Source organism: Curtobacterium sp. PhB146 (genome assembly GCF_004342995.1).
In the GTDB taxonomy this organism is placed as follows: domain Bacteria; phylum Actinomycetota; class Actinomycetes; order Actinomycetales; family Microbacteriaceae; genus Curtobacterium.
Map to the genome: position 1 here is coordinate 57,672 of NZ_SMBN01000006.1, position 48,697 is coordinate 106,368.

Here is a 48,697-nt window from a genome sequence, read left to right on the forward strand (position 1 = left end):
GACCGCGACCGACGACGTGCCCGGCTGGGAGTCCGACGGCGCGCTGCAGCGTTCCGCCGCGACCCTGCACCCGGAGGACGACGACTTCGGTCAGGCCGGCACGCTCGTCCGAGAGGTCCTCGACGACGCCGCCCGTGAGCGCCTGGTCGGCAACATCGCCGGTCACGTCTCGAAGGTGACGCGCGACGACCTGCGCGAGCGCGTGTTCGCGTACTGGACGAACGTCGACGCCGACCTCGGTGCGCGCGTGCGCGCCGCGGTCGTGCCGAGCGCGCCGGGTTCGAACGAGGACCCGGAGACGGTTGCGGTCGAGGCGTAGTCCGGTGGACGCGGGGGCGTGAGCCCCGGTCCACCACCTGACGGACGGGAGGCACGGTGCCAGCTGGCACCGGGCCTCCCGTCCGTCTGTCGTTGCGTTCTAGACCTCTTGCCCGTTCAGCCAGATCGGGCCGGCCGGCCAGTCCTCCAGGGCTGCGGCCACCGGCCGCACCATCCAGCCGCCCTGCTCCGTGTTCGTGATGCCGGCGCCCTCGGCGGTGAACGCCGAGAAGGTGCCGACGACCTCGGGGAACTCGTGCCAGCCGAGCTTCGCGTAGAAGGGGATGCGGTTCTCGCCCGCGCCGAGGAAGCCGTACGGCACCGCGAGCCCGTCGAGCACGGCGTGCGTGCGCTCCATGAGTTCCCGGCCCTTGCCCGATCCCTGGAGCCTGGGCGACACGGCGACGAGGCCGGTGTCGCCGACCAGGACGTCGCGCCCGCCGACCGTGATGAACATGCGGCGGATCCCGACGTGCGCCAGGACGACGCCATCCTGGTCGCGGGCGAGGACCCGGCGTTCGGGCTGCATGCCGGACCAGCTGCGGCCGCCCACGTACCAGTGGGACCAGTCCGGGAACGCCTGCGCGAGCAGTGCTGCGATCGCTTCGTGGTCCGGGAGCGAGAGGGAGCTCTCCTCGACCACCTCCCACTGGATGTCATCAGTCACGCGTCCATCCTGCACGGATGTGCTGATGGTCGTTGCGCTCGCGTACTGACCGGTAATACGTTAACGGTGACATCGGGGCGATGTCGCGATGAAAGGGGAGATCGATGTCGATCAAGAACGTCGTACTGGGTGCGGTCGTGCTGGGGAGTGTCGTGGGCGGCGGGATCGCGGTCGACACCGTGACGGCGCCGGAGGCAAGTGCTGCGACGTGCTGGCGGAAGGTGACGCAGAGCATGGGCTTCAACGAGTCGGGGTGTGGCCGTGCTCAGCACTTCAACCGGCTGAAGAGCGGGACGATGAAGTGGGGGAACGTGGTCGGTGGCAACAAGTGGTCCTACGAGGCTGCCTGCTGGACCAACATCGCCCGGTACGGCATGGTCCGGGCCTGACGCGGTGGTTCGGAACCGTGCTCGGGGAGCATTGGTCGTCGTGGTGATCGCCGCCACGGGGCTCGCTGGCTGCGCCTCCGCAGATGCTGCGCCCCGGGTCGTCGATCCGTCAGGCTTCTCAGTGGCCGGGCCGTGGGCGGGTGAGTTCGCGGAATCAGCCGCCGACACCAGCCCGTACCAGCGGCAGATCCTCTCGGACGGAACGATCTCGGCGCGGGAGGTCGCAGATGCCCAGTCCCGCATGAGCGCATGCATGCGGGATCTCGGCTACGACTACACGACAGCAGAGGACGGCACGTCCGAAGCGTCGCCGCTCCCAGGGCGGAAGGCTGAAGACGCAACGGCCATCAACGATTCGAAGTCGAAGTGCGCGAAGGACTTCGACAGCGACGTGACGTACCTGTTCAACGAAGTCCGGCGGAACCCGGAGAAGCAGGACGAGGCAGAGATCACCGTCGCGTGCCTCCGTGCCGTGAGACTCGTCGACGACACGTACACCGAACGTGAATGGCGCACCCAGAACGACGACGGGAACTTCTCCTTCTCGCAGTGGGACCCCGGAGCCGTACAGTGTCGGCTGGACCCCCTCGGACTCTGGCGGCAGTGATGCGCTTCCCGTCTGCCGCGCTCCTGGCGCTCGGGGCGATGGTGGTCGCGGCGGCGACGGCCGCCGCCATCGTGGTCGCTGTGCCGGCCGAGGTCCCGGCTGCACTCCGGACGGCGGCCCCCACGAGCACCGTCCGGGTGACCGAGCGCACCGATGCCGATGAACGACAGGTGCAGCTCGCACTCGCCACCGGTGCCCCACGGGCGGTCGTGACGTCGCGGACCGGCACGGTGACGACGTCGACGTGCTCGACCGGGGCGCCCGTGCGGAGCGGGGACGTCCTCGCGCGGGTCGACGGGCGGCCGGTGATCGCGCTCGCCAGTGACGAGCCGCTGTGGCGCGACCTCGAGCTCGGCGACCGCGGGGCCGACGTCACGGGGCTGCAGCGGGAACTCACGCGCCTCGGTGCCGGACTGAGTATCGACGGCGTCCTCGGCCCGGGCACGCTCCGAGCTGCGCACCAGTTCCTGCTCGACCGAGGTGTCGACCGCGACGACCTGCCCGACGACGTCGTGCCGCGGGACCCGTTCGCATGGGTGCCAGCCGCCGAGAACGCCGTCCTGGCGTGCGTGGCCGTCGTCGGGGCAGCGGTCGGCGCCGACGGTGTCCTCGTCGAACTCCCGGCCGAACTCCGCGGCGCGCGCATCGAGGCGCTCCCGGTTGATCCGGCGCCGGGGGAGCGCGTGCTGCGGATCGGGAACGCCGACATCCCGATCGACGACGCCGGGGTGGTCTCCTCGCCGACGGACCTCGCTGCGATCAGCGCCCTGCCGGAGTACGCGGCGACGGTCGCTTCGGCGGACGGTGCACCGACGGTGGCCGCGACGTGGACCCTCAGTCGCCCGCGGACCGTCCAGGTGGTGCCGCCGACGGCTCTCTGGGACCTCGAGGGTGACCGGGCGTGCGTGCAACCGACGACGGGGCGGCCGCTCCGGGTCCAGGTCCTCGGGTCGGAACTCGGGCAGTCGTTCGTCCGGGTGCCCGGCGGACGAACGCTCGACCGGATCCGTGCCGCGCCGGACCGGTCCAGCTCGTGTCGGTGACGCTCGAGGGCGTCGGACATGTCTGGCCGAACGGCACCGTGCTGTTCGACCGCGTCGACCGCGCCTTCGCCGAGGGGAGCGTGACCGCGGTCGTCGGGCCGAGTGGCTCCGGCAAGTCCACGCTGCTCGCGATCCTCGCCGGGATGCTCCGTCCGACGCGCGGTGCCGCCGTCCGTCCGCCGGGCTGTCGGCCGCTCTGGGTCTTCCAGAACCCGTACGGGGTGGCCCGCCGCCGCGTGCTCGACCACGTCGCGCTGCCGTTCGTCGCCCAGGGCGCGGATCGTCGGACCGCGGACGTCCGGGCGCTCGAGGTCCTCGAGCGCTTCGGGCTCGGCTCGCGGGCGCACGCGCGGTTCGCCGAGCTGTCCGGTGGCGAGGCGCAACGCCTGATGCTCGCGCGCGCCATCGCCAGCGCGCCGGGTCTGATGCTGGTCGACGAGCCGACGGCGCAACTCGACCGGGCGACCGCGATCGAGGTGAACCGTGGGATCGGTGCGCTCGCCGCGTCGGGGACGGTCGTCGTCGTCGCCACGCACGACGACGCGACCCGCGACGCCTGCGACGGAGTGCTCGACCTCGGGCGGTACCGATGAGCCCCCGCCGGATGCAGGTGACCGAGGTCTGGCGGGAGGCGTGGCGCGACATCGCCTCCGGAGCCTCGTGGGCAGCCGTGACCGCTGCCGTCCTCGCGGTGCTGCTCAGCGGTGTCGTGGGCCTGCGCGCCGCAGCGGTCGCCGGTGACGTCCGAGCGGCTGCGGTGTTCGTCGCGAGCGGTGCGGGGACGACCGTCCAGCGGGCCGAGGGCCGGATCGACGGCCGCGTGTGCGATGCCCTCGCGGATGCCGAAGGGGTCATCGCGTCTGGCGCGTTCCGTCGCCTCGACGCCGGGGTCGTCCCCGCCGCGCTGCCGGGCTCGGCGATCCCGACCTACGAGGTGACCGCCGGGGTGCGTGGCCTGCTCGGTGGCTCGGCTGCCGACGGGGCCGCGGGAGTGATCATCTCGCCCGCGGTGCACGAGACCCTGGGGCTTGCCGCAGGCGATCGCCTCGTGACGGTGGGCGGCGCGGGCACCGGAGTCGCCGGTGTGTACGACTACCCCGACGACGGCCGGGACCCCGACCTGGAGTACGCGGTCCTCGCGCCGACGGTGGACGACGGGTCGCCGTTCGACGCCTGCTGGGCGACGGTGTGGCCGCAGCGCGACGACACGGTCTCCATGCTCCGGCGCACCGTCCTGCCGGCGAGCGGGGCCGAGGGCGAAGACCGACCCACCGCCGGGCAGCTCAACCCGACCCTGGGCGCGGTCTTCACCCCCGCGGCGCGGCAGCCAGTGCTCGTCCCGTTCGGTGCAGCGGTCCTCGTGGGGCTGACGATCGGCGCGGCAGCGGTCGCACGGCGCCGGCTCGCCTTGGCCTCCGACCGGCACGTCGGGGTGCCGCGGTGCGCGCAGGTCCTCGGCATCGTCCTGCAGCACCTGGTCTGGGGATCGGTCGGGACCCTGGTCGCGACGAGCGTCGCGGTGGTGTCGGTGCGCGGCCTCGACGTCGACGACGCACTGCCGATCGTGCGCGAGGCGATCGCGATCGCGTCCCTCGGGCTCGTGGGCGCGCTGCTCGGCGGGGCGCTCGCCGCGGCCGCGATCCGCGAGCGCGCGCTGCACCGCTACTTCCGTTCCCGCTGACCGCAGCCGGGTGCTGCGCCACTTCAGTTCGCGCTGAGCGACACATCTCGGGCGCCGGGCCGCGAGAAGTGTCGCCCACCACGAAACTCGCCGTGACCACCGATGCGCCCATTTGGTTGACGCGTCAACCAAATGGGCGCACACTGGTGCCATGCACACGCAGGACCTCCTCGCCGCCGACACCGGGATGGGTGCCGTCACCCTCCGCGTCGCGAACCTCGACCGGATGATCGGCTACTACCGCGACGGCGTCCAGCTCTCGCTGCTCTCGAACGAGGGCGGCGTCGCCGTGCTGGGGCGACCGGGCGCCGGTGGCCTGGCGGTCCCGATCGTGATCCTCGAGCACGCGCCGTCGATGCAGCACGCCGGCCCGCACGACGCCGGCCTGTTCCACACCGCGATCCTGTTCGACACGAGGGCCGACCTGGCCGCCGCGCTGTACTCGGTCGCGACGAAGTTCCCGCAGACCTTCACCGGCAGCGCCGATCACCTGGTGAGCAACGCGTTCTACTTCACCGACCCCGAGGGCAACGGCGTCGAGCTGTACTGGGACCGCGACCGCACGGAGTGGTCGTGGACGCACGGCATGGTCGACATGGACACGAAGTACGTCGACCCGAACGCGTTCCTCCAGGAGCACCTGACGGCTGACGCGCTGGAGTCCGCGCCGAACGCGCCGGGTCGGGTCGGCCACGTGCACCTGTCGGTCGGCGACGTCGCCAGCGCGAAGGACTTCTACGTCGACAAGCTCGGCTTCGCGACGACGGCCGGGTGGGGCGAGGCCCTGTTCGTCAGCGCCGGCGGGTACCACCACCACATGGCGATGAACACCTGGAACTCCCGCGGGGCCGGGCGCCGTCAGCTCGCGCTCGGGCTGGGGCTCGTGCGGATCGAGGTGCCCGGGTCGGACGACCTCGGTGCCCTCGTCGCACGCATGCACGACACCGGGGTGCAGACCGCCGACGACGGCCGGACGGTCGCGTTCGAGGACCCGTGGGCGAACCGCATCGAGGTGACCGCGCCCGGTCGCGGCTGACCCGGTCCGCCGCCCGGATCACGCGCGGTTCGAGATCCCGCCGTCCGACGTCAGCAGCTGCCCGTTCACCCAGCGCCCCTGCTCCGAGCAGAGGAACCCGACGAGTGCAGCGGTGTCCGACGGTCGTCCGAGTCGGCCGAGCGGCGTGCCCTCGACCGCCCAGCGCTTGACGTCGTCGGACATCCACCCGGTGTCGTTCGGGCCGGGGTTCACCACGTTCGCACTGACGCCGAGGCTGCCGAGCTCCTTCGCGGCACCGAACACGAGACGGTCGAGCGCCCCCTTCGACGCCCCGTACGGCAGGTTGTACGCGATGTGGTCGCTCGTCAGCGCGACGATCCGCCGGCGGTCCCGCGGTGCGGCGTCGCCAACTCGTTCGAGTGCGGCCGCGTACGCCTGCACGAGCAGGAACGGCGCGCGGGCGTTGACCGCGAAGTGCCGGTCCCACGACTCGACCGTCGTGTTCCGGACGTCCGAGTCGACCGATTCGCAGTGCGACATCACCAGCGCGGTGACGGGGGCGCCCGCCTCGGTCTCGGCGCGGCCGACCAGGGCGGCCGCCTGGTCCGGGTCCTCCAGGTCGACCGGGAGGCGCGTCACGCGTGCACCCACCGACTCGCACTCCTGCACGACGGATTCGACCCCGTCGGGATCCGCCCCACCGCTCACGCGGTCGTCGTACGGGCCCCACCACGAGATGGCCAGGTCCCAGCCGTCGGTCGCCAGACGGGTGGCGAGCGCCGCGCCGATGCCGGCTCTGCGGCCCAAACCGGTCACCAGGGCGAGTGGTCGTGCGGACGTCATACGGGCCTCCTGTCCGGTGCGCCGTCGCACCGATCGCCACCCAGTCTGCCGGAACCGGCCACGCGCGTGGCCATCGCACTCGGTGTCCTGTCGGCGAGGACCGGCACGCGAGGGCCAAGATGGACGGATGCCACGCACACGACCACCGCTCGGACGCGGACGCGGACCCCGCGGCGGTCGTCCGGACCCGCGCGACCTGCCGATCGAGCACGTCCGCGACCGGATGTCGTCCTACATCTACGGCAACATCACGGTGCTCGCCGCCGCGATCGCCGTCGACCCGGCCGCGATCCACCACGGGTCGGCGATCTGGGCCGTCCTGGCGACCGCGGTCCTGACCTACCTGGCGCACGTGCTCGCGCACCTGGTGGCGCACGGCCTCGGCGGCGACGACTCCCAGACGGACGACGCCCGGCGTGAATCGGTCGTGACGATCATGCGGAACGCGAACCCGATCGCGACGTCCGGGCTCATCCCCGCGGTGCTGTACGCGGTGGCGTGGATCGGGTGGATCCCGACGGGGTGGGCGCAGACGGCCGCCCTGGTCATCCTGGTCGTGCGCATCGGCATGGTCGGCGTCTTCATGCAGCGGTTCAGCGGCAAGCGGCCCACGTTCCTCGGGCTCTGGGGCGGCATCGTGCTGGCCGCCGTGGCGTTCGTGATCGGTCTCGTGAAGGTGGTGTTGACGCATTGAGCGCCACCGAATCCGAGCCGAAGCCTAAGCGGGCCGGCTGGAAGTTCCTCCGCGACCTCGTCGTCATCGTCGTCGTGGCGCTGCTGGCGTCGTTCCTGGTGAAGACCTACCTGGTCCGGTCCTTCTACATCCCGTCCGCATCGATGGAGAACACGCTGCTCATCGGCGACCGCGTGCTCGTCAACGAACTCGTCCCCGGCGCCGTGCCGTTGCAGCGCGGTGACGTCGTCGTGTTCCAGGACCCGGGCGGCTGGCTCGGCACCGGGCAGGGCGACGACCTGATCAAGCGCGTGATCGGCCTGCCCGGCGACACCGTCTCGTGCTGCGGCACGGGCGGACACCTGTCGGTGAACGGCCACCCGGTCGACGAACCCTACGTGGTGCCCGAGATCGGGTCGGACCGGGTCTCCGGCACCGACTTCGACATCACCGTGCCGAAGGGGCGCATCTGGGTGATGGGCGACAACCGGTACAACTCGGCGGACTCCCGCGTGCACGGCACGGTGCCGGTCGACGACGTGGTCGGTCGTGCGTTCATCACCACGTGGCCGGTGTCGCGGTGGACGGTGCTCTCGCGGTACGCCGACGAGTGGGACCAGGTGCCGGACCCGTCCTGAGCGGCCCTGAGCGGCCCTGAGCGGTCCGGGGCGGTTCGGGGCGGTCGTTGCCCGCCCCGGTCGTCCGGTGCGGTAGCGTTCCGATTCCCGTGCCGGACCGTCCGCAGCGGGGTGAGCGGAGGCACTGTTCCGATGGACGCTGTGCCCTTCGATTACGTGACCGGGGGTGACGCAGAGCTGTCGATCCGGCGCATCGGGACGCACGGACACCGCTCCGGCACGATCGGCCCCCGACCGGACCACGTGGTCTTCTGGCTCGCCGACGGCCGTGCCCGCCTGACCGCGGACGACGGCTCGAGCTGGGACGTCGGCGCCGAACGCCCGATGATGCTCTCCGCCTCGGTGGCGTACGGCTTCGACACCGACGCCACGGCGATGACCCTGCTGCACCTGTCGCCGGCGTTGCTCGGCGGACGCGACGGCGACGGCGGCGGCGACCGCCCATCGGCCGAGTTCCGGCAACCGGACGCCGCCGACCCTCGGATCGAACCCCTCCGAGCACTGCTCCGCGACGTCACCGGTCGCGTCCTCGACCCCGCGCTGCCGGTCGACGAGCGAGCCGCCCTGAACCGACGCATCGCGACGGTCGTGCTGTCGACGTTCTCGCCGTCACGGTCCGACGTCGAGCACCGGATGCGTCGTGCGATCCGCTTCGTGCACGACCAGGCCGACCAGCCGCTCTCGGTGGCCGACATCGCGGACTCGTGCGGCCTGAGTGAGCGCGGCGTGCAGGACCTCTTCCGCCGGCGGCTCGCGGTGACGCCGATGCAGTACCTGCGCGAGGTCCGGCTCGACCGGGTCCACCTCGAACTCGGCCGATCGCGTTCGGGCGGGCTGCTGGTGAGCGACGTCGCCCGGCGCTGGCAGTTCACGCACCTCGGTCGCTTCGCCGCCCACTACCGCGCACGCTTCGGCGAGCAGCCGCACGAGACGATCGCGCGGGGTCCCGGCGCAGTCTGAACCGACCCGCGCTCAGCAGCCCGTCGTCGTCAGGGTGACCGTCGCGACGGCGTCGTTCGTCACCGTCGTCGTCTGCGGGCACAGCGAGCCCGCGCGGACCGTCACCTTGCCGAGCGGGACGCCCGCGAAGTCCGCGGTGCCTCCGGGGAACACCCGCTGGTGCTCGGAGAGCTTGCCCGTCGACGCGAAGACCTTGACCTCGTACGGGTGGTCGGCGGCGTTGTCCGACACGGTGACCGAGACCTGGCCGGTCGAGTCGTGGGCGCCGCACCCCGCGAGCGTCACCAGAGCCGCCGCAGCGAGGGCGACAGCGGGCAGGACACGGCGGGACACGCGTCCAGGGTAGTCCGACGCCGGGCCGCGCCGGGTCGCGCCGATCCAGGGTCGACGGCCGAGCGCTCGGCGAGCCTGCCCCGCGGACTGGGGTGGTGCGTCCTCCGTAGTGGGGACAGGCCCTGTCCGGTTGGCGCGTTAGCGTGGGTGCATGCACTCGGAGACAGCGACGACCGTCCCAGTCACCGGCGCGACCGACGCCGTGCGCCGCGCAGCGCTGCTCGCCGCACTCGACGTGGTCGAGGGTGGCGCCGAAGAGCGCTTCGACCGGATCACGCGCATCGCGCGTGAAGCCCTCGGTGTCTCCGGCTCCTTCCTGAACCTGGCGGGCGAGACCTCGCTGACCATCAAGTCCCAGCAGAGCGACAGCCACTTCGGACCGGTCATCCCGCTGCAGGACACCTTCTGCGGGCGGACGCTGGGGGAGCGCGGCCCCGTGCTCGTGCCGGATGCGCGCATCGACGCCCGCTACTCCGACATGCCGATGGTCGTCGGCGACCCGAACGTGCGCTTCTACGCCGGGGTCCCGCTGCGGCTCGGCGACGACGACGTCAAGGTCGGCACGCTCTGCCTCATCGACCCGGAACCGCGGACCCTCGACGCCGACGAGGTCGCCCTGCTCCAGGAACTCGGTGTCTGGGCCGAGCGGGAACTGGCAGCCGGCGCCGACGAGGACCGCCTGCGGTCCGTGCTCGCGGGGCTCGAACCCGGCACGGTCGACGTGCCCGGCTACCGGATCGCCGGGCTGTCGGTGCCGCACGGCGTCGTCTCCGGCGACTTCCACGACTGGCACCGTTCGGGTGACGACGCCGTGCACCTGACCGTGGCGGACGTCATGGGCAAGGGCATGTCGGCTGGGCTGCTCGCCGCGAACATCCGCGGTGCACTGCTCGCCCGCGGCGACCTGGCACCCGACGTCGCCGTCGCCGAGCTCGAGGCGCAGGTCGCACCCGACCTCAGCCGCGCCGAGTCGTTCGCGACGATGTTCCACGGCCGGCTCACGCCCTCGACCGGCCGGATCGACTTCACCGACGCCGGACACGGACTCGTCCTGCAGCTCCGCGACGACGGCGCCGAGCGGATCCTGCGGTCGTCGGACCTGCCGATCGGGCTGCACCCCGCGGGCATCGAACGTGCCTCCGGGTCGCTCGTCATGCGCCCGGGCGACGTGGTCATCGTGGTCAGCGACGGCGCGCTCGAGCTGTGGGACTCCACGCTCGCGTCGCTGTCGCAGCTCGGGGAGCTCTACCGCGGCTCGCCGGACATCGCGACGTTCCTGCAGCGGGTGCGGTCACGTGCGGTCGACCACGACCCGGGCGACGACCTGACCGTCGTCGTGGTCGCGCGCGACCTCTGACGACGAGCCGTCGGCAGGTCGTCGGCAGGTCAGGACTGGTCGCTCGTCGACTGGTCACGACGTGCCGTCGGCGCGCCGCCGGACGGTCACGAACGGTCGGGTACCGGGGGCCTGAACGACGGCTCGTGACCGGTCGCCGGACGTGAGCGGGGTGTCGTGACCGGTCGGGGCCCGCTCGGGGTCCGCGCAGCAGGCCCGCAGCAGGAACCGACTAAGCGCCGAGGCGCTCGATGAGCTCCGCGTAGCGCGCGGCGGTGCGGGACACGATCGCCTCGGGCAGCACCGGGGGCGTGCCCTGGCGGTCCCAGTTGGCGCTGAGCCAGTCGCGCACGATCTGCTTATCGAAGGAGTCCGTCCGACCGTCGGCCCGGGCGTCCCAGTACCGGCTCGAGTCGCTGGTCAGGACCTCGTCCGCGATCCGGATCCGGCCGTCGGCGTCCTGCCCGAACTCGAACTTGGTGTCCGCGATCACGACGTCGCGCTCGAGGGCGATCGCCGCTGCCTCGGTGTACACGTGCAGCGACAGGTCGCGCAGGGTCGCCGCGACCTCGGCGCCGACCAGGTCGACGGTCTGCTCGTACGAGATGTTCTCGTCGTGCTCGCCCTGCGGTGCCTTGTAGGCGGGGGTGTAGATCGGCTCGGGCAACCGGTCGCCGTTCGACAGCCCCTGGGGCAGGGCGACGCCGCAGACGCTGCCGGACGCCTGGTACTCGGCCCAGCCGCTGCCGACCAGGTACCCGCGCACGACGCACTCGACGGGGAACATCTCGAGCGGCATGACGTGCATCGACCGCGACTCGACCTCGGCCGGCACGGGGGTGCCACCGGACGACGGGCCGATGATGTGGTTCGGCACGTCGCTCAGCTGCGTGAACCAGAAGCGCGACAGGCGGGTGAGTAGTTCGCCCTTGCCGGGGATCGGTGGCTCGAGGGCGAAGTCGTAGGCACTGACCCGGTCGGACGCCACGAGCAGCAGCTCGGACGCACTCTGGAGGTCGGCGGTACCGGTCGGCACGTAGAGCTCGCGGACCTTGCCCGACGAGACGTGGTCCCAGCCGGCGATCACGGGCGCGGCGCTCATCGGGTGACCTTCGCGGCGATGTCGGTGCGGTACTGCGCGCCCTGCAGGGTGATGTCGCCGAGACCCGCGTAGGCGCGCTCGCGCGCCTGGGCGAAGTCGGCTCCGGTCGCGACGACGCTGAGCACGCGACCGCCGGTGGCGACGAGCGTGTCGTCGAGCACCCCGGTGGCGGCGTGTGCGACGGAGACGCCGTCGCGGGCGTTCGCGGCGTCGATGCCGGTGATCGGACGGCCGGTCTGCGGGTTCTCCGGGTAGCCCTCGCTCGCGAGCACGACCGTGACGGCTGCATCCGGACGGAACGAGGGTGCCGGGGTCCCCCCGAGCTGGCCCGTCGCGGCGGCGAGCAGCAGTCCGCTCAGCGGCGTCGCCAGGCGGGGGAGGACGACCTGGGTCTCCGGGTCGCCGAAGCGGGCGTTGAACTCGATGACCCGGACGCCCTGCTCGGTGACGATGAGCCCGCAGTAGAGCAGCCCGACGAACGGGGTGCCCTCGTGCTCGAGGCGACGGACGGTGGGCAGCGCGACCAGCTCGGTGACCTCGTCGACGAAGGCCTGCTCGGACGCCCAACGATCGGCCAGCCACGGCAGCGGCGAGTACGCGCCCATGCCGCCGGTGTTCGGTCCGAGATCGCGGTCAGCCAGGCGCTTGTAGTCCTGCGCGGGGCTGAGCGGGCGGACGTCGTGGCCGTCGCTCAGGAAGAACAACGAGACCTCTTCGCCGTCGAGGAACTCCTCGACCACGACGTGCCCGTGCTGCAGCCAGTAGGTGGCGTGGTCGATCGCGGCCTGACGGTCCTCGGTCACGAGGACGCCCTTGCCCGCGGCCAGCCCGTCGGCCTTCACGACGTACGGTGCGCCGAGCTCGTCGATCGCGGCGATGGCCTCTTCCGCCGTGCCGGCGTACACCGGGCGGCCGGTGGGCACGTTCGCCTCGGACATGATGCGCTTCGCGAAGGCCTTCGAGCCCTCGAGCTGCGCGGCGGCCTTGCCCGGCCCGAAGACCGGGATGCCCCGGCTGCGGACGGGGTCGGCCACACCGGCGATGAGCGGCGCCTCGGGCCCGACGACGACCAGTTCGACGCCGTTCTCGATCGCGTACTCGGCGACGAGCGCGCCGTTGGTGGGGTCGAGGGAGACGGTCTCGACATCGGCGGCGATGCCGGCGTTGCCGGGAGCAGCCGTGATGACGTGGCCCGCCTGTTCAGCGAGGAGGGCCGTGATGATCGCGTGCTCGCGGGCACCGGAACCGAGGACGAGGATTCGCACCCGATCACCCTACCGATCAGGACTCTCCCGCCGCGAGGCGACGGCTAGCCTGTGGAGATGCCACCCAGGAGGATCGAGGACGCCGCCGGCCGCGCCGCACTGACCGCGGTGCAGCAGGGCGACACGGCACGGGCGACCGTCGCGACGGCCGTCCGGTGGACCCTGCAGCGCCTCGCCGACGACGTGCCGGGCAACAGCGTCGAGGTGCGGGTGCCGCCGTTCGCCGCGGTCCAGGCCGTCCCCGGCCCGCGCCACACCCGTGGCACGCCGCCGAACGTTGTCGAGACGGACGCCACGACCTGGCTCGCGCTCGCGACCGCTGAGCTGACCTGGGACGAAGCCGTCGCGCAGTCACGCGTCAGCGCTTCCGGCTCGCGTGCGGACCTGACGGCGTTCCTGCCGGTGCGGGTCGCGCTCTAGTCGCGTTCAGCACTACCTAGGCGGACGAACCGAATTAGGTAGTCCCTACCGATGCGGGCGCATGCACTGCGAACCTACGCTTGAAGTCGCCGGGATTCGGACCCGACCCGAACGGGTCCGAACCCGGCGACAGGGACCAAGGTACGCGATGTTCCACACAACGTGTCAACCGCCGCGGCGCGTCGTGCTGCAATGCGCAACGTTCTTGCGTCACGAGTGGACTCAGAAGAGTCCGGCGAGCTCCGAACGAGCATGCAGGTCCCACTTGCCGAACACGCGCGACAGGTGCGCGTCGATGGTCCGCGTCGAGAGCCCGAGCTCCTCGCCGATCAGGCGGTTGCTCAACCCCTGCGCCGCGAGCTCGGCGACCTGGTACTCGCGGTTCGTGAGCGGTGGTTTCGGCCGGCCGGCCGTGACCGCCATGCCGTGCGACGCGAGCGCCCCCTGCGCCGCGATCACCCGCGTCCGGTCGCGTGCGGTCAGGGCGTCGGCGTACTCGACGATCGCCGCGGCGAGCGGACCGTCGACCCGAGCCGCTGCCTCGCGCATGCGACCGAGCGAGGTACCAGTCTCGCGTCCGTTCAGCATGTCCATCGCGTAGTGCAGCGTCTGCGCGTACATGACGTGCGTCCACCCACCGCTCGCCGTCCCGCGGTCGATGATGTCGTCGGCGTGCCGGAGCCCGGCCGGGTTGCCGAGCACCGCCTCGGTCCAGGCGATCGTCACCGCGACCTGCTCGCCCGTGATCCGCATCGCCCGCTGCGGGGTGGCCCTCGCCCGGTCGAGCGCACGTGTCGCGTCCTCGGTTCGACCGGCGTAGGCGTACGCCATCGCGAGTCGTGCCCACGGGTAGGCCGCGAAGCCGCCGTGGTCCGCGACGTCGTACCGCTCGCAGGCAGCCGAGAACGCCGCGATCGCGTCGTCCCAGCGCCGTTGGCCGATGGCGAGGTTGCCGTCGCCGATGAGCTCGAGGGTGAAGTCGTACTTCAGGTACGGGTTCGACCGGCGGACCGGCACCTCGGTGAGCAGGTCGGCGAGGTCGCCGCGCCAGACCTGCACCTGGTGCAGCACTGAAAAGATCTCGCCGACGCTCCACGGTGCGTCCTCGAGGTGCTCGATCGCGGTGGCCAGTGCCCGGCGACCGAGGGCCGAGGCGTCGTCGAGCCGGCCGGCCGTGGCGAGCGCCATGATCGCGCAGGGGGCGACGCACAGGAACGCGAACGGGATGGTCGGGGCGTGCACGATGCCGCTGCGCTCGAGTTCGGCCCGCACCTCGTCGAACCGTCCGCCCCACCCGAGGTGTGCGAGTCGCAGCAGGCGGAGCCGTTCGACCGCGTCGCCGGACACCAGCCGGCTGGCGACGTCGGTGAGCGCGACCGCTGCCAGCACGTCGTCGTCGTGGAACTGCCGGATGTTGGCGAGGATCTCGCAGGCCTCGACCACGAGGGCGTCGTCCACCGTGCCAGGGTCCGCGCGGGCGACGGCCCAGGCAGCCTCGGCGTCGGCGCGACCGGCCTCGCGCCCGTCGGTGTACGAGTACGCCAGCGACCGCAGGCAGCGCGCGGCGACCTGCTCGTTCGGGTGCAGCGTCCGCCGGAGCGCTGCGGAGGCGAGGGCGATCGCGCTCTCGTGCTCCTGCAGCCGCACCGCGACCTGCGCCGCGTCGAGCAGCTGCTCGACCGGGGGCACGACACCGCAGTCGAGTGCCCAGAGCGCTGACCGCAACCGTGCGGCGGGCGGGGCGCCCTCGGGACTGTCGGTGCGGAAGGCGTTCGCGCGGGCGAAGAGTGCCGTGCGGCGGGCGACCGGTACCAGGCCGCGGATCACGTCGCCGACGAGCGGGTGCTGCGGACGGGCCACCGCGGCGCCGTCGTCGAGCGAGTCGATCCGGACCAGCCCGAGTGCGACCACGCGGTCGACGTCGCCGCCGCTGACCAGGCCGAGCAGCCGCGCGAGCGGGATGGGGTCGGCCAGTGCCACGATGTCGACGACGTCGCGCAGGTCCTCCGGCAACGAGCCGAGTTCCGTCCGGTACATGTCGGCGAGGCTGTTCGACGCCGTCACCCGGCCGCGCCAGTACCACCCGGACGCCGTGTGCTCGAGGGCACCCGAGGAGCGGGCGGCGCGGACGACCTCGCGCAGGTAGAGCGGGTTGCCGGCGGTCGCACGGTGCACCCGCTCGGCCGAGGCGTTCTCGAGCTGCGAGCCGAGCGCCTCGGCCACCAGGGCCGACGTCTCGCGCAGGGTGAGCGGCTCGAGGTCGATGCGCTCGAGCAGGTCGTCCTGCCACAGGGCGCGGAGCGGCTCCGGCAGCGCGGTGAAGTCACGGCAGGTCAGGACGAGCCGCGCACCCTGGTGCCGGACGAGCCACGCCACGTACCGGGCGGAGATCGCGTCGAGGTGGTCGGCGTCGTCGACGCGCAGCAGGACGTCGCGGTCCGCCAGGTCGGCGATCGCCCGGAGGCGCTGCTCGGCCCCGGCGTCGTCGGACAGTTCGGACAGGGTCGCCGGCAGCTCACCGAAGCGGTCCGAGATCGCGCCGAAGGGCATCGACCGCCCGGAGGCGACGGCGGTGATGGGCACCACGACCGTGCGCCCGGTGGCGTCCCGTCCGGCGACGCGGTCGGTGACGCGGGCGGCGACGGTGCTCTTGCCGAGACCCGGGGCGCCGACGAGCGCGACGCTCCACTGGTGCTCCGCGACGACGGACACGGCACGGTCCTCTTCGTGGCGCTGCATCACGGGCCAGGTCACGCGCGCCGGGGTGCTCGGGGTGCGACCTCGCCCCCGTACGGTCCGTTCTCGCATCCGTGTCACCTCCAGCCCTTGGGATACCAACGCGTACGGATCATCCTCTCCTGGATCGGACTGCGCGGACAGGCCGGGAGACGTCCCACAGTGGGGGACAATGGGTGGGTGAGCAACACCGATCGACCCGACGACCAGCCGGTCCCGGCCCCTGCGCCGAACGCCGTCTCCACCTCTGACGAGGTCACGATCCGTCGTGCCCCGAAGTTCGGGGTGTTCATCGTCGGCGGTGCGGTGCTCGGGTTCATCGCGACCCTGATCGTCGTCTCGCTCACCATGAACCTCGGTGGCCAGCAGGAGGAGTCGAGCTTCGGCAGCCTGGTGGGCTACTTCAGCCTGTGGGGCGTCACGATCGGTGCCTTCGTCGGCGCGGTCGTCGCCGTCGTGTTCGACCGGGTCTTCGCCCGGCGCGCGGCCCGCCTGACGGCGGAGCGTGTCGAGGTCGAGTTGCCGCCCGAGACGGTCGACGGCGAGATCGACGAGCACGGCGACCAGCGGCCGTAGCCGCAACCGTCTTCGGACAGGAGGCCCGTTGCCAGCTGGCAACGGGCCTCCTGTCCGTCCGTCTGGCTCCGTTTCGGACGCGACCTAGCTGAGCTGGTTCGCCTCGACCCAGGACAGGTACTCCGGGCTCACGGTGCCCGTGACGTACTCGCCCGTGAAGCAGCTCATCTCGAGGTCGGTCACGTCGGAGCCCTCGATGATGGCGTCCCGCATGTCGCCGATCTCCTGGTAGATCAGGTGATCGCTGCCGAGCACGCGGTTGATCTCCGGGATCTTCCGGTCGTGCGCGATGAGCTCGTCGCGCGTCGGCATGTTGATGCCGTACACGTGCGGGAACCGGACCGGGGGAGCGGCGCTCGTGAAGGTGACCTCGTTCGCACCGGCGGCGCGGGCCATCTCCACGATCTCCTTGCTCGTCGTGCCGCGCACGATCGAGTCGTCGACGATCAGGATGTTCTTGCCCTTGAACTCCGACGACATCGCGTTGAGCTTCTGCCGGACGGACCGCTTGCGCTCCGCCTGGCCCGGCATGATGAAGGTCCGGCCGACGTAGCGGTTCTTGTAGAAGCCCTCGCGGTACTCGATGCCGAGCTTCCGCGCGACCTGCATGGCGGCCGGTCGGGACGAGTCCGGGATCGGCATCACGACGTCGATGTCACCGGTCGGCGCGTACTGCTCGATGGTGTCCGCCAGCCGGTTGCCGAGGCGCAGGCGGGCGTCGTAGACCGAGATGCCGTTCATGACCGAGTCGGGACGGGCCAGGTACACGTACTCGAACGAGCACGGCACGAGCCGCGGGTTCTTCGCGCACTGCCGGGCGTGCATCTGCCCGTTCATCTCGATGAAGATCGCTTCGCCCGGGGCGACGTCGCGGACGATCTCGTAGCCGCCGGACTCGAGCACCAGCGACTCGCTCGCGACGACCCACTCGGGCTGGCCGGCCTCGTCGAACTTGTGGCCGAGGATGAGCGGCCGGATGCCGAACGGGTCGCGGAAGGCCAGGAGCCCGTGGCCGGCGATCGTGGCGATCGTGGCGTACGAGCCCTCGACCCGCTCGTGCACGCGCTCGACGGCGTCGAAGACCTGCCCGGGATCGAGGTCCGTGCCGCGGACCTGTCCCTGCAGCTCGTGCGCCAGCACGTTCACCAGGAGCTCGGTGTCCGACGTGGTGTTGAGGTGCCGACGGTCGATGTCGAACAGTTCACGCGTCAGTTCCCGCGTGTTGGTGAGGTTGCCGTTGTGGACGAGGACGATGCCGTACGGCGCGTTCACGTAGAACGGCTGCGCTTCTTCCTCGTTGCTCGCCGCGCCCTTGGTGGCGTAGCGCACGTGGCCGAGGCCCATGGTGCCGAGGAGGGCGCGCATGTCACGGGTTCGGAACGACTCCCGCACGTGGCCGCGGGTCTTGTGCATGTGGTGCACGTGACCCTCGACCGTGGCGATGCCCGTCGAGTCCTGCCCGCGGTGCTGCAGGAGGAGCAGTGCGTCGTAGATGGATTGGTTGGCGGGGCCCTGTGCAACGAGGCCGACGATGCCGCACATTCGCGGGTGTGCTCCAGACCGTAGAATCGGGGGGTACCGAACAAGTCTGCCATGTCACCGCGAAGGACTCCGCATGCCCAACCCGTACGCCGAAGCCGGAGTGGACACCGCTGCCGGTGACCTGGCCGTCGAACTCATGAAGTCCGCAGTCGCGGCGACGCACAACAGCCACGTGCTGGGCGGCGTGGGCGGCTTCGCCGGACTCTACGACGTGTCGTTCCTGAAGAACTTCTCACACCCGTTGCTCGCGACCTCGACCGACGGCGTCGGCACCAAGGTCGCCATCGCCCAGGCGATCGACAAGCACGACACCATCGGGCAGGACCTGGTCGGCATGGTCGTCGACGACATCGTGGTGGTCGGTGCGAAGCCGCTGTTCATGACCGACTACATCGCCTGCGGGCGCGTCGTGCCGAACCGCATCGCCGACATCGTCGCCGGGATCGCCCGCGGCTGCTCGGCGACGGGCACCGCGCTGGTCGGTGGCGAGACCGCCGAGCACCCCGGGCTGCTCGGCCCGGACGACTACGACGTGGCCGGCGCCGCGACCGGTGTCGTCGAGGCCGGTTCGCAGCTCGGTGCCCACCTGGTGCAGGACGGCGACGTCGTGCTCGCCATCGAGTCGTCCGGGCTGCACTCGAACGGGTACTCGCTCGTCCGGCACATCCTGGCGTCGCGCGGGGTCGGGTACACCGACCAGCTGGCCGAGTTCGGCGGCGTCTCGGTCGGCGAAGCCCTGCTCGAGCCCACCCGCCTGTACACGACGCCGCTGCTGGAGCTGCTCGAGCAGCACCCGGGCGCCGTGCACTCCCTGTCGCACGTGACCGGTGGTGGCATCGCGGCGAACCTGGCGCGCGTGCTGCCCGTCGGCTCGTGGATCGAGGTCGACCGCTCGACCTGGCAGCCGCTTCCGGTCTTCCGCGTGCTCGCCGACATGGCCGGCACGCCGATCGAGGACACCGAGGGCACCTGGAACCTGGGCATCGGCATGTTCGCCGTGGTGTCCGCCAGCGCCGCGGTGGACGTCATCGAGTCGCTCGGCGTGGCCGGGATGCCCGCGTGGCCCGTCGGCACGATCGCCACGTCGGCCCGCGACCTGACCGGCTTCGAGCAGGGCGCCAAGGGCGTCGACGGCGGTGCCGTGCGGCTCGTCGGGAGCTACGCCGCCTGAGCGAGCCGGCCACGCCCGTCACGCAGGCCGCGTGGCGGGCGTTCGTCGTGCCTCCAGGCCGCACGACCTGCCGTCAGGTGTCCGCCGAGTGGTCACGAAGTGCCGCTCGGTCCGGCCGCGGGCGGCACTTCGTGACCACTCGGCGTTCCCCGCGTGGGGAGTCGTGACCGGTCCGCGTCATCCGCGTGGGCACGCAGAAACGCCGCGCTGCCCGGAGGCGCGCGGCGTGACGGCTGTGCCGGTCAGGCGGACTTGTTCTGGTCCGCTTCGGTCTCGAACTCGTCGGATTCGTCTGCCGCTTCGGGACCGTACTGGTCCGCCCAGCGGTCGACGAGATCGTCATCGGAGTGTTGTCCGGCGGAGAGCTCCTGCTCGAGTGCACCGTAGTTCGTCTGCGGGCTGAAGTACTTCAGCTCACGGGCGACCTTGGTGTGCTTCGCCTTTTGACGGCCGCGCCCCATGCGTGACCCCCTCGTTCGGCTCTGGTCCGGTCCTGGCGAATGACGGAAGATCACTCGGGGAACCAGACGGTTCGTGGTTTGAAATCTGCCGATCACTCTACCATGTACCTCGATCTGGACGTCGCCGCGACGGCTCCGCGCACAGGAGAATCGAAGTGATGACCGAACCCCTCGAGAACCCAGCCGACCAGTCCGCCCGTGTCGTCGTCATCGGTGCGGGGCAGGCCGGACTGTCGGTGGGATACCACCTGCGCCGGCTGGGGCTCGTGCCCGGCACCGACCTGGTGCTGCTCGATCGTGCCCCGAGCACGGGCGGCGCCTGGCAGTTCCGGTGGGAGGCCCTGCGCCTCGGCGCGGCGCACCGCGTGCACGACCTGCCGGGGATGCGGGCGATGGGGCTGCAGTTCGACGACGCCGATCGGTCACGACCCGCCCGGGACGTCGTGGGGGAGTACTACCGGCGGTTCGAGCAGCACTACGACCTGCGGGTCCGGCGTCCGGTCTCGGTGCCGTCGGTCTCGCGCACCGCAGACGGCCGACTGTGCGTCACGACCCGCTCCGCCGACGGCACCGAGACCCGGATCCGCGCCGACGTCGTGGTGAACGCATCGGGCACGTGGGGCACGCCGTTCGTGCCGTGGTACCCGGGCCGAGGCGCGTTCCGCGGACGACAGCTCGACACGACCGAGTACCGCAGCGCCGCGGAGTTCGCCCGGCAGGACGTCGTCGTGGTCGGCGGCGGGACGAGTGCCATCGGATTCCTGCTCGAACTCGACGGCGTCGCCCGGTCGACCCACTGGTTCACCCGACGGCCGACGGTGTGGGCGGACTCGTCGTCGCTCGACCTCGAGTCGGCGGTCGCAGCGGTCGACGAGCAGGACCGGGCGGCCCGTGCCGGCGAGGTGCTGCCGAGCATCGTGAGCGGCACGGGCGTGCCGGTCTCGCGGCGGATCCGCGCGGGCATCGACCGCGGGGTGCTTCGCGACCAGCCGATGTTCACCAGGATGGACGAGACCGGCGTGGTGACGGCCGACGGCGCGCACGTGCACGCCGACGCGGTGCTCTGGGCGACCGGGTTCCGGGCCGACCTGCGGCACCTCGCGCCGCTGCACCTGCGGACCGCGGCCGGCGGGGTCGTCGTGGCGGACGGGCGCTCGGTCGACGAGCCGCGGTTGTTCCTGGCGGGCTACGGGCCGCAGGCGTCGACGATCGGGGCGAACCGGGCCGGACGGCTCATCGCCCGCCAGGTGATGGACGTGCTCGCCGCCGCGTGAGCCGCTCCGCCTGGTGCGAGGTTGACCACCCGGTGCGAGGTTCTTTCGGCGCACCGAGTGATCAACCTCGCACCAGGGGGCGCAGGGCGGCGCAGCGCGGGTCAGGCGGGCAGGGGCTCCTGCACGCCACGACGGCGACGGGACGACGCCAGGAACACGGCGTCGAGCGAGAACCGCCCCGGGCCGGTCAGCGCCACGACGAGCGACCCGACTGCCAGGACGAGCACGTACTCGAAGCCGCCGTCCTGCGAGTAGAAGCCGGACGACGCGTGCGCGAGCAACCCCGCGACGACCATGTCGACGGCGAGCAGGACGCCCACGACGCGGGTCGCGATGCCGAGCACGAGCAGCACACCGCCGACGAGTTCGAGGCCCGCCACCAGGGGTGCAGCGACGTCGGCGAGCGGGACGCCCATGCCGGAGAAGCCCTGGGCCACGTTCGGGATGCCCTGGGCGAACTTCTGCGCGCCGTGGGCGATGAACACCACCCCGAGGACGATGCGGAGCGCGGTCAGGCCGATGGAGGTCGATGTCGTTCGCATGGCCACGAAGCTAACCGGTGACGCGTCATCGAACCCCCTCGTCCGGGGGTCTGCCCGGACATCACCAGAACATGCCCAGGCTGGGGTCCGCCGAAGGGCGGACCCGCTCTCAGGAACCCGTGGCGTCCGTGCCGCGTCCGGTCTGCTGCTGCAGGCGGTCGATGTGCTCCGAGGCCTCGGCCTTGGTCAGGTCAGCGGAGAGCTCCTCGCCGGCTTCGCGGGCCAGGGTGTCGAGGTAGCTCCGCTGGGGTCCGGTCATCGGCTCGTCACCGGTGACCCACTGCTCGGGGTCCTTGCTCGCGTCGGTCGACGGGTCCGGACGGGCGCCGCCGAGGGTCTCTTCTGCATCACTCATGCCGAGGACGCTACGCCGCACCTCCGACGCACCCCGCAGGCCCTTGTCCCCCGTCAGACCGGCGTGGCCGAGTACCGCACCAGGTCCGGTCCGACCGCACTCGTGGCGATCGGCACGGTCCGTCCCTCGCGACGGACCCAGATCGTCGCGGCCTGCTCGTCGATCCGCTCGACCTCGTGCAGCGAGCCGTCGAGCAGCACGGTCGCGGACACCACGACCCGGCCGCTGGACGGCCGCGGGGGCAGACCGGGGACGTCGTCGTCGTACGCCGCGTACTCGCCGGGCTGCAGGAACGGGGACACCGGAGCGGTCACGACCTCGAAGCCCTCGTCGACCTCGGCGACCGCCACGAGGCGCACCGCCTGGTCCGTCGGCAGGGGGACGTCGACCACCCAGGGCGCCTCGGAACCGGCCAGTGCGCGGAAGGCGGGGCGACCGTCGGGGGCGAGCCGTGCCTCCAGGCCGTCGATCCGGACCCGTCCGCGACCGCGCGAATCGGCGTAGAGACCGGGCTCGATGCCGGACTGCCGCGCTTCGAGCCGGGTGATGACCACGCGGTCCGGGCGGTACCAGTCGCGGAGCGTCGACGGGTCGACCCACCCGACGCTGGGGACGCCGCGCGACAGCGCTGCCGACTCGTCGGCGGCGCGCTCGTCGAGCGCACCCAGGGGGTGTTCGCCGCGCACGGCGACGAGTCCTTCGTGGCGGCTGCCCGCGACGGGCTCGTGGTCCAGCACCTCGACGCGCTTCGACACCTTGCCGCCGTGGCCGTCGAACGTGGCGAACGTCCGCAGGTCGGTGATCGTCATGACGTCAGATGCTACGACTCGTCGCCCCGGCGCGGCGAGGTCGGCACGAGCGCGTGCAGCTCACCGGTGCACTGCGCGGGGTCGACGCCTTCGGCGGGACCGGCCGGTCGGGTCGCGCGACGCGGCTGCAGGCTGTTCCGCTGCGCGGACCGGGCCAGGCGATCGTCGACGACACCGTCGACCGGCGCTCCGGCCGAGCCGGCGAGGGACCGGCGGAGCGGCGGCCGCACGGGCTCGCCGCGACGCTCCTGGCCGGGGAGCGGACGCGACCGGCGGCCGTACAGCAGCTCGGACGAGTCGAGCAGCCACGGCACCAGCGCCACGGTGACGCCGTGCACGAGCAGGAGCTTCTTGCGGATGCGACGACCGCGGTGGTTGTGGAGCAGGCCCTCCCACCAGTGACCGACGATGAAGATCGGGGTGTAGACGGTGACGACCTCGGAGCCGTGCTCGAGCCGGTGCGCCTTGATGTACTTGATGAGCGGCATCGAGATGTCGCGGTACGGACTCGGCACGATGGTCAACGGCATCCGGATGCCGTACTCGGCCCACTGGTCGCGCAGGTTCTGGGCGTCGGCGTCGTCGATCGCGACGTGGACCGCCTCGCAGCTGGCGTGCTCGGCGGCGATCGCGTAGTCGAGGGCCTTCAGCACGGGCTTCTGCAGCTTGTTCACGAGCACGACGGCGTGGTCGCCGGTGGCACCGAACTCGGTCTCGACGTCGGCCTCGATCTCGTGCGAGACGTCGCGGTAGTAACGGTTCACGCCGAGCATGAGCACGTACAGGATCGGCATGATCAGGAACACGAGCCAGGCGCCGTGCGTGAACTTGGTGATCGTGACGATGACCAGGACGACGAGGGTGAACGTGGCGCCGATCGCGTTGATGGTGCGGGAGCGCACCACCTGCGCGCGGTTGACGGACGGATCGGCGGTGCCGGCCCGGTCCGCGCGCAGCAGTCGCGTCCAGTGCACGACCATGCCCGTCTGCCCGAGGGTGAACGACACGAAGACGCCGATGATGTAGAGCTGGATGAGGCTCGTGACGTTCGCCCGGTACACCACGAGCAGCGCTGCGGCGACGAGCGCCAGGACGATGACGCCGTTCGAGTAGATGAGCCGGTCGCCGCGGGTGGACAGGGCCTTGGGGGCGTAGGAGTCGCGGGCCAGGATCGAGCCGAGCAGCGGGAACCCGTTGAACGCCGTGTTCGCGGCGAGGAGCAGGACCGCCGCCGTCGTCGCCTGGATGACGAAGAACAGCACCGAGTTGTCACCGAACGTCGCCGCCGCGATCTGGGCGATGAGGGAGCGCTGCGGCGTCGTGGCGCAGTCCGCGAACCCCTGCAGGTCGCAGGCGCGTTCGGCGTAGTGCACGCGGGACACGAGCGCGAGCGTGATGAGCCCGATGAACAGGACGATCGCGATGCCGCCCATCGCCACCAGGGTCGCCTGCGCGTTCTTGATCTTCGGGCGTCGGAAGGCCTGCACGCCGTTCGCGATGGCCTCGACGCCGGTCAGGGCCGAGCAGCCGGAGGCGAAGGCCCGGAGGAGCAGCAGGATGAACGCCGCCTGCGTCGTGTGCTCGACGTTGTCGACGGTGTACCCGGCGGACTCGGCGACCGGTGCGTGCCCGGCGGCGACGCGGACCAGTCCGGTGACGACCATGACGAACACCGACGCCACGAACAGGTAGGTGGGGATGGCGAACGCCTTGCTCGACTCCCGCACGCCGCGCAGGTTCGTGGCGGCGAGGAGCACGACGAACACGAGCGCGAGTTCGACGCGGACGTCGTTCAGCATCGGCAGGGCCGAGATGATGTTGTCCACGCCGGATGCCACCGACACGGCGACCGTCATGACGTAGTCGACGAGCAGCGCGCTCGCGACGACCAGCCCGGCCTTCTCGCCGAGGTTCCGGTGCGCGACCTCGTAGTCGCCGCCGCCGGACGGGTACGCCTTGATGAGCTGCCGGTACGACGCGACGACCACCACGAGCAGCAGCACGACGAGCGCGGCCACCCACGGTGCGAAGGTCAGGAACGACATCCCGCCGAGCAGCAGGATCATCAGCAGTTCCTGCGGTGCGTACGCGACGGAGGACAGCGGGTCACTCGCGAAGATCGGCAGTGCCAGGTGCTTCGGGAGGAGCTGTCCTTCGAGCTTCTCAGAGGGGAGGGGATCCCCGATCAGTCGCGCTTTCAGCGACCGGACCTCGTTCGTCACGAGCGGCAAACCTACTCAGTTCCGGGCGGGAGTCAACACGGGTGCCCGGGCGGTCATTCCCGCTCGGTCGCGTGTCGTCGACGTCGCACCCCGATCACCTCTTGCGGTTGACGTTGCGTCAACCTCTACGGTGGGCTGCATGAGGGATCCGTCAGACATCGCCACCGCAGCTGCGAAAGCACCGCACGGCATCGCCGACGTGGCGCGATCCGCCGGGGTGTCGAGCCGCACGCTCCGCCACTACGACGCCATCGGGCTGCTGCCGGCCACCGCCGTCGGCGACGGCGGACTCCGCCGCTACGACGACCGAGCGCTCGTCCGGCTGCAGCGCATCCTGCTGTTGCGCGGCCTCGGGCTCGGGCTGCCCGACATCCGCCGGGTCCTCGACGGCGAGCAGGACGACGTCACCGCGCTCACTGCGCACGTCGCCTGGCTCGAACGCGAGCGGGACCGCCTCGCCCGGCAGCTCGCCGCCGTGCGCACCACCATCACCAGGATCGAGAACGGGGACAGCATGAACGCCACGGACACCTTCGACGGGTTCGACCAGACCCGCTTCAAGCACGAGGTCGAGGAGCGCTGGGGAGCGGACGCCTGGCAGCGCGGCACCGCCTGGTGGGACGCGAAGGACACCGCAGGCAAGCAGTCGTTCCAGGACGAGCTGCGCGCGATCGCCCAGGACGCCGCAGCGCTCGCCGCGTCGGGCGACGGCTCGGACTCACCGGCCGCGCAGGCACTGGCGCGGCGGCAGTTCGCGTGGCTCGCCGAGTCGACGCCGCCGGCGGACCTCACTGCGGAGCGGTTCCGGACACTCGCCGAGATGTACGTGCACGACGAGCGGTTCGCGCACGCCTACGACTGGGCCGGAGCGGGTGCGGCACGTGCGCTGCGCGACGCGATGGTCGCGTTCGCGGACCGCGGGTTGTAGCGCGCCGACCGCAGGCTGGGGCGCGCGAACGGAACCAGGTTCCGGTCACGACACCACGGATCGGCGTGGTGCTGTGTCCGGAACCTGGTTCCGTGGGTGGGGCTGTGCGGGGTGGGGCGGTGCGACGGGCGGCCGGGAGGCACGGGTCGCGACCGCCTGTCGGCCGCGGGCCGTCAGAGCGACTTTCGCAGGGCCTCCAGGCCGTCACGCAGGCGCGTCACGGTGTCCGCACGGAGCGTGCCGCGGGTCGCACGTCGGCGCAGGTCCGCGCGGACCTGCTGCCGGAACGACGACAGCGCCATCTCGAGCTCGCGCAGGGCACGGGCGCTCTCCGACGGCACCGAGACGGGGTCCTCGTGGGAACCGGTGCCGGGGCTCTCCGCCGAGGCGGCGAGGTCGGCTCGGAGGGACCGCATCGCCTCGCCGACCGAGGCGCGGACGCCGTCGGCCAGGGACTTCACCGAGTCGGCGACCCCGGACTCGACCGCGGCGATCTCGTCGGCACGGGCCGCGAGTTCGGTGCGGCCGGCCTCGGTGATCGCGTAGACGGTCTTGCGGCCGTCGGCGGTCTTCGAGACGAGGCCCTCTTCTTCGAGCTTCGCGAGCCGCGGGTACACGGTGCCGGCGCTCGGCACGTAGGTGCCGCCGAACCGGTCGCCGAGGGCCTGGATGAGCTCGTAGCCGTGCATCGGGTGGTCCGCCAGCAGCACGAGCAGGTACAGGCGGAGGTGGCCGTGGGCGAAGACGGGACTCATGCGGGCACCTCGCCGTCGTTGGTCGGCGTTGTGTCGGTGACGGGAGCAGTACCGGAAACCCCGCCGGGCACCTCGCCGTCGTTGGTCGGGACCGTCGGGGGCACGGGCGCCGTCGGGGGGACCGGCGCCGTCGGGGGTGCCGGGGGTGCGGTCGGCTCGGTGGCGACCGGCGGGGCGTGCAGCACCGCGATGTCGCCGGACACTGAGTTCACGCGCAGGTCCAGCCACTGGCCGGCCAGCTCGCCACCCTGCTTGACGTACGAGCCGCGCACGCCGCGGATCTCGGAGTCGTCGAACTGCAGCTTGCCGGACGCCGTGCTGACGGTGCACTGGTAGGCGACACCGTCCTCGAGCCGGACGCTCACGCCACCGGAGACCGTGTTGACGCGCGCCGACTCCGGCACGCCGTGCAGGTCGAGCACGACGTCGGCCGAGACACCGTCCGCCTGGAACCGCGGGATCTCGCCCGTGGCCACGACGTCACCCGAGACCGTGTGCACCGTCAGCGCGCCGTCGAGCTCGCGGATGGTCGTCGCACCCGAGACGGCGTTGACCGTGACGTCGCCTGCGACACCGTCGACGACGAGGTCACCGGACACCGTGTTGAGCATCGCGCCGCGGTTCGTGCCGGACAGCAGCGCACCCGCCGAGACGACGCCCAGGGTGACCGAGGCGTCGCGGGGGACCAGGATGCTGACGTCCGCGTGGGCCTTGCCGCGGAACGACTTGAGGAACCCGATGGGGTCGTCCCACCGGATCTGCGGGTGGTCGACGGTGAGCGTGTCGCCGTCGACCTCGATCTTCAGCTGCTTGCCGGACACGCTGTGGACCTCGACCCGTGCGGTGGGTTCGTCGTGTGCCACGACGTCCACCTGACCACCGACGAGTCCGACACGGAGTGTGCGGACGATGCCGGTGTCGATGACCTTGGGCTCGTCGACGAGCCACTTCTCCTGCGTCATGTTGCTTCCTCCAACTCGCGATGTATCGCGTCTGTGCGAGTCACGTTATATCGCGAGTCGACGAGGCGCAAGGATGCCGGGCGGATGGTGAGCAGAAATGGTCGGGTGGGGCCCTGCGACCCGACCATTCCTGCTCACGAAGCGTGCGCGACGGAAGTGGGGCGGGCCTCCCGGACGACCCGGCGCTCGGGGCTCCACGGGAACCGGCGGAAGAACGGCATGAGCGGCTGCACCATCGGACCGATCGCGAAGGCGGCGATGACGGTGCCGGCGCCGACGTTCCCGCCGAGGATCCAGCCGACGACGACGACGGACGCCTCGACCAGGGTGCGCGCGAGCCAGAGCGGCCAGCCGAGGCGCTCGTGCAGCCCGACCATCAGGCCGTCACGGGCCCCGGTGCCGAACCCCGCGCCGATGTAGAACGCCGTCGCGACGGCGAGCAACACCAGTCCGGCGACGAACAGGGCGATCCGGGCAAGCAGACCGGACGGCTCCGGCACGAGCCAGAGCACCAGGTCGGCGCTCGGCCCGATCGCCAGCGCGTTCAGCAGCGTGCCGATGCCCGGCTTCTGGCGCAGGGGGATCCAGAACAGCAGGATCACGCCGCTCGACACGATGGTGATGACGCCGAACGACCACGGCACCACGTTCTCGAGGCCCTGCGTCAGGACGGTCCACGACGAGACGCCGACGACCGCTCGGACCTGCAGCGCGGTGGAGGCGCCGTAGAGGAACAGGCCGACGAAGAGCTGGACGAAGCGGAACGTGAGGGCGGTGCTGCGGGACATGGGTTCATCGTCGATGCGGATTGGACTGCTGGTCGAGAGCCAATCGCGCTACCGTGGACCCATGACACCCGTGCTGTTGAGTGCCCGATCTGCTGCCCTGCTGCTCACCGACTGGCGCGACGGCACCGACGCCCCGGCGTACGAGGCCCTGTCCGACGCCATCCGGGTCCTCGTCATCGACGGCCGGGTCGCACAGGGCGTGCGACTGCCGGCGGAGCGCGGACTCGCGACCGCGCTCGGCATCTCCCGCACGACCGTGGCGAACGCGTACGCCCGACTGCGGTCCGACGGGTTCGTCGTGTCGGTTCGTGGCTCCGGCAGCGTGGTCCACCTGCCCGCGTCCCTGATCGGCCGTCCCGACCCGGAACGGCTCGGCGGGGTGGTCGACGGCGAGCTCCTCGACCTGCGGAAGGCCGCGATGCACTCGGCGCCGGGGATGGCCGAGGCCGTCGAGCGGGCGGTGCGACACGTGCCCGCGGCGCTCGCCGGCATCGGGTACGACACCGTCGGCGACCCCGGGCTCCGCGCCGCCATCGCCGACCGGTACACCGAGCGCGGACTGCCGACCGATCCGTCCCAGGTGATCGTGACGATCGGCGCGCAGCACGCCATCGCGCTGCTCGCACGGGTGCTCGTCCGTCGCGGGGACGCCGTGCTCGTCGAGTCCCCGACCTACCCGCACGCACACGAGGCGTTCCGCGAGGCCGGCGGACGACTCGTCGGCGTGCCCGTCGACGCGCGGACCGGGTGGGACGCCGCCGCGCTCGAGACGACGCTGCGCCGGACCGCCCCGGCCGTCGCCTACGTCATGCCCGAGCTGCACAACCCGACCGGAGCGACCATGTCCGTGTCGACCCGCCAGCTGCTGCTGACGGTCGCGGCGTCGGTCGGCACGACGGTGGTCGCCGACGAGACGATGGGCGAGTTGCGGATCGACGGCGCGCCGTCGCTGCCGCTGGCAGCAGCGGACCCGTCGGGGGCGTCGGTCGTGATGATCGGGTCAGCCGACAAGGTCTTCTGGGGCGGCCTGCGGATCGGCTGGATCCGGGCCGCGCCGGCGCTCCTGCAGCGGCTGCTCGCCGCCCGCCCGACGGGCGACCTCGGCACCCCCGTCCTCGACCAGCTGGTCGCGCGGGAGCTGGTCCCACGCACGGCGGCCGTCCTGGAGGCGCGGCGCGAGTACCTGCGACAGGGCCGCGACGACGTCGTGGGCGCGCTCAGGGCACGACTCCCGGAATGGGACGTCCCGTCGCCCGCAGGCGGGCTGACGACGTGGGTGGGCCTCGGCCGTCCGGTGTCGAGTGCGCTCGTGCTGGCCGCGCGGTCCGAGGGCGTCGTGCTGGCGTCCGGCGGGGTGTTCGGCCCGGACGGCGGGTTCGAACGGTTCCTGCGGGTGCCGTTCACGATGGCGCCGGCGGACCGCGGTCGTCTGGTGGACGTGCTCGAACGGGCGTGGGCGCGGGTCGGTGGGGAGTCCGCCGGGGTGCGGGGGTCGCTCGCCGCGGTGGTGTGAGGAGTCGTGGGGTCATCCTCTGGGGTGATGGGCTGGGGTCGTTCTCGCTCCGTGGGGTGATGTGCGCGGCGGCGGACGACGCGATGCTGATGCCATGAACGCGACCCTGTCCGCCGGTGCTCCGGCGCCTGCTGCGTCCCCGTCGTCCGCGTCGCCGTCCGAGCCGTGCCCCGCGGTGCCGGCTCTGGTGCGCGTCACGATGGCCCTGAGCGGTGCGCTGCTCGCCGGTGTGCTGACCTCGTTCGGGCAGACCGTGCCCGCACTGTCGTCGGTCGCCAACTCGGCCGGCCCCTGGTTCCTGGTCGCCGTCGCGCTGTGCATCGGCGCCGGAGCCCGTGCCGGCCGGTTCGCCCTGCCGCTCGCGATGCTGCTCGGCGTCGTGCTGCTCGAACTCATGCACGTCGGCTACTGGGCCACGACGAACCTGCGCGGCTACCCGGACTTCCTGTCCGTCACAAACCTGTGGGTGCTGCTCGGCGTCCCCGCCGGGCTGCTCGCCGGTGCGGTCGCCGTGTTCGTCCGCTCCCGCGACGCCCGCTGGCGTGCCGGAGCGTTCGGGGTCACCGCCGCGATCCTGATCGGCGAGGGGGTGCGGGCGCTGCTGCAGGTGGTGGCCACGACCGGCCCGGTGACCTGGGTGGTCGAGATCGTCGTCGGCATCCTCGTGCTCGTCGTCGGGGTGGCCACCGCCCGGTCGTCGGTCGGCCGCGTGATCGCCCTCGGCAGCGGCGTGCTCGGCACCGTCGGCGTGCTCGGCGCGTACCTGCTGCTCGGTGGCTGACCCGACGGCTGACCCGAAGGCCTGATGCGGACGCGCACGGGCTACGGCTGCGAGGATCGATGACGTGCACCTCCTCTCGGTCTTCAGCCTCCGCAACCGGGCCCTCATCGCGCTCGTCACCATCGTCGTCGCGATCTTCGGCGGCATCGCGCTGTCAAACCTCAAGCAGGAGCTGATCCCGAGCGTCGAGTTCCCGCAGGTCGCGATCGTCAGCGCGTACCCGGGTGCCACGCCCGAGGTGGTGTCCAACGACGTCTCGACGAAGATCGAGCAGGCGATCCAGGTCGTCCCGGACCTCGAGTCCACCAGCGCGACCTCGTCCACCGGACAGAGCGTGGTGTCGGCGTCGTTCCAGTACGGATCGAACCTGGCCAGCGCCGAGGACAAGATCCAGACCGCGGTGAACGCGCTGTCGCTGCCCGACTCGGTGCAGACGCAGATCGTCACCGGGTCCTTCGACGACCTGCCGGTGCTGCAGGTCGCGGTCTCGGCGTCCGGCAACCAGGAGCAGCTCGTCGACCGGCTGCAGGCCTCGGCGATCCCCGACCTCGAGAAGCTCGACGGCGTGCGGCAGGCGGACGTCTTCGGCAACCCGGGCCGTCGCGTCGTCATCACGCCCGACCAGGACGAGCTCGCCGCCCGTGGCCTCACCCAGACGGCGATCTCGGACGCCCTCGACGACAACGGCACCCTGATCCCCGGCGGCACGATCACCGAGGACGGCTCGACGCTGTCGGTGCAGACGGGCGAGCGGATCGCCTCGCTCAAGGACATCCGCGCGCTGCCGTTGACGAGTTCGTCGAGCTCGTCGAGTTCGTCGGGTTCGGACGGGGCCGGGTCCGCTGGCGCCGGTGGGACGGCGTCCGGTGACGGTACGGCCGTGGGCGCGACCGGGACGGGTACGACGGGGACGGGTACGACGGGGACCGGCACGGGTGCGACCGGTTCCGCGCCCACGGGTGACGCCGCGACGGGCGGGTCCACGACCGCCGCCACCCCGACCGACACCACGCTCGGCGACGTCGCGAAGGTCGCGATCACGGAGTCACCGCGCACCTCGATCAGCCGGGTGGACGGTGAGCAGGCCCTGACGATCTCGATCACCAAGACGCAGGAGGCCAACACCGTCGACGTCTCGAAGACCGTGCGCGACGCCCTGCCCGGCATCGAGGACAAGATCGAGGGCGACCCCCGCTTCACCGTCGTCTTCGACCAGGCGCCCTACATCCAGCAATCCATCGACTCCCTGGCCGAAGAAGGGCTGCTCGGGCTCGCCTTCGCGGTGATCGTCATCCTGGTCTTCCTGCTGTCGTGGCGCTCCACGCTCGTCACCGCGATCTCGATCCCGACGTCGGTGCTCCTCGCCGCGATCGGCATGCGCGCCGCGGGGTACACGCTCAACATCATCACGCTGGCGGCACTCACGATCGCGATCGGCCGCGTGGTCGACGACTCGATCGTCGTCATCGAGAACATCAAGCGGCACATGCTCCCCGGAGTCGACCGTGGCCAGGCCGTGCGGGAGGCCGTGCGCGAGGTCGCCGGAGCGGTCACCGCCTCGACCCTGACCACCGTCGCGGTGTTCCTGCCGGTGGCCTTCGTCGCCGAACTCGTAGGGGAACTGTTCCGTCCGTTCGCCGTGACGGTCACCCTGGCGCTCGTCGCGTCACTGTTCGTCTCGCTCACCATCGTCCCGGTGCTGGCGTACTGGTGGCTGCGCCCGTCGAAGGTGAAGCCGGGCGACGCGGCGGCAGCGGCGGCGGACACGGACGCGGAAGCGGCGGCGGTACGGTCGGCGGTCGATGCCGAGCGCGATCGCCCAGAGGGAGCGCTCGCCTCCGCAGCGGACCTGCACGACGCCGGCCGGGTGGACCGCCTGCGCCGCGTGTACCTGCCGGTGCTCCGGTGGGTCGTCCGCAAGCCGGTCGTCGTCATCCTGCTCGCCGTGATCGTCCTCGGCGGCACGGTCGCCACGCTGCCGTTCGTCACCACGAACTACCTCGGCGACTCGGGGCAGAACACCTTCACGGTCACGCAGGACCTGAAGGCCGGCTCCAGCCTCGCCGTCCAGTCCGAATCCGCGCGCGAGGTCGAGCGGGCGCTCCAGGGCGTCGACGGCGTCGAGACCGTGCAGACCACCATCGGCACGAGCGGCCAGTCGATCCAGGCGGCGTTCGGCGGTGGCGGCAGCGCGTCGGTGCAGTACGCCGTCACGACCGATGCCGAGGCCGACCAGCCCACGATCCAAGCCGACGCCCGGAAGTCGATCGCGCGGATCGACGACGTCGGCGAGGTCACCATCGCGTCGTCCGGCGGCGGGTTCGGCGGCAGCAGCGACATCGAGGTCGACGTGACCGCGCCGACCCAGGCGCAGCTCGAGACCGCGTCGCGCCAGGTGCTGAAGACCATGCAGTCGGTCCCCGACACCACGAGCGCCACGAGCAACCTGTCGGCTGCGGAGCCGTTCCTGGCCGTCCGGGTCGACCGGCAGAAGGCCGCGTCGCTCGGCCTCACCGAGACCCAGGTGGGTGGCCTCGTCGCCGCCGCCGTCTCACCGCGGGACACCGGCAGCATCGAGATCGACGACGCGACGCTCGACGTCTACATCGCCGACCCCGAGCCGCCGACCACGATCGCCGCGCTCCGTGCCCTCGACGTCCCGACGAGTACCGGCACCGTCCCGCTTTCCGACGTCGCCACGGTGGAGGAGTCCGAGGGTCCCACCACGGTCACCACGACGAACGCCGCCCGCACCGCCACGATCACCGTGTCGCCGGACGCCACCAACCTGGGTGCGGCCGTGCAGTCCGCCACGACCGCCGTCGACGAGCTCGACCTGCCGAAGGGCGCGACCGCGTCCATCGGTGGCGTCGCCGCCAGCCAGTCGTCAGCGTTCTCGCAGCTCGGCCTCGCGGTCCTGGTCGCGGTGCTGATCGTCTACGTGATCATGGTCGCGACGTTCCGGAGCCTGCTCCAGCCGCTGCTGCTGCTCGTGTCGGTGCCGTTCGCGGCGACGGGCGCGATCCTGCTGCAGATCGCCTCCGGTGTCCCGATCGGCGTCGCGTCGCTCATCGGTCTGCTCATGCTCGTCGGCATCGTCGTGACGAACGCGATCGTGCTCATCGACCTCGTCAACCAGTACCGACGGCGGGGCTTGCGGGTGCGTGAGGCGTTGATCGAGGGCGCGACGCGACGCCTCCGCCCGATCCTGATGACGGCGATGGCGACGATCTTCGCGCTGCTGCCGATGGCGATCGGCCTGACCGGCAAGTCCGGGTTCATCTCGCAGCCGCTGGCACTGGTCGTGATCGGCGGGCTGGTGTCCTCGACACTGCTGACGCTCGTGGTGCTGCCGGCGCTGTACTTCGTGGTCGAGCGGGCACGCGAGCGCAACACGGACCGGATCGCCGCGGGCAAGACCCGGAAGCAGGCGCGCGCTGAGCGACGCCAGGAACGCGCGGAGCATCGGGCGGAACGACAGCGGCGTCGAGCGGCGCGTTCCGACAGCGCGGCTTAGCGGCGGTACTCGGCGTCGATCGCGGCGAGGGGCGGAACGACGGCCCGCTCCTCGCGCTCGACGGCGCGGAACCACGACACGAGCACGCAGGTCAGCGTGACCAGGAAGACGATCCCGGCGCCCTGCGCGAACACAGCGAGGTGCCCGGTCGCAGCCGCGTACCCGCCGAAGGCCATGGTGGCGGCGAACGACAGCCCGAGCAGCAATTCCGCGGAGGTCTGCAGCGCGGAACGGTCCCAGCGGGTCGCGGCGGCGCGTGCAGGGCGGGTGGAGGTGTCGGTCACCCCGGAAGTCTGCGACGTGGTGGCTGCCGGCAGTAGTCCCGACTCCGGGTGCCACCCACCCGGGGCACGCGGCGGTGCGGCTCCGCGAAAGCGACACTTCTCCGCCGAACATCGGCGGCACAACGTCGCTCTCGCGGCACAACGTCGCTCTCGCGGCACGGACGGCCGCTCGTCGGCGAGAAATGTCGCTTCGGCGGCACACAACCCGCCCGCGGCCGAACCCGCACGGCGCCCCCGCAGCGCCTCAGCCCAGCTGGGTCCGGAAGAACGTCGCGACGCGGCGGCTCATCGCCTCGTCGAGCTGCGCGATCGAGTGCGCCGTCCCCTCGACCTGCACGAACGTGACCGGCACGTCGTGGGACCGGAGCGTCGCCGCGAACTCCTGCGACTCCCACAACGGGATGAACTCGTCCGTCGAGTGCCCGATGAAGAACGGCGCCGTGTCCGAGGTGACGTGGTACTCCGGCGACGCCCGGGTCGCCGCCGGACACTTCGCGTAGGTCCGGCAGCCGAGGTACAGCAGCTGCTTCCGCTGGAAGGACGCGGACACCCCGTCGGCCCGGGTCGAGCGTGACGTCAGGTTCGTGGGGCCGCTCAGGTCGACGACCGCACGGATCCGGTCGCCCTCGGCGTAGGCGGCGGACTCGTGGTCGGTCACCGCGAGCATCGCCGCCAGGTTGCCGCCCGCGCTCCCGCCGAACACCCCGACCCGCTGGGAGTCGACGTCGTACGTGGAGAGCGTCGTGGGGCGGAACACGTAGTCGAGTGCCCGTCGGACGTCGTCGAGACCGGCCGGGAACGGGTCGGTGGGGGCGAGCCGGTAGTCGACGTTGAACGTGACGAAGCCCTCGGACGCCAGGTACTTGCACACCGAGCGGTAGGCGGCCGTGGCCTTGTCGCCGTGCGACCAGCTGCCGCCGTGGATCATCAGCACCGCGGGCCGACCGGTGCTGGCTGCGGCCTCGGCGGGGTCGGCCGTCGGGGTGGCGGACGGCGTCGCCGTGGGGGTCGCGGTCGTCTCCGGGGCGCTGTCGGCCGGCAGGCAGACGTCGAGTCGCTGCAGCGGAGCCGTGCCGTACGGCACATCCGCGACCACGTCGATGCCGTGGTACTGCAGGGACAGCGGGTAGATGACGCTGTCTGCGGTGACCGTCGCGTTCTCGTCACCGACGGGGTCCGTACTGCAGGACGCGACCGCGCCGAGCGCCACGACCGCGGCGACGAGCGCGAGCACTGTGCGGCGGCCGGACTTCATCGGTTCCACGGTAGCCGCACCCGAGGCCGGCCACGTCACCCCAGCGGAGGAACCCCGACCGCGCAACCGACCGCGCACCCGACCGCGCACTCGACCGCGCACCCGACGGCGGAACCGCCACAGTGCCAGGATGAGAGCTGGGGGCACCCGCCGCCAGGACCGCAGGAGGACCCGTGAGCCGTCGCAAGGCCTGGAACGCCGATCCCGAACCACTGCTCCGCGTCGACCCGGGCTTCCGCCTCGACCAGGTCGTCCCGGATGCGACGCCGGGCTTCCCCGGCCGCAAGATCGACGGGCTCGAAGCGCTCGCCGCGGGGGCGTCCCGCCTCGCCGCCCTGCAGGAGCGGCTGTACGCGGCGTCGACCGCCGGCGACCAGCGCCGGGTGCTGCTCGTCCTGCAGGCGATGGACACCGCCGGCAAGGGCGGCATCGTCTCGCACGTCGTCGGTGCGGTCGACCCCAACGGCGTGCGGTACGCGGGCTTCAAGGCCCCGACGGCCGAGGAGCGCGAGCACGACTTCCTCTGGCGCATCGAGCGGCAGCTCCCGAGTGCCGGGCAGCTCGGCGTCTTCGACCGCTCGCACTACGAGGACGTCCTCATCCAGCGCATCCGGGCGTTCGCGGCGCCGGACGAGATCGAACGACGCTACGGCGCGATCACCGAGTTCGAGGACCGCCTCACCGCCGAGGGCACCACCATCGTCAAGGTGATGCTGCACATCTCGAAGGACGAGCAGCGCGAACGCCTCGGCGAGCGACTCGACCGTCCCGACAAGCACTGGAAGTTCAACCCGGCCGACATCGACGAGCGCCTGCTGTGGGACCGCTACCAGGACGCGTACCAGATCGTGTTCGACCGGACCTCGACCCCGCAGGCGCCCTGGTACGTCGTGCCGGCGAACCGCAAGTGGTACGCCCGCCTGGCGGTGCAGCAGCTCCTGCTCCGGGCCCTCGAGGACATGCAGCTCTCGTGGCCGAAGGCGGACTTCGACGTGGCCGAGCAACGACAGCGGCTCGCCGAGTCCTGACCGACGGGCCGGCCGGGAGGCACGGGCCGGGTCCGGCTCGCGGCCGTCCGTCGACGACGGGGCTGGCATCAGAGCGCGGGGTCGCGTAGACTCGCTCGGTCGGCCTTCGACGCCGTGACATCGTGATCACGGGCTTTTTGTTGGGTGTGTGTTGCTCGAGGGCTGGAATCACGTCGAATCGCGACGGGATGAACCCCCTCTCCGCAAGCATCCCCCGCCGATGTCGCTGTCGGGCGCTGCGGTTCGTTGCGCACCCGAGAAAGCAGTCATGGCTCCGTACAACAAGGGCGCGGACAACCGCGCCTCCGATCGTCCCCGCCACCCGAACGGCACCCCCGCCGCACGCAGCAGCAAGCACCGCGGGTTCCGCGCCGCCGAGCCGACCGCGCCGCGCCAGAAGCAGCGCTGGGACGCCGAGGAGCGTCGCGGCCGCTCGGCGCAGGGCGAGCGCCCCGCGCGCCCGAACTGGGAGCCCCGTGACAGCGGCGGCCAGCGCCGCCCGGAGCGCGACGACCGCGGTGGTCGCGGCTTCAACCGTGACGACCGTGCTCCCCGTCGCTTCGATCGTGACGACCGCGCCCCGCGTCGTGACAACGACGACCGTCCGCGTCGCTTCGATCGTGACGACCGCGCACCGCGCAGCTTCAACCGCGACGACCGCGCTCCCCGTCGTGACAACGACGACCGTCCCCGTCGCTCGTTCGACCGTGACGACCGCGCCCCGCGTCGTGACAACGACGACCGTCCGCGTCGTTCGTTCGACCGCGATGACCGCGCTCCGCGTCGTGACAACGACGACCGTCCCCGTCGTTCGTTCGACCGTGACGACCGCGCCCCGCGCACCTTCAACCGCGACGACCGTGCGCCCCGTCGTGACAACGACGACCGTCCCCGTCGCAGCTTCGACCGCGACGACCGCGCTCCCCGCAGCTTCAACCGCGATGACCGTGCGCCCCGTCGTGACAACGACGACCGCCCGCGTCGCAGCTTCGACCGCGACGCTCCCTACTCGCACGGCCGTCCCGACGCTCCGCAAGCTCCGCGTCGCGCCGGAACCGGCTCGCAGGGGCCCAGTGCTCCGCGCAAGTTCGACCGCGACGACCGCAGCGCTCCCCGCCGCTCCTTCGACGAGCCGGAGCGCGGCAAGTTCGTCCCCGCCGACGACGTCAAGCTCGCGAAGCTCCAGGCCGAGTCCACCGTGGCGTCGGACGTCGAGGGCGTGACCTTCGGCGACCTCGGCATCGGCGGCAACATCTCCCGCGCCCTGCAGGAGCTCGGCGCGAGCAGCCCGTTCCCGATCCAGGCCGCGACGATCCCCGACGTGATCGCCGGCAAGGACGTCCTCGGCCGTGGCCGCACGGGCTCCGGCAAGACCATCGCGTTCGGCGCCCCGCTCGTCGAGAAGCTCATGGAGCACGGCGGCGGCACGAAGCGCAAGATGGGCCGCGCCCCGCGTGCGCTCATCCTCGCGCCGACCCGCGAGCTGGCCCTGCAGATCGACCGCACGGTGCAGCCGATCGCCCGCTCGGTGGGCCTCTTCACGACGCAGATCTACGGCGGCGTGCCGTACGGCCGCCAGGAGGGCGCGCTCGAGCGTGGCGTCGACATCATCGTCGGCACCCCTGGTCGTGTGCAGGACCTCATGAACAAGGGGAAGCTCGACCTCAGCGAGGTCGTCATCTCCGTGCTCGACGAGGCCGACCACATGTGCGACCTCGGGTTCCTCGAGCCGGTGCAGGAGATCCTCTCCGCCACCGCCGAGGTCACCCCGCAGGGCAACCGTGCACAGAAGCTGCTGTTCAGCGCGACGCTCGACACCCAGGTCGCGGCGCTCGTCGAGCAGTTCCTGCACGAGCCGAGCGTGCACGAGGTCGCGGGTGAGGACCAGGCGTCCTCGACCATCGACCACCGTGTCCTCGTGGTCGAGCAGCGCGAGAAGGACCGTGTCCTCGAGGAGCTCGTCGCCGGCGACGGCAAGACGATCGTCTTCGCCCGGACCCGTGCCTACGCCGAGCGCCTGGCCGACCAGTTCGAGGACGCCGGCATCCGTGCCACGTCGCTCCACGGCGACCTGAACCAGTCGCGCCGGACCCGGAACCTGCAGCTCCTGACGAGCGGCCGGGTGAACGTGCTCGTCGCCACCGACGTCGCCGCCCGCGGCATCCACGTCGACGACGTGTCGCTCGTCGTGCAGGCGGACGCCCCGGACGACTACAAGGCGTACATGCACCGCTCCGGCCGGACGGGTCGTGCCGGCAAGGAGGGCACCGTCGTGACCCTGGTCCCGCGTGGTCGCATCCGCAAGATCGAGGGCATCCTCGAGCGTGCCGAGATCGCGGCGGACCTCGTGCAGGCCGCGCCCGGTGACGGCATCGTGTCGGAGCTCGCCGCGCGCTAGTCGCGACCAGACGCACGACGGGAGGCCCGGTACCAGCTGGTACCGGGCCTCCCGTCCGTCACGTGGTGAGCAGAAATGGTCGGGTCCCGAAATCGGACCCGACCATTTCTGCTCACGAAGCGAGCACGCCCTCGCGTGCGCGCGACCGCGTCAGCGGTTGAAGAACAGCAACCCGCGCACGAAACCGGCCTGGCCGGCGTGCTGCGTGCAGTCGTCGAGGATGCTCACGAGCCGGGCACCGGCGGTGACGGGCGGGTCCCACGCGTCGTCGACCACGGGGTCGAGGTCGTCCGGGCCGAGCGTGCCGAGGTACGCGACGGTGCGGTCGTGGACGGCACGCAGGTACCCGGTGAGCAGCTCGGCCGAAGCACGCACGCGACCGACGTCGTCGCGGGACATGCCGTAGCCGAGGGCCTCGGCCGGGAACGGCAGGCCGAACCGCTCGTACCAGCCGTCGGCGGTCCACACCTGCGCGGTGCCGGCGAGGTCGGCGATCTGGACGTCCTGCCCACGGGCGGTGTGCCACGCGAGCCATGCCAGGGTGTTCGCCCCGGCGGCCGGACGCGCTGCGAGTTGGTCCTCGGACAGGCCGTCGACGGCACGCTCGACGGTCTCGGGGACGCGGGAGAACGCTTCGATCAGGACTTCGGACGGTGTCATGCGCACCACGCTACGCGCGCGCCCCGACACACGAGGTCACGCTGAGCGGGCTGCGGTCTCCGCGCGCGAGTGGCGGTCGAGGGCGTCGCCGAGCCCGGCGAACGCGGCGGCGAGCCGGACCCGGTCGGCGGGGGCGACGACCTCGCGGAAGGCGTCCGAGTAGACGGCGCCGATCTGCCGGGCCACCTCGGCGCCCGAGGCGGTGAGGTGCAGCAGCACGCTGCGACGGTCCTGCGGGTTCGGGCGGCGCTCGAGGTGTCCGCGCTGCTCGAGCCGGTCGACGAGCGAGGTCATGGCGCCGGTGGTGAGCTCGAGGTACTCGCCGGCCTGCTTCGGCGTGATCCCCTCGCCGTCGGCCGCGGCCAGGAAGAACACGAAGCGGGTGTCGGTGGCGTTCAGCCCGCGCACGACGCTCTCGTGGTGCAGGACGCGGGCGTGCTGCGTCTGGAGCAGGCGGAAGGCGGTGAGGAGCTTCGCGAGGTCGGTGTCCGAGTCCACGCGCTCCGGCACGGAGACGGTCGGCGACACGGGCGCGGGCGGCAGGGTGTCGGGCAGGACGGGCTGGGTGGTGTCCGTCATCGGCGGCTCTTCTCGGCAGGGGGTGGGAAGACTCAGTCAACAAGTATCTCACTCGTCAAGATACCCCCAGCACGGGGTGGTTCCTTCCCTTGTGAGTTGCTCGGCGGAAAAGTAACTTGATCGTCGTAGCAAACACCACGGCACCGACGCGACCAACCACCGCGACCACGGCGCCACCGTTTCCGGATCAGGAGCTCCCGCAATGTCTCGTGTCACCCCTCGCGCCGCCCGTCTCGCGGCCTGGATCGCCATCCCCGCCGCCCTCGTCGCCTCGGGTGTCGTCGTCTCGACCGCGTCCTACTCGGCGTTCTCGGCCACCACCGTCAACCCGACCAGCAACTGGACCGCCGGCAGCGTCGCCCTCACCGACGACGACAACAACACCGCGCTCTTCACCGCGACGGGCCTCAAGCCCGGCTCCACCGGCGCCAACTGCATCACGGTCACGTCGACCGGCTCGCTGGCCTCGACCGTGAAGCTGTACGGCACGAACCCGGCCACCACGAACAACCTCTCGGGCAACATCAACCTGCAGGTCGAGCAGGGCACCGGCGGTGGCTTCGGCTCCTGCACCGGCTTCACCCCGGCCGCGACCAGCGGAACGCTCTACAACGGCACCCTCGCCGCGTTCGGCACCGGCTCGACGAACTTCGCCACCGGCCTCGGCACCTGGGCCCCGACCGGGTCCGCGTCCGAGTCGCGCGTCTACCGCTTCACCTACACGGTCTCGAGCACCGCGCCGAACACGGTGCAGGGCGGCACCGCGTCCCTCGGCCTCACCTGGGAGGCCCAGAACAGCTGAGCCGGGAGCCCTCCCCACCCGGTGACCGGGGCTCGGCCCGAGCCCGCCTCGGTCACCACCCCCGAGAACGCGCCCCCGGTCGAAGGCAGTCATGAGCAGCATCGCAGTGCACGGTGGTCCCACACCGCACGCCGTGCTCCGTGACGTCGTCGACTGGGGGCGCGTCGTCGTCGGCACCGTTGCACGCGGTGTGGTCGCGACCCTCCTCGGCCTCGCCCTGTGGGCGGCAGCCCCCGCGCTGATCGGCTGGCAACCGACGACGGTGATGACCGGGTCGATGGAGCCGCGCCTCACGCCCGGGGACGTCGTCGTCTCGCGCCCGGTCGCGTCCGGTGAGGTCCGGACGGGCAAGATCCTGCTCGCGGACGACCCGGACCAGCCGGGTCACCTCCGCATGCACCGCTACGTCGAGGACGGCCCGGGAGGCACCCTGGTCACCAAGGGCGACGCGAACCCGCAGCAGGACTCCACACCGCTCGAACGCTCGGCCGTGCACGGGGTCGCCTTCCTGCGCATCCCGTTCGTCGGGGCGCCGATCTTGTGGCTCCGGCAGGGGGAATGGGTCAGGGTCGTCGTGCTCGCACTCGGCCTGACCGCGCTGCTGGCGCTCTGCACGGTCGACGGGTCGCTCCGCCGCCTCACGGCGATCGACGACGACGACGCCGACGGCTCGGACGGGGGCGACACCGCCCACGGGTCGGGTGACGGGCCGTCGGACGGTACCGATGCCGGACGGGAGGCGCGGGACGACGCCGCCACGCGCCTCCCGTCCGGCGGGACCACCGTCGTCACCCGTCGCTCGCTCCGGGTGCACGAGCGTCGCGTGCAGCGGCTGCGCCGCTTCGGCGGTGCGGCGGCGGTCCTCGTCATCGCGGGGAGCATCGGCGTGCTCGTGCCGGCGCAGGCGGTTGCCGTGCCGTGGTCGCGGACGACCGTGAACCCCGTCTCGAACTTCACGGCGGGCACGGCCACCGGTGTCCCCACGCTGACCTGCACGGCCGCGTCGTCGAGCACCGTGACGATCACCTGGACCTACACGGACCCCACCGTGCCGAACTCGTTCGACCTCATGAACGGGTCGACCCAGCTCGCGACCGCCACGACCGCTGGACAACGTTCGCTCGTCTACGGCGGGGCGGGCCTGCTCGACCTGGGCACGACCTACACGCTGAACCTCCGCACGAACCTCGGCAACAACTGGACCGCGACCAGCACCCCGACCGTGAAGGTGCGGGTCGTCTCGGTCCTCGGCCTGGCGTCGGCGAGCTGCGTGCCCTGAGTTCTCCACAGGCGGCGCGCGGCCGTCCGGCGATGTCCCCGGCCGGCGTTACCGTGTCCGCATGCGCATCCTGCACACCGGCGACTGGCACCTCGGCCGCACGCTGCTCGGTGCAGACCTCCTCGAGCACCAGGCGGCGTTCACCGACTGGCTCGTCGACCTCGTGCGGGACCGCTCCGTCGACCTGGTCGTGATCGCCGGTGACGTGTACGACCGGGCGATCCCGCCGATCGACGCGGTCCGGATGCTGTCCCGGGTGCTCGAACGCCTGGCCGAGACGGCGACCGTGGTGCTCACGCCCGGCAACCACGACTCCGCCGCACGCCTGGGCTTCGGCGCCGGTGTGATGGACCGCCGCGTCCGCATCCTGGCCGAACCCGCCCGGATCGCGGACCCGGTGCTCGTCAACGACGCCGACGGCCCGGTGGCGGTCTACGGCATCCCGTACCTGCACCCCGACCTCACCCGCTACGCACTGGCCGACGTGCCGGACGAGCCCCTCGCGCGGTCGCACCACGCCGTCGTGCACGCCGCCACCGAGCGGATCCGGTCCGACCTCGCGTTGCGCGGCGGTACCCGCAGCGTCGTCGTCGCACACGCCTTCGTCGGCGGGGCGGACCCGAGCGACAGCGAGCAGGACATCCGCGTCGGCGGTGTCGACCGGGTGGCCGAGTCGGTCTTCGACGGCTTCGACTACGTCGCCCTCGGGCACCTGCACGGCCCGCAGCGGGTCGGCGACGGTGGACGGATCCGGTACGCCGGCTCACCGCTGGCGTTCTCGTTCGGCGAGCGGCACCAGCAGAAGTCGGTGACGATCGCCGAGCTCGACGCGGCCGGTGGCGTCTCGGTCGAACTCGTGCCCGCTCCCGTGCCGCGCCGCCTGGTCGACGTGCGCGGGAGCATCGACGACATCGAGTCCGGGGTCTTCCGGGCCGACGCCGACGCCTGGGTGCGGGTGGCCGTGACCGACACGGTGCACCCCGAGCGCATGTACGCCCGGGTGAAGGACCACTTCCCGCACGCGCTGGCGATCACGCACGAACCCGCCGACCGCGGTCCGGCCTCGGTGGCCCGTGCGGTCACGGCGACGTCCGACCCGGTCGAGGTCGCAGCCGACTTCGTGGCCTTCGCCACCGGTGCCGCCCCGGACGACGACGAACACGCCGTCCTGACCGAGGCGCACGAGGCCGCTGTGCTGGCGCTGCAGCGCGAGGGGGACCGCTGATGTACCTGCACCGACTCGAACTCCGCGCCATCGGGCCCTACCCCGACCTGGTGTCCATCGACTTCGCAGCGCTCGCGGCCTCCGGGGTGTTCCTGCTCGAGGGGCCGACGGGCTCCGGCAAGTCGACCATCATCGACGCCGTCGTGTTCGCCCTGTACGGCGGGCTCGCCGGGTCCGACGCCAGTTCCGACCGGCTGCACAGCCAGCACGCCGACCCCGCGGTGGAGCCGTTCGTCGAGCTCGTCTTCGAGACCAGCGCAGGGACCTACCGGGTCCGCCGCACCCCGCAGTACGACCGCCCGAAGCAACGGGGGACCGGCACCGTCAAGCAGCAGGCGTCCGTGCAGCTCTTCCGTCTGGCGAACCCGTCCGACGTCGCCGGCGAACCGATGTCGTCACGCATCCCCGAGGTCGGCGTCGAGATCGGCCGCATCGTCGGGCTCGACCGCGCGCAGTTCCTGCAGACCGTGGTGCTGCCGCAGGGCGAGTTCGCACGGTTCCTGCGGTCCCCGGGCGAAGAGCGCCGCAAGCTCCTGCAGTCCCTGTTCGGCACGCAGGTCTACGACCGCACGGCCGACGAACTCGCCGCGCGGCGCCGTGCCGTGCAGGCCGAGGTCGACGGTGCCGACGACCGCGTGCGTGATGCCCTGAACCGCTTCGCCCAGGCCGCCGGTCTCGACGACGCCGACGAGACCGTCGTGCCGTCGACGGTGGCGTCGGTCCGTGCGGCGGCCGATGCCGCTGCCGCCGTCCGTGCTGCAGCAGCCGCGGCGGCGACGACCGCTGCCGAGCACGAACAGGCGGTCACGGCGCGTGCGACCGCCCTCGAACGACGCGCGGGACTGCTCGTGCGACGGGCCGCGCTCGACGACGACGCCCCCGCCGTCGACGCCGCCCGGTCGGCCCTCGCACTCGGCGAACGCGCCGCCCAGGTGACCGCCGTGGCCGACGGACTCGACGCCGCAGTCATGCGCGCCGACGAGACCACTGCGGCGGCCCGGTCGCTGCGTGACCGCCACGGGATCACCGCCGACGCCGACGCCGTCGTGCTGCGACGCGACGCCCTGGCCGACGACCTGTCGGCCGTCCGGCACCTCGTCGCGGTCGAGGACGGCGCCGCTGCCCGTCGGTCCACCATCGCCGGGGCCACCGCGGACGCCGAGCAGATCGCCGAGCAGCTGCTCGAACGCGACGCCGCACTCGACGCCCGTCCCACCGAGCGGGCCCGCATCGTCGAGGCCGCACGCACCGCGGCCCGCACGGCAGCCGACTCGGACGCCGCCGCGCACGAGGTCACCCGGATCCGGTCCCTCCGAGCCGACCTCGTGGCGCGCGACCACGCAGCGCAACGGGTCGCCACGGCCGAGCAGTCCGTCGCCACCGCGCGCCGGTCGGCGACCGACGCCCTCGCCGCCGAGCGGGCACTCCGCGAACGCCGGATCGCCGGGCTCGCCGGAGAACTCGGGGCGGCGCTCACGACCGGCGACCCGTGCCCGGTCTGCGGGTCGACGGCGCACCCCTCGGTGGCGACCCCGCAGGACGACCACCCGACGACCGCGGCCGTCGACGCTGCCGGCGACGCCACCCGTCGCGCTGACCAGCACCTCGCCGACGCCGCGTCGGACCTGGCGGTCGAACGTGCCGAACACCAGCGGCTCGTCGACGTCGTCGGCACGGTTGACACCGCCACGCTCGACACCCTGACCGCGGCCGCCGACGAACGGGTCCGGGCCGCGCACGACGCTGCCGCGCTCGTCCTGCAGCACGAGCGGCAGCGGGCGGAGCACGACACGACGACCGGTCGGCTCCAGCGCGAGCGGAACGACCTCGACGCACGGCGGACCGTCCTGGTCTCGACCGCGCTGGCCGACGCCGAGCGGCTCGACACCGACCTCGGCACCGTGGCCGCGGCGCTCGGGCGGCTCGGAGCACTCCTCGACGACCGCCCCGCGACGCTCCGGACGGCCGTCGAACTCCTCGACGAGCGACTCGAGGCGTACCGCGCGGTCGTGCAGGCCGACGAACGGGTGGCCGCCGCGACCCGTGCCCGCGACGACCGCCGTACCGAGGTCGACCGGGTCCTCGACGACCAGGACTTCGCCGACGTCGCCGCAGCGCGGGCCGGACGGCTCGAACCCGACAGCACCGACCGGCTGCGGGCGCTGATCAGTGCGGCCGAGGCCGAGCGGGCCGTCGTCGTGGCCGGTCTGGCCGAACCCGCCGTGGTCGCCGCGGCGGACGACTCCGCGGAACGCCTCGACCTCGACGGCGCCCGGGCCGGACGCCAGCGCGCTGCCGCCGCACTCGACGAGGCCGCCGCGGTCACCGTCTCCGCGGCCGACCGTGCCGACGCGGTCGACCGGTGCGCGACCGAGGTCACCCGGGCGACCCGTGCCCGTGACGAGACGTCGGCACGCAGCCGCGCCGTGGTCCGGCTCGCCGACATCGCGAACGGGGTCACCGCGGCGAACCCGACGGGGATCACCCTGGGCACCTACGTGCTCATGCGCCGGTTCGAGGACGTCGTCGCCGCGGCCAACGACCGACTCCGGGCGATGCTCGCGGGGCGGTTCACGCTCGAGACCTCGGACGAGCGGGAGTCCGGGTCACGGGCACGCCGGACCGGCCTGGCACTCGCCGTGCACGACCACACCACCGACACCGTGCGGGACCCCCGCAGCCTGTCCGGCGGCGAGACGTTCACCGTGTCGCTGTGCCTGGCGCTCGGGCTGGCCGACGTCGTGCAAGCCGAGGCCGGTGGCGTCTCGCTCGGCACGCTCTTCGTCGACGAGGGGTTCGGCACGCTCGACCCGGAGACCCTCGACGACGTCATCGGGCAGTTGTCGCGACTGACCGCCGGTGGACGGCAGGTCGGCATCGTCAGCCACGTCGAGGAACTCAAGCAGCGGATCCCGGAGCGGATCGCCGTGCGTCGCACCGCGGCCGGCGGCTCGCAGGTGACGACAACGGTCTGACGCCGCCTGCCGTCCGCTGCCGGTCCTGGTTCCGGGTGCCGACCGCTACGGGGTCGGCGTGGACTCCACGGTGCCGTCCGGCGGCGGCAGGATGTCCGCCGCGATCCACGGGAACACCCACTGGAACAGGACGAACACGATCGCGGCGAGCAGCACGAGCAGCTCGAGCACCTTCAGGAACGTGGGGCCGGGCAGCAGCCGCCAGACGAGGGGGAAGATCACTTGGTCGTCTCCGAGAGTTCCTTCGGGGTGCCCTCGGAAGCGGGCATCCAGTAGTCGAGCTTCGCGTGCGTGACGAACCGTTCGGCTGCCGACCACATCGGGTGGCACGCGGTCAGGGTCAGCCAGCGGTCCGACGGCGAGGGGTCGACTCCGGGCTTGTTCGGCACCGGCGCGATCGTCTCGATGTGGTCCGGCGTGACGATCTGGCTGTCGGTGACCTTGTAGACGTACCAGACGTCGAACTTCGCCTTCGCGTCGGTGACCCGCACGACGACGGAGTCGTCCTTCTTGAGCTCCGCGATCTGGTTGAGCGGCTTGCCGTACGTCACACGGTGTCCGGCGACGGCGAAGTTGCCGGGAGCCCCGGGCATCGCGGTGTCCTGGTAGTGCCCGAGCCCGATGGTGTTGAGGACCTTCTCACGGTCGGTGCCCTCGCCGATCGGCCGGTTGTAGTCCTTGCCGAAGCGCGGGATCTGCATCGTGCCGAACACGTCGGAGAGATCCGGTGGCTCCGCCAGCACGGGTGCGGTCCCGCGGTGCTCGGTGCCGGCCCCGTCCGGGGTCTTCAACTGGTCGAGTCCCTCGACGAGCTTCGACTGCTCGTTGACCGCCACGACGTCCGTCCACCACGCGGTCCACACCACGTACAGCCCGGTGCCGGCACCCGCGATGATGAGCAGTTCGGCGATGAGCGAGACGATCGCGCCACCGACCGTCTGCCGTCGCCGGGGGGAACGGCGCCCGGACCGCCTGCCGCCGTCGTCGTCCCGCGCGCTGCGGCGCGACGGGATGGTGTCGTGTGCGGTCACGGGGCTCCTGATCGGCTGGTCGGTCGGACAGGTCTATCAGATCACGACGACGGCCCGGTGACGACGTTCTCCACACCCCCGTAACGTGGGGGGATGGAGTACCGGATCCGCCCGTTCCGCGCCGACGACACCGACGCGGTCGTCGCCCTCTGGGAATCGTGCGGTCTCGTCCGACCGTGGAACGACCCCCGCCGCGACATCGCGCGCAAGGCCACGGTCCAGCCCGAGCTCTTCCTGGTGGCGGAGTCGGAGGCCGGCGGGGTCGTCGCCGCGGGGATGGCCGGTTTCGACGGGCACCGCGGATGGGTCAACTACCTCGCCGTGCAGCCGGACCTGCAGGGCTCCGGTCTCGGCCGGACGCTGATGGCCGAGTTCGAGCGGCTGCTCACCGACCTCGGCTGCCCGAAGCTCAACCTGCAGATCCGTGCCGGCAACGAGCGGGTGCTCGGGTTCTACGAGTCCCTCGGGTACTCCGACGACCGCACCGTGTCGCTCGGCAAGCGACTCATCCCCGACGTCTGAGTCGTCCGGTCACGCCAGGGCCAGGCCCACCGACGCGATGAACGCCAGCGCGATGCCGACCCACTGCGGCGCGGTCAACCGCTCCCGCAGCACCACCCCGGCCAGCACGACCGTGCCGATGGGGTAGAGCGCGTTGAGCACGCTCACGACGGGCAGGGTGCCCGGGTCGTCGCTCGCGTGCAGCCCCGCCTGGATGCACACGTTCGCCAGGGCGTCGAGGACGCCGCACGCCGCGACCGTCAGCAGCAGACGCGGCGGCCACCAGCGCCCTGGAGGCGGGGGGGGGCCCCCCCCCCCCCCCCCCCCCGCGGGGGGGGGGGGGGCCGCCCCCCCCCCCCCCCCCCCCCCCCCCCCCCCCCCCCCCACCCCCCCCCCCCCCCCCCCCCCCCCCCCCACACCCCCCCCCCCCCCCCCCGGGCCACCACGCACCCCCCCCGCCCCCCGCCCCCAGCGCC

General features: G+C 72.1%; 48 protein-coding genes (1 of these 48 running past the window's edge). 26 read left to right on the plus strand and 22 right to left on the minus strand.

The annotated features are described in order from the left end of the window. A protein-coding gene (locus EDF33_RS17885) for a catalase (RefSeq protein ID WP_131880713.1) crosses the window boundary here: on the plus strand, positions 1-319 show its final stretch. 1,211 nt of this gene lie to the left of the window's left edge; the window shows 319 of its 1,530 coding nt (coding positions 1,212-1,530); its start codon lies off the left edge, out of view; its stop codon occupies positions 317-319. A gap of 99 nt (positions 320-418) precedes the next feature. Here EDF33_RS17885 and EDF33_RS17890 read toward each other — a convergent pair whose 3' ends face one another. Beyond that, complete coding sequence (locus EDF33_RS17890) at positions 419-985, minus strand: GNAT family N-acetyltransferase (protein ID WP_165918873.1); 567 nt, start codon at positions 983-985, stop codon at positions 419-421. Between the two features lie 104 nt (positions 986-1,089). Between EDF33_RS17890 and EDF33_RS17895 the strand changes: the two genes are divergently transcribed. From EDF33_RS17895 to EDF33_RS17920, 6 genes are all read left to right on the plus strand, one after another. Next, positions 1,090-1,374 (plus strand): hypothetical protein, encoded by a 285-nt coding sequence (locus EDF33_RS17895; protein ID WP_131880717.1) that lies wholly within the window; start codon positions 1,090-1,092, stop codon positions 1,372-1,374. A gap of 40 nt (positions 1,375-1,414) precedes the next feature. After that, positions 1,415-1,981 (plus strand): hypothetical protein, encoded by a 567-nt coding sequence (locus EDF33_RS17900; protein ID WP_131880719.1) that lies wholly within the window; start codon positions 1,415-1,417, stop codon positions 1,979-1,981. After that, a complete protein-coding gene (locus EDF33_RS17905; protein ID WP_131880721.1) occupies positions 1,981-3,024 on the plus strand; it encodes a hypothetical protein in 1,044 nt (347 codons plus the stop codon). The genes EDF33_RS17900 and EDF33_RS17905 overlap by 1 nt, the downstream gene beginning before the upstream one ends. Continuing rightward, positions 3,015-3,617, plus strand: a complete 603-nt coding sequence (locus EDF33_RS17910; protein WP_131880723.1) for an ATP-binding cassette domain-containing protein — start codon at positions 3,015-3,017, stop codon at positions 3,615-3,617. The genes EDF33_RS17905 and EDF33_RS17910 overlap by 10 nt, the downstream gene beginning before the upstream one ends. After that, positions 3,614-4,705 carry a hypothetical protein gene (locus EDF33_RS17915; RefSeq protein ID WP_131880725.1) on the plus strand — a complete coding sequence of 364 codons (1,092 nt, stop codon included), beginning with the start codon at positions 3,614-3,616 and terminating at the stop codon, positions 4,703-4,705. The genes EDF33_RS17910 and EDF33_RS17915 overlap by 4 nt, the downstream gene beginning before the upstream one ends. A gap of 151 nt (positions 4,706-4,856) precedes the next feature. Then, on the plus strand, positions 4,857-5,741 hold the full coding sequence (locus EDF33_RS17920) for a VOC family protein (RefSeq protein WP_131880727.1): 885 nt from the start codon (positions 4,857-4,859) through the stop codon (positions 5,739-5,741). A gap of 18 nt (positions 5,742-5,759) precedes the next feature. Here EDF33_RS17920 and EDF33_RS17925 read toward each other — a convergent pair whose 3' ends face one another. Further along, positions 5,760-6,545, minus strand: a complete 786-nt coding sequence (locus EDF33_RS17925; protein ID WP_132100762.1) for an SDR family oxidoreductase — start codon at positions 6,543-6,545, stop codon at positions 5,760-5,762. Positions 6,546-6,672: 127 nt separating this feature from the next. Here EDF33_RS17925 and EDF33_RS17930 point away from each other — a divergent pair, with 127 nt between their 5' ends. The 3 genes from EDF33_RS17930 to EDF33_RS17940 all read left to right on the plus strand — a co-directional run bounded on the left by EDF33_RS17930 (position 6,673) and on the right by EDF33_RS17940 (position 8,816). Next, entirely contained in the window at positions 6,673-7,239 is a 567-nt protein-coding gene (locus EDF33_RS17930) for a hypothetical protein (RefSeq protein WP_123937518.1), read from the plus strand. Beyond that, a complete protein-coding gene (gene lepB / locus EDF33_RS17935) occupies positions 7,236-7,856 on the plus strand; it encodes a signal peptidase I (RefSeq protein WP_123293649.1) in 621 nt (206 codons plus the stop codon). The genes EDF33_RS17930 and lepB overlap by 4 nt, the downstream gene beginning before the upstream one ends. A gap of 141 nt (positions 7,857-7,997) precedes the next feature. Further along, entirely contained in the window at positions 7,998-8,816 is an 819-nt protein-coding gene (locus tag EDF33_RS17940; RefSeq protein ID WP_165918874.1) for a helix-turn-helix transcriptional regulator, read from the plus strand. 12 nt (positions 8,817-8,828) lie between these two features. On the opposite strand, the gene EDF33_RS17945 is transcribed toward EDF33_RS17940, so the two are convergent. Beyond that, positions 8,829-9,149: a hypothetical protein gene (locus EDF33_RS17945; protein WP_123340134.1), complete on the minus strand. Its 321-nt coding sequence runs from the start codon at positions 9,147-9,149 to the stop codon at positions 8,829-8,831. A 151-nt stretch (positions 9,150-9,300) separates the two neighbouring features. Between EDF33_RS17945 and EDF33_RS17950 the strand changes: the two genes are divergently transcribed. Further along, complete coding sequence (locus EDF33_RS17950; RefSeq protein WP_131880731.1) at positions 9,301-10,506, plus strand: GAF domain-containing SpoIIE family protein phosphatase; 1,206 nt, start codon at positions 9,301-9,303, stop codon at positions 10,504-10,506. A 211-nt stretch (positions 10,507-10,717) separates the two neighbouring features. Here EDF33_RS17950 and EDF33_RS17955 read toward each other — a convergent pair whose 3' ends face one another. Together EDF33_RS17955 and purD are read right to left on the minus strand one after the other, a co-directional pair. Then, positions 10,718-11,587 (minus strand): phosphoribosylaminoimidazolesuccinocarboxamide synthase, encoded by an 870-nt coding sequence (locus EDF33_RS17955; RefSeq protein WP_131880733.1) that lies wholly within the window; start codon positions 11,585-11,587, stop codon positions 10,718-10,720. After that, the gene (gene purD, locus EDF33_RS17960) at positions 11,584-12,852 is read right to left on the minus strand and encodes a phosphoribosylamine--glycine ligase (protein WP_131880735.1); all 1,269 of its coding nucleotides are present in this window, start codon (positions 12,850-12,852) and stop codon (positions 11,584-11,586) included. The genes EDF33_RS17955 and purD overlap by 4 nt, the downstream gene beginning before the upstream one ends. Positions 12,853-12,909: 57 nt before the next feature. Here purD and EDF33_RS17965 point away from each other — a divergent pair, with 57 nt between their 5' ends. Next, positions 12,910-13,272, plus strand: coding sequence for a sterol carrier family protein (locus tag EDF33_RS17965; RefSeq protein ID WP_131846930.1), 363 nt, complete (start codon positions 12,910-12,912; stop codon positions 13,270-13,272). Positions 13,273-13,494: 222 nt separating this feature from the next. Here EDF33_RS17965 and EDF33_RS17970 read toward each other — a convergent pair whose 3' ends face one another. Continuing rightward, positions 13,495-16,026 (minus strand): LuxR C-terminal-related transcriptional regulator, encoded by a 2,532-nt coding sequence (locus EDF33_RS17970; protein WP_131880736.1) that lies wholly within the window; start codon positions 16,024-16,026, stop codon positions 13,495-13,497. Positions 16,027-16,188: 162 nt separating this feature from the next. Here EDF33_RS17970 and EDF33_RS17975 point away from each other — a divergent pair, with 162 nt between their 5' ends. After that, on the plus strand, positions 16,189-16,584 hold the full coding sequence (locus tag EDF33_RS17975; protein ID WP_111085569.1) for a hypothetical protein: 396 nt from the start codon (positions 16,189-16,191) through the stop codon (positions 16,582-16,584). Positions 16,585-16,668: 84 nt separating this feature from the next. Here the strand turns inward: EDF33_RS17975 and purF are convergent, their stop codons facing one another. After that, positions 16,669-18,126: an amidophosphoribosyltransferase gene (gene purF, locus EDF33_RS17980; RefSeq protein ID WP_111085568.1), complete on the minus strand. Its 1,458-nt coding sequence runs from the start codon at positions 18,124-18,126 to the stop codon at positions 16,669-16,671. A gap of 73 nt (positions 18,127-18,199) precedes the next feature. Between purF and purM the strand changes: the two genes are divergently transcribed. Next, positions 18,200-19,297 carry a phosphoribosylformylglycinamidine cyclo-ligase gene (purM, locus tag EDF33_RS17985; RefSeq protein WP_132100763.1) on the plus strand — a complete coding sequence of 366 codons (1,098 nt, stop codon included), beginning with the start codon at positions 18,200-18,202 and terminating at the stop codon, positions 19,295-19,297. 242 nt (positions 19,298-19,539) lie between these two features. On the opposite strand, the gene EDF33_RS17990 is transcribed toward purM, so the two are convergent. Then, positions 19,540-19,758: a DUF3073 domain-containing protein gene (locus EDF33_RS17990; protein ID WP_111085566.1), complete on the minus strand. Its 219-nt coding sequence runs from the start codon at positions 19,756-19,758 to the stop codon at positions 19,540-19,542. A gap of 158 nt (positions 19,759-19,916) precedes the next feature. Between EDF33_RS17990 and EDF33_RS17995 the strand changes: the two genes are divergently transcribed. Next, positions 19,917-21,032, plus strand: a complete 1,116-nt coding sequence (locus EDF33_RS17995; protein WP_131880738.1) for an NAD(P)-binding domain-containing protein — start codon at positions 19,917-19,919, stop codon at positions 21,030-21,032. Positions 21,033-21,133: 101 nt separating this feature from the next. Here EDF33_RS17995 and EDF33_RS18000 read toward each other — a convergent pair whose 3' ends face one another. From EDF33_RS18000 to EDF33_RS18015, 4 genes are all read right to left on the minus strand, one after another. Continuing rightward, positions 21,134-21,574, minus strand: coding sequence for a DoxX family protein (locus tag EDF33_RS18000; RefSeq protein WP_131880740.1), 441 nt, complete (start codon positions 21,572-21,574; stop codon positions 21,134-21,136). A 109-nt stretch (positions 21,575-21,683) separates the two neighbouring features. After that, entirely contained in the window at positions 21,684-21,929 is a 246-nt protein-coding gene (locus EDF33_RS18005) for a DUF3072 domain-containing protein (RefSeq protein WP_131880742.1), read from the minus strand. A 53-nt stretch (positions 21,930-21,982) separates the two neighbouring features. Next, positions 21,983-22,738, minus strand: coding sequence for a hypothetical protein (locus tag EDF33_RS18010; protein WP_111085562.1), 756 nt, complete (start codon positions 22,736-22,738; stop codon positions 21,983-21,985). A gap of 11 nt (positions 22,739-22,749) precedes the next feature. Then, positions 22,750-24,969, minus strand: a complete 2,220-nt coding sequence (locus EDF33_RS18015) for an APC family permease (RefSeq protein WP_123937529.1) — start codon at positions 24,967-24,969, stop codon at positions 22,750-22,752. Positions 24,970-25,099: 130 nt separating this feature from the next. Between EDF33_RS18015 and EDF33_RS18020 the strand changes: the two genes are divergently transcribed. Then, positions 25,100-25,888, plus strand: a complete 789-nt coding sequence (locus EDF33_RS18020) for a MerR family transcriptional regulator (RefSeq protein WP_132100764.1) — start codon at positions 25,100-25,102, stop codon at positions 25,886-25,888. Between the two features lie 173 nt (positions 25,889-26,061). Here the strand turns inward: EDF33_RS18020 and EDF33_RS18025 are convergent, their stop codons facing one another. The 3 genes from EDF33_RS18025 to EDF33_RS18035 form a co-directional block, all read right to left on the minus strand. Beyond that, a complete protein-coding gene (locus EDF33_RS18025) occupies positions 26,062-26,643 on the minus strand; it encodes a PadR family transcriptional regulator (RefSeq protein WP_111085559.1) in 582 nt (193 codons plus the stop codon). Next, the gene (locus EDF33_RS18030) at positions 26,640-27,605 is read right to left on the minus strand and encodes a DUF4097 family beta strand repeat-containing protein (RefSeq protein ID WP_243692491.1); all 966 of its coding nucleotides are present in this window, start codon (positions 27,603-27,605) and stop codon (positions 26,640-26,642) included. Before EDF33_RS18030 ends, EDF33_RS18025 begins: the two co-directional genes overlap by 4 nt. A gap of 134 nt (positions 27,606-27,739) precedes the next feature. Beyond that, the gene (locus tag EDF33_RS18035) at positions 27,740-28,393 is read right to left on the minus strand and encodes a hypothetical protein (protein WP_132100765.1); all 654 of its coding nucleotides are present in this window, start codon (positions 28,391-28,393) and stop codon (positions 27,740-27,742) included. 61 nt (positions 28,394-28,454) lie between these two features. Between EDF33_RS18035 and EDF33_RS18040 the strand changes: the two genes are divergently transcribed. The 3 genes from EDF33_RS18040 (at position 28,455) to EDF33_RS18050 (ending at position 34,204) form a co-directional block, all read left to right on the plus strand. Next, a complete protein-coding gene (locus EDF33_RS18040) occupies positions 28,455-29,906 on the plus strand; it encodes a PLP-dependent aminotransferase family protein (protein WP_132100766.1) in 1,452 nt (483 codons plus the stop codon). Positions 29,907-30,000: 94 nt separating this feature from the next. Then, the gene (locus EDF33_RS18045; RefSeq protein WP_131921251.1) at positions 30,001-30,687 is read left to right on the plus strand and encodes a DUF6518 family protein; all 687 of its coding nucleotides are present in this window, start codon (positions 30,001-30,003) and stop codon (positions 30,685-30,687) included. Between the two features lie 64 nt (positions 30,688-30,751). After that, on the plus strand, positions 30,752-34,204 hold the full coding sequence (locus EDF33_RS18050; protein ID WP_132100767.1) for an efflux RND transporter permease subunit: 3,453 nt from the start codon (positions 30,752-30,754) through the stop codon (positions 34,202-34,204). Here the strand turns inward: EDF33_RS18050 and EDF33_RS18055 are convergent. Together EDF33_RS18055 and EDF33_RS18060 are read right to left on the minus strand one after the other, a co-directional pair. Beyond that, on the minus strand, positions 34,201-34,488 hold the full coding sequence (locus tag EDF33_RS18055; RefSeq protein WP_123293668.1) for a hypothetical protein: 288 nt from the start codon (positions 34,486-34,488) through the stop codon (positions 34,201-34,203). The genes EDF33_RS18050 and EDF33_RS18055 overlap by 4 nt on opposite strands. A 244-nt stretch (positions 34,489-34,732) precedes the next feature. Further along, the gene (locus EDF33_RS18060; protein WP_111085552.1) at positions 34,733-35,743 is read right to left on the minus strand and encodes an alpha/beta hydrolase; all 1,011 of its coding nucleotides are present in this window, start codon (positions 35,741-35,743) and stop codon (positions 34,733-34,735) included. Between the two features lie 173 nt (positions 35,744-35,916). Here EDF33_RS18060 and EDF33_RS18065 point away from each other — a divergent pair, with 173 nt between their 5' ends. Both EDF33_RS18065 and EDF33_RS18070 read left to right on the plus strand, forming a co-directional pair. Continuing rightward, positions 35,917-36,771, plus strand: coding sequence for a PPK2 family polyphosphate kinase (locus EDF33_RS18065; RefSeq protein ID WP_243692492.1), 855 nt, complete (start codon positions 35,917-35,919; stop codon positions 36,769-36,771). 268 nt (positions 36,772-37,039) lie between these two features. Continuing rightward, positions 37,040-39,169, plus strand: a complete 2,130-nt coding sequence (locus tag EDF33_RS18070; RefSeq protein ID WP_132100768.1) for a DEAD/DEAH box helicase — start codon at positions 37,040-37,042, stop codon at positions 39,167-39,169. A 150-nt stretch (positions 39,170-39,319) separates the two neighbouring features. On the opposite strand, the gene EDF33_RS18075 is transcribed toward EDF33_RS18070, so the two are convergent. Then, complete coding sequence (locus EDF33_RS18075) at positions 39,320-39,829, minus strand: DinB family protein (protein WP_123293670.1); 510 nt, start codon at positions 39,827-39,829, stop codon at positions 39,320-39,322. A gap of 36 nt (positions 39,830-39,865) precedes the next feature. Continuing rightward, positions 39,866-40,408 (minus strand): MarR family transcriptional regulator, encoded by a 543-nt coding sequence (locus EDF33_RS18080; protein WP_123937540.1) that lies wholly within the window; start codon positions 40,406-40,408, stop codon positions 39,866-39,868. 202 nt (positions 40,409-40,610) lie between these two features. Here EDF33_RS18080 and EDF33_RS18085 point away from each other — a divergent pair, with 202 nt between their 5' ends. The 4 genes from EDF33_RS18085 to EDF33_RS18100 all read left to right on the plus strand — a co-directional run bounded on the left by EDF33_RS18085 (position 40,611) and on the right by EDF33_RS18100 (position 46,689). Then, a complete protein-coding gene (locus tag EDF33_RS18085; protein ID WP_111085548.1) occupies positions 40,611-41,210 on the plus strand; it encodes a hypothetical protein in 600 nt (199 codons plus the stop codon). A gap of 91 nt (positions 41,211-41,301) precedes the next feature. Further along, on the plus strand, positions 41,302-42,489 hold the full coding sequence (locus EDF33_RS18090) for a S24/S26 family peptidase (protein WP_123937541.1): 1,188 nt from the start codon (positions 41,302-41,304) through the stop codon (positions 42,487-42,489). Positions 42,490-42,550: 61 nt separating this feature from the next. Next, entirely contained in the window at positions 42,551-43,714 is a 1,164-nt protein-coding gene (locus EDF33_RS18095) for an exonuclease SbcCD subunit D (protein WP_131880758.1), read from the plus strand. Continuing rightward, positions 43,714-46,689 (plus strand): SMC family ATPase, encoded by a 2,976-nt coding sequence (locus tag EDF33_RS18100; RefSeq protein WP_132100769.1) that lies wholly within the window; start codon positions 43,714-43,716, stop codon positions 46,687-46,689. The genes EDF33_RS18095 and EDF33_RS18100 overlap by 1 nt, the downstream gene beginning before the upstream one ends. 45 nt (positions 46,690-46,734) lie before the next feature. Here the strand turns inward: EDF33_RS18100 and EDF33_RS20290 are convergent, their stop codons facing one another. Both EDF33_RS20290 and EDF33_RS18105 read right to left on the minus strand, forming a co-directional pair. Then, positions 46,735-46,911 (minus strand): hypothetical protein, encoded by a 177-nt coding sequence (locus tag EDF33_RS20290; RefSeq protein ID WP_159573240.1) that lies wholly within the window; start codon positions 46,909-46,911, stop codon positions 46,735-46,737. Continuing rightward, positions 46,908-47,720, minus strand: a complete 813-nt coding sequence (locus tag EDF33_RS18105) for a class E sortase (RefSeq protein ID WP_243692493.1) — start codon at positions 47,718-47,720, stop codon at positions 46,908-46,910. The genes EDF33_RS20290 and EDF33_RS18105 overlap by 4 nt, the downstream gene beginning before the upstream one ends. Positions 47,721-47,813: 93 nt before the next feature. Between EDF33_RS18105 and EDF33_RS18110 the strand changes: the two genes are divergently transcribed. Further along, a complete protein-coding gene (locus EDF33_RS18110) occupies positions 47,814-48,242 on the plus strand; it encodes a GNAT family acetyltransferase (protein ID WP_123293676.1) in 429 nt (142 codons plus the stop codon). 9 nt (positions 48,243-48,251) lie between these two features. Here EDF33_RS18110 and EDF33_RS18115 read toward each other — a convergent pair whose 3' ends face one another. Then, entirely contained in the window at positions 48,252-48,671 is a 420-nt protein-coding gene (locus tag EDF33_RS18115; protein WP_132100770.1) for an EamA family transporter, read from the minus strand. Positions 48,672-48,697: the final 26 nt, after the last annotated feature.

Excerpts from the sequence above, each read along its gene's own strand:
- EDF33_RS17895 (WP_131880717.1), top strand. The coding sequence starts at position 1,090 with ATGTCGATCAAGAACGTCGTACTGGGTGCGGTCGTGCTGGGGAGTGTC.
- EDF33_RS17905 (WP_131880721.1), top strand. The coding sequence starts at position 1,981 with ATGCGCTTCCCGTCTGCCGCGCTCCTGGCGCTCGGGGCGATGGTGGTC.
- EDF33_RS17915 (WP_131880725.1), top strand. The coding sequence starts at position 3,614 with ATGAGCCCCCGCCGGATGCAGGTGACCGAGGTCTGGCGGGAGGCGTGG.
- EDF33_RS17920 (WP_131880727.1), top strand. The coding sequence starts at position 4,857 with ATGCACACGCAGGACCTCCTCGCCGCCGACACCGGGATGGGTGCCGTC.
- EDF33_RS17925 (WP_132100762.1), bottom strand. The coding sequence starts at position 6,545 with ATGACGTCCGCACGACCACTCGCCCTGGTGACCGGTTTGGGCCGCAGA.
- EDF33_RS17930 (WP_123937518.1), top strand. The coding sequence starts at position 6,673 with ATGCCACGCACACGACCACCGCTCGGACGCGGACGCGGACCCCGCGGC.
- EDF33_RS17950 (WP_131880731.1), top strand. The coding sequence starts at position 9,301 with ATGCACTCGGAGACAGCGACGACCGTCCCAGTCACCGGCGCGACCGAC.
- EDF33_RS17955 (WP_131880733.1), bottom strand. The coding sequence starts at position 11,587 with ATGAGCGCCGCGCCCGTGATCGCCGGCTGGGACCACGTCTCGTCGGGC.
- EDF33_RS17965 (WP_131846930.1), top strand. The coding sequence starts at position 12,910 with ATGCCACCCAGGAGGATCGAGGACGCCGCCGGCCGCGCCGCACTGACC.
- purF (WP_111085568.1), bottom strand. The coding sequence starts at position 18,126 with ATGTGCGGCATCGTCGGCCTCGTTGCACAGGGCCCCGCCAACCAATCC.
- purM (WP_132100763.1), top strand. The coding sequence starts at position 18,200 with ATGCCCAACCCGTACGCCGAAGCCGGAGTGGACACCGCTGCCGGTGAC.
- EDF33_RS17990 (WP_111085566.1), bottom strand. The coding sequence starts at position 19,758 with ATGGGGCGCGGCCGTCAAAAGGCGAAGCACACCAAGGTCGCCCGTGAG.
- EDF33_RS17995 (WP_131880738.1), top strand. The coding sequence starts at position 19,917 with ATGACCGAACCCCTCGAGAACCCAGCCGACCAGTCCGCCCGTGTCGTC.
- EDF33_RS18000 (WP_131880740.1), bottom strand. The coding sequence starts at position 21,574 with ATGCGAACGACATCGACCTCCATCGGCCTGACCGCGCTCCGCATCGTC.
- EDF33_RS18005 (WP_131880742.1), bottom strand. The coding sequence starts at position 21,929 with ATGAGTGATGCAGAAGAGACCCTCGGCGGCGCCCGTCCGGACCCGTCG.
- EDF33_RS18010 (WP_111085562.1), bottom strand. The coding sequence starts at position 22,738 with ATGACGATCACCGACCTGCGGACGTTCGCCACGTTCGACGGCCACGGC.
- EDF33_RS18020 (WP_132100764.1), top strand. The coding sequence starts at position 25,100 with ATGAGGGATCCGTCAGACATCGCCACCGCAGCTGCGAAAGCACCGCAC.
- EDF33_RS18025 (WP_111085559.1), bottom strand. The coding sequence starts at position 26,643 with ATGAGTCCCGTCTTCGCCCACGGCCACCTCCGCCTGTACCTGCTCGTG.
- EDF33_RS18030 (WP_243692491.1), bottom strand. The coding sequence starts at position 27,605 with ATGACGCAGGAGAAGTGGCTCGTCGACGAGCCCAAGGTCATCGACACC.
- EDF33_RS18035 (WP_132100765.1), bottom strand. The coding sequence starts at position 28,393 with ATGTCCCGCAGCACCGCCCTCACGTTCCGCTTCGTCCAGCTCTTCGTC.
- EDF33_RS18040 (WP_132100766.1), top strand. The coding sequence starts at position 28,455 with ATGACACCCGTGCTGTTGAGTGCCCGATCTGCTGCCCTGCTGCTCACC.
- EDF33_RS18045 (WP_131921251.1), top strand. The coding sequence starts at position 30,001 with ATGAACGCGACCCTGTCCGCCGGTGCTCCGGCGCCTGCTGCGTCCCCG.
- EDF33_RS18060 (WP_111085552.1), bottom strand. The coding sequence starts at position 35,743 with ATGAAGTCCGGCCGCCGCACAGTGCTCGCGCTCGTCGCCGCGGTCGTG.
- EDF33_RS18070 (WP_132100768.1), top strand. The coding sequence starts at position 37,040 with ATGGCTCCGTACAACAAGGGCGCGGACAACCGCGCCTCCGATCGTCCC.
- EDF33_RS18075 (WP_123293670.1), bottom strand. The coding sequence starts at position 39,829 with ATGACACCGTCCGAAGTCCTGATCGAAGCGTTCTCCCGCGTCCCCGAG.
- EDF33_RS18080 (WP_123937540.1), bottom strand. The coding sequence starts at position 40,408 with ATGACGGACACCACCCAGCCCGTCCTGCCCGACACCCTGCCGCCCGCG.
- EDF33_RS18085 (WP_111085548.1), top strand. The coding sequence starts at position 40,611 with ATGTCTCGTGTCACCCCTCGCGCCGCCCGTCTCGCGGCCTGGATCGCC.
- EDF33_RS18090 (WP_123937541.1), top strand. The coding sequence starts at position 41,302 with ATGAGCAGCATCGCAGTGCACGGTGGTCCCACACCGCACGCCGTGCTC.
- EDF33_RS18095 (WP_131880758.1), top strand. The coding sequence starts at position 42,551 with ATGCGCATCCTGCACACCGGCGACTGGCACCTCGGCCGCACGCTGCTC.
- EDF33_RS18100 (WP_132100769.1), top strand. The coding sequence starts at position 43,714 with ATGTACCTGCACCGACTCGAACTCCGCGCCATCGGGCCCTACCCCGAC.
- EDF33_RS18110 (WP_123293676.1), top strand. The coding sequence starts at position 47,814 with ATGGAGTACCGGATCCGCCCGTTCCGCGCCGACGACACCGACGCGGTC.